This window comes from Candidatus Methylomirabilota bacterium (genome assembly GCA_035709005.1).
Lineage (GTDB): Bacteria > Methylomirabilota > Methylomirabilia > Rokubacteriales > CSP1-6 > 40CM-4-69-5.
Genome location: DASTFB010000011.1, coordinates 1 through 40,574, shown reverse-complemented (window position 1 = coordinate 40,574; position 40,574 = coordinate 1). Strand labels below are relative to the sequence as shown.

The window sequence follows — 40,574 nt, the reverse complement described above, 5'->3', positions numbered from 1 at the left end:
CGTCTTGGGATTGTCCCAGACGGTCACCAGCGGCACGCCGCCGAACGCCTCGAGAGCGGCGAGCAGGGCACGGATGAGCGTCTCCTCGCGCTCGTCGGGGACGAGCACCACGTGCACGATGCGGCTCCACTTCAGCCGGCTGGCGAAGAAGTGCACGCGTTCGAGGCGACCGTCCTGGTAGCGGACGTCGACCTGGCCGAAGTCATGCTGGCTGAACTCCCCGGGCACGCCTTCGAACCGGACCAGGGGTGCCAGCGGCCTGGGGCGGAGCCGGCGCACCAGCTCGTAGACTGCACTCTTGCCGCCCCGGTACCGATGCTCTTCCCGGAGCCGGCGCACGATCTCGATGCCGGGCACCGCGTGATCCTCCCGCAGCCAGGCCTCGACCTGGCTGGCCCACGGCGCGGCCGTCGAAGGCCGACCGATCTTCCGGGTTTCGATCAGCGCCGCGGTGTCCCCGGTCGTGACGGGCGCTTCCCGTTCGATGCGCCGGACGCTGCGGACCGAGGTCTCCGTCTTCGCCGCGACCGCTCTCTGGGCCATTCCGACTGCGCGCAAAATCTGGATCTCATGCCGAGTCATGGCGGCGATCACCCCTCCCCCTCTCCGGGCGCCGCTTCGGGCCGCGGCGCGCACGGGAAGAGCCTGAGCTCAGGGCTGGTGACCGGCCAACATTTCCGGAAAGGGAGGGGTCAGAGTTTCCGGAACCCGCAACGCCCATCGGGGCCATTGATCGCCCGGCGCCCGGCGGTAGTAGCCGACCCGCACCCAGGGCTCCGCGTGGCGATCAAACTCGATGACATCGACGACGTTCCAGTACGTTGCCAGGCCGGCCATCCCTCGGCGCGGGGGGCTGACGCGCCGACTCCGCAGACGGCCTCGCTGCATGCCCTCGGTGGGGGAGGGATACGCAAAGCTGACTGCCGGTTGAGCTCCACGACCCCGCGCGCTGGGGCTATCTGACCGGCTGGCGGGTCGGCGAGATCCGCTCGCTGCGCTGGGGGGACGTCGATGTCGAGGGCCGGGCCCTGCGGCTCTCGTGGCGCAAGTCCAAGAACAAGCAGGCGCGGACGATGGTCCTCTATGGTGATCTCGCGGCGATCATTGATCGCGCCTCCGCGGCCCGGACCAAACGGACGGTCCAGGGCCTGCCCGATCCGGGGACGGTGTTCTGCCGGGCCGACGGCCAGGCCCTGGGTCACTTCCACAAGGCGTGGACTACCGCCTGCATCGAGGCGGGCGCCTACAGCGTCGTCAGTGACGCCGAGGCGGCCGCCCATCCCCGTGGCCTCAGCGTGGTCGTTGACCCCGTCAGCGGCGCCCGGCAGAAGGTCCGGGCACGGCTCTTCCACGATCTGCGGCGGACCGCAGCGCGCAACCTCCGCCGGGCGGGCAACTCCGAGAGCGATTGCATGGCGGTCACGGGCCACAAGACCGCGGCGATCTTCCGGCGGTACTCGATCGTCGATGAGGAGGATCTGCGGGCGACCATCATCCGCACCCAGGCGTATGTCGATACCCTGCCGACGACCGCCCCGACGGCCCCCCAGGCGGAGGGCCGTTCGCGATGACGACCTCTGAGAGTTCTCTGGGTGTTTGAGGGGCCGGCCGGCCGGCCCCTCACCCTAACCTCTCGGGTTTGTTGGTTATAGGCTAGACTAGGCCATGAGGCGAAATGGTTTTGACAACGAAATCCGACGGTCCGTATAACAGATTAGCTATGCCGGTGGATGACGCGACGACCGCCAACGCCATCCGTCGGCAGGAGGAACGGCTGCAGCGGGATCCCAGCTCGCTCGCGTTCGCCCAGCTCGCCGACCTCTACCGGAAGGTCGGCCGGACGGAAGATGCCATCAGGCTGTGTCGGGAAGGACTGGAACGATATCCTCACTACACGACGGCGCGACTGATCCTCGCCAAGGCCCTGCTCGGTCAGGACGAGCTCGACGAGGCCCTCGCCGAGCTGTCGGCGATTCTCGCCGTCAGCCCGAACGACGTCCAATGTCACCGGTTAGCGGCGGAGACTCATCGGCGGCAGGGTCGACTCGACGTCGCCGTCCAGCATCTGGAGACCGCCGTGCGGCTGGACGGCGGCGATCGCGAGTCCCGGGCTCTCCTGGGTCTGTTGCGGGCAGCGCCACCGGCCGCCAACGAGGCGGCTGGCCTGGGCCGAGTGCTGGCCGACGATACGTTCGCGACGGCCTCCTTCGGCCGGGCCTGCCTGGAGCAGAACCTCGCCGACGAAGCGGCCCAGGTCTTCGGCCGCATGCTGCGTCACGAGCCGGACAATTCCGACGCGCGCCAGGGGCTGGAGCAGGCGCTCCGGATGCGCCTCCGTCGTAAAGGTTGAGCTATGCAAGTGTCGACGGCTGAGTTCAAAAAGGGGCTTCGCATCGTCTTCGATGGCGAGCCGTACGCGATCGTCGACTTCCAGCACGTCAAGCCGGGCAAGGGCGGGGCGTTCGTTCGCACCAAGCTCAAGCACATGCGACGCGGCAACGTGATCGATAACACCTTCCGTTCGGGCGAGAAGGTCGACCTGGTCGACTTCGAGGAAAAGACGATGCAGTTCCTGTACCGAGACGACCGCTATCACTTCATGGATCTCGAATCCTACGAGCAGGTGGGGCTCGGAGAGGACGAGGTGGGCGACGTCCGCGACTACCTCAAGGAGAACATGCAGGTGGAGATGCTATACATCGACGGCGCACCCGTCGCCATCGACCTGCCGAATTTTGTCGAGCTGGCCATCGTCGAGACTGAACCGGGCGTGCGGGGCGACACTGCGCAGGGTGGCTCCAAGCCCGCTCGTCTGGAGACGGGCGCCGTCATTCAGGTGCCGCTCTTTCTCAACGAGGGCGACGTCGTGAAGGTTGACACGCGGACCGGGGTGTACCTGGGTCGCGTGGCGGCGGCCGGCTGATGCCGTCCAGCGGACCAGCGCCGCGCGGGCAGGCCGACATCACCGAACTGGCTCGCCAGCTCGCGCTCCTGTTGAAGGAGCTGGACCTGACCGAGATCGAAGCCAGTATCGGCGAGCTGCGGGTCCGGCTGCAGCGCGGCCGAGCGGTGGCGCCCGTGGCCGCTCCGCCAGCCGACCCGTCCGGGACCGTGGCGCCTGCCCCCGTCGTCGACGCGGTCGCCGCGGCCAAGCTCACCACCATCGAGGCGCCGATGGTCGGCACCTTCTATCGCGCATCGTCACCGACCGCCGAACCGTACGTCCGCGAAGGCGACATCGTGAAGGAAGGGCAGATCCTCTGCATCATCGAAGCGATGAAGCTGATGAACGAGATCGAGTCGAAGGCCAGTGGCCGCATCGTCAAGATCCTGGTCGAGAACGGCCAGCCGGTCGAGTACGGCCAGCCGCTCGTCCTGATCGACCCTGCGGGCTGACGTGCCGCGGCCACAGTGGCGCAGCCTCCTGGGGAGCTGAACCAGTTGGCCTTCCGGCGCGGCACGGGCATGGCGTCGGATGTCGGGACTCTGATCGGGCGCCGTCAGTGCGGCCGGCTGACTTTCCGGCGGGGCACGGGCGTGGCGCCAGCCCGGGTGCCCGTGCCCTGTTAAGAGCCATGTTCCACAAGATTCTCATCGCGAACCGTGGGGAGATCGCCTTGAGGATCATCCGGACCTGCCGGGAGCTGGGCATCCGTACGGTGGTCGCCCACTCCACGGCCGATGCCCAGTCCCTGCCGGTGAGGCTCGCCGACGAGTCGATCTGCATCGGCCCCAACGATCCGCGCTCCAGCTACCTCAACATCCCCTCGATCATCTCGGCGGCCGCCATCACCGATAGCGAGGCCATCCATCCCGGCTACGGCTTCCTCGCCGAGAACCCCAGCTTCGCCGACATCTGCCGGACCTGCGGGATCACGTTCATCGGCCCGTCACCTGAGGCCATCCGGCTCATGGGCGACAAGGCCCAGGCGCGCCAGATCGCCAAGCAGGCAGGGGTGCCGGTCGTGCCGGGCAGCGAACAGCCCCTCCGCGACGCCGGCGAGGCTCAGGCGGTGGCCGACGACATCGGCTACCCGGTCATCTTCAAGGCGGCGGCGGGTGGGGGCGGTCGCGGCATGCGTATCGTTCGCGACCGCGAGAGCGTGGCCCAGGCGTTCGCGGCATGTCAGTCCGAAGCGGCGGCGGCCTTCGGCTCCTCCGATATCTACAGCGAGAAGTACATCGAGGAAGCCCGGCACGTGGAGGTGCAGGTGCTGGGTGACCAGCACGGCATCCGCGTCCACCTGGGGGAGCGTGACTGCACCGTGCAGCGGCGACACCAGAAACTGATCGAGGAATCGCCGGCGCCCCGACTGAGCCCCGGGACCCGGGCCGGGCTCCACCGGGCGGGATTGCTGGCCGCCTCCGCCGTGAACTACGTCAGTGCGGGGACCGTCGAGTTTCTGGTGGACCTTGAGGGGAACTTCTACTTCATCGAGATGAACACGCGGATTCAAGTCGAGCATCCGGTCACGGAGATGGTCACCGGCATCGACCTCATCCGTGAGCAGATCCGGATCGCCGCCGGTGAGGCTCTCGACTATCGTCAGGAGGACGTGAGGTTCGATGGCCACGCCATCGAGTGCCGGATCAACGCGGAGGACCCCGAGACCTTCGCCCCCAGCGCCGGGCGCGTGACGGCCTGGATCCCGCCCGGTGGCTTCGGCGTCCGCGTGGATAGTCACCTCATGGTGCCCTATGCGGTGCCGCCCTTCTACGATTCGCTCATCGCCAAGATCATCGTCCACGGTCGGGACCGGGAGGAGGCCGTCGAGCGCATGCGGCGGGCGCTGGCCGAGACGAGCGTGGAGGGTGTGAAGACGTCGATCCCCTTCCAGCTGAAGGTCCTCGCCGATCCCGCCTTCATGGAGGGCCGTTTCACCAGCGCCGATAGCCGCCGGCAGCACTCCTGAAATGGATCCGAGCCTCTACGTCATCCTCGACCGGACCGTGGCCCGCGGCCGCGATCTCGTCACCCTGCTCGAGGCGACTATCGCCGGTGGCTGCCGCATGGTGCAGCTTCGCGAGAAGCAATGGCCCTCCGGACGGCTCCTGGCGCTGGCCGGCCAGTTGCTGGCGCGCTGTCGCGAGGCCGGCGCCACCTTCATCGTGAACGACCGCGTGGACCTGGCCGTGGCGCTGGGAGCCAACGGGGTGCATGTCGGCCAGGACGACCTGCCGCCGCGCCTGGCCCGCCCGATGTTGCGGCCAGGGATGCTGCTCGGCGTGTCCACGCACAGCCTGGAGCAGGCCCGGGCGGCTCAGGCTGCGGGCGCGGACTACGTGGCAGTGGGCGCGATGTTCCCTACGGCCACCAAACCCGACTTCGAGCTCGTCGGCCCCGATCTCATCCGAAAGCTCCGAACCGAGATCCGTGCACCCCTCATCGGAATCGGCGGAATCACGCATGACAACGTGGGCGAGGTCATCCAGGCGGGCGCCGCCGGCGTCGCGGTCATCTCCGCGGTGTGCGCCGCCGACGATCCGGAGCACGCCACCCGGCGCTTCATCGAGGCGATCCGGGCCGCCCGCGCCTTGACCCCGGATGTCCGCTCGCTATAATGGCGCGCAAGTCTCGATAATGGCGCGCGAGTCCGGCCCTACCGCAGGCAGGAGGGATGTCCGATGACGCATGTGATCAGATCTGTTCTCTTGCTGTCGCTGGTGCTCGGCCTGGCGCTGGTCCCCGCGACTGGTCCCCTTCAGGCGCAAAGCAAGGGCACCATCAAGATCGCCACACAGAGTCCGCTGAGCGGCGGGCAGGCCGCCCTCGGTGAGGGGATCAAGCTCGGTGCTCAGCTCGCGGTCGAGAAGTTCAAGGCCGGCGTCGAGAAGCTGGGCTACAAGGTCGAGCTCGTGCCCTACGACGACCAGGCCAAGCCCGATGTGGGCGTGGCCAACGCCAGGAACATCATCGCCGATAAGGACATCCTCGCCGTCGTCGGACACCTGAACTCCGGCGTCGCCATTCCCTCGTCCGAGGTCTATCGGGAAGTGAACCTGGCCATGGTATCGCCGGCCAACACCAATCCGACGGTCACTGACCGGGGATATCCCAACATCTATCGGGTGTGCGGTCGCGACGACGTCCAGGGGGTGGTCGGGTCGGAGTTCGCGGCAAGCTTGAAGATCAAGTCGGTCTACATCATCCACGACAAGACCACCTATGGGCAGGGCGTCGCGGAGTATTTCCGTGACGACGCCAAGAAGAAGGGGCTCACCGTCCTCGGTTTCGAGGGGACGGAAGAAAAGTCGAACTTCGATCCCATCATCACGCCCTTGCGAGCCAAGAATCCGGACTTGATCTACTTCGGCGGCATTTACGAGCAGGCGGCGCCCTTCTTCAAGCAGGCCCGCGAGAAGGGCGTGAAAGCGAAGTTCATGGGGCCCGATGGGCTGGACTCCTCGGACCTGGCCAAGATCGGCGGGAAAGCCGTGGTGGGCATGTACTACACCTCGGTGGCCGGGCCGGTGACCAAATATCCCAAGGCCAAGGCGTTCGCCGAAGAATTCCGGAAGAAGTTCGGCAAGAATCCCGAGCCGTTCTCGGCCCAGGCCTACGATGCCGCCACCATCACCCTGAAGGCCATGGAGATGGCCGGCAAGAGCGGTAAGAAGCTCAGCCGCGAGGACGTCTCCACCGCCGTCCGCAAGGTGAAGCACTCGGGAATCACCGGCACGTGGGAGTTCGATGACAAGGGGGACCCCCGCAGCGCGCTGTACTTCGTCCTCCAGGTGGCCAGTGACGATCCCCAGAAGTGGGGCGAGAACAAGGAGGTCAAGCGGCTGACCATCGCTGCGCCGTCGCTGAAGAAGAAGTAGCGACTATCAACGAGACGACGTCAGGGTGGGCGGATCGCGCCTCTGCGACCGCGATGGCTGAAGGGATCGGGCCACCGGCCCGGGACCCCTAACCGATGGACTTCGAGCTTCTCGTCGGGATCCTGCCTCAGGTCCTGCTCGACGGCATCATCCTCGGCTTCATGTACGCCCTCATCGCGTTGGGCTACACCATGGTCTACGGGGTGCTGGAGTTCATCAATTTCGCCCACTCCGAGATCTTCATCATCGGTGCCTTCGTGGGCGTCGAGATCATGCTCGGCCTGCAGAGCGCCGGCCTGCTCGACGCGCTGCCCTGGCCGGTAGTGCTGATCCTGGTCCTGATGGCCGGCATCGCCGCCAGTGGGCTGGTGGCGGTGACCGTAGAGCGGGTGGCCTACCGGCCCCTGCGCGGCACGCCACGCTTGATCCCGCTCATCTCGGCCATCGGGATCTCGTTCTTCCTGCAGGACTTGATCCGGCTGATCGAGTCCCTCTGGCGCAATGCCTTCAACCTCGTCTACCCCACCATCGACGCCCTGAACCATCGCTTCGTCCTGACGGCGACGATCGACATCTCGGTGAAGTCCCTGGTGGTCATCGCGGCCGCCCTGGGCATCCTCTGGCTCCTCCACGCCGTGGTCAACCGCACGCGGGTGGGTACCGCCATCCGTGCGGTGGCCGAAGATCAGGCCGCGGCCAGCCTGATGGGCATCAACGTCAATCGCATCGTCTCCCTGACGTTTCTGATCGGTGGAGCCATGGGCGGGGCCGCCGGTGTGCTGTTCGGCGTGCAATACGGGCTCATCAATCCGTACACGGGGTTCATTCCCGGGCTCAAGGCTTTCACCGCCGCGGTGCTGGGCGGTATCGGCAACATCCCGGGCGCCATGCTGGGCGGGCTCGTCCTGGGCTTGCTGGAGGCTTTCGCCGCCTCCTACCTGTCGCTGCTCACCAATGGGGCCTTCGGCGCCGAGTACAAAGACATTTTCGCCTTCTCCGTCCTGATCCTCATCCTCATCTTCCGGCCCAAGGGTCTCCTCGGCGAGGTCGTGCGGGAGCGGGCGTGATCCTTCACACCGTGCTCGCCGTCGCCGCCGTCGCCGTCTCCAGCCTTGCCGTCGCGGTGTTTCCCCGCTCGGTGCTGGCCTTCCTGCTCTTCCAGGGCTCGCTGCTCTTCGTCTATCTGGCGCGCATTCCCACTTGGCTGCGCGCGGCGCTGCTGGGGAGTGCCCTACTCGTCCTGATGCCGCTCATCGGGGCCTACAACGGGTACTATCTCGAGGTCGCCACGCAGGTCGGGATCTTCGTGGCCCTGGCGCTCGGGCTGAATATCGTGGTCGGGCTCGCCGGTCTGCTCGACCTCGGATACGTGGCATTCTTCGCCGTGGGAGCCTACACGTGGGCCATCTTCGGCTCCCCCCATGCCAACCTGATCTTCGGCGGGGGATTCCCGTTGAGCCCGGGGTGGTTCTATGTCTTCCTTTTCGTGGGGCTCGTCGTGGCAGCCGGGGCTGGCATCCTGCTCGGCCTGCCGGTGCTGCGCCTGCATGGTGACTATCTGGCCATCGTGACCCTGGGCTTCGGAGAGGTCATTCGGGTCCTGGCCAACAACCTGGACAAGCCCATCAATATCACCAACGGCCCCAAGGGGATCACCCCCATCGTGCGCCCCGCGACCCTGTGGGGATTGCCCTACGGGGAGTACTTCTATTTCCTCGTCCTGTTGATCGTGGGGGCAGTCATCCTCGTCAATCGCCGGCTCGAGGACTCCCATGTCGGGCGAGCGTGGGAGGCGATCCGGGAAGACGAGCTGGCGGCCCGGGCCATGGGAGTGCCGCTGGTCCGCATGAAGCTCCTGGCGTTCGCCTGCGGCGCGTCCTTTGCCGGGATCATGGGCGTGATGTTCTCGGCCAAGCAGGTGTTCATCAATCCCGAGTCGTTCACCTTTCTCGAGTCGATCGGCGTGCTGGCCATGGTCATCCTGGGCGGCATGGGATCGATCCCGGGCGCCGTGCTGGGGGCCACGGCGGTGACGGTTCTCAATCTGCAAGTGCTCAAAGGCCTGTCGCTCTGGCTGAACGAGCTCAAGAACGCCGGGGTCACCGTGCTGGGATACAACCTGGCCGACCTGCCGACCCAGTTCGAGCCGGCCAAGTACGAGCGGATGATCTTCGGGATGATCCTGGTCCTCATGATGATCTTCCGGCCCCAGGGGATCCTGCCCGCCCGGCGACGGCAGCGCGAGCTGGCCGAGCCGGCCGCGCCGAGCACGCGCCGCGCCGAGGCGACTACGACATGAGCGCGCTGCTCGAAGCGCGCGGTGTCAGCAAACGCTTCGGTGGGCTGACCGCTGTGAACCGTGTCGACTTCGCGCTGGAGCCCGGGATCACGTCGATCATCGGCCCCAACGGCGCCGGCAAGACAACCCTGTTCAACATCTTGACCGGGCTCTACACTCCCGACGAGGGCACCATCGCATTCGGGGGCCGGCCGCTGGTCGGTCTCCGCCCCGACCAGATCACCGCGCTGGGTATCTGCCGGACGTTTCAGAACATCCGACTGTTCGCCAACATGACGGCCATCGAAAACGTGCTGGTCGGCATGCACGCCCGCGTGGACCTGCGCCTGTGGGACGTCCTGGTTCGAGGTCGCACGTTCAGACACGTGGAGACCGGCCTCTGGGAGGCGGCGGTCGCGCTCCTCGAGCGCGTCGGCCTGCGGGCCGGCGCCAACGAGATCAGCCGGAACCTGCCCTACGGCGACCAGCGCCGCCTGGAAATCGCTCGGGCCCTGGCCTCCCAACCCACCCTGCTGCTCCTCGACGAGCCTTCGGCGGGGATGACGCAGGGCGAAGCCGCCGCCCTCATGGCCCTGCTCCGACAGCTGGTCACCGAGCTCGGGCTGGCCATCCTGCTCATCGAGCACAACATGCGGATCGTCATGGAGGTCTCCGATCGTGTCACGGTGCTGGACCACGGCGAGAAGATCGCCGAGGGCCCGCCCCAGCAGGTGCAGGCCGATCCCCGGGTGATCGAGGCCTACCTGGGCCGCGGTTCCTGGGCCCGTACCCGAACGACCCGTGCTGAGCGTTGACGACCTGCACGTCTTCTACGGGGAGATCCACGCGCTCAAAGGCGTGTCGCTGGAGGTCGCCCGCGGCGAGATCGTCGCCCTGCTCGGCAACAACGGCGCGGGGAAGACCACGACCCTCAAGACCATCTCGGGGCTGCTGGCGCCCCGTCGCGGCCGCATCGCCCTCGACGACCAGTCCCTCGTCGGGATGCCCGCCCACGACGTGGTGTTGCACGGCATCGCTCATGTGCCCGAGGGCCGCCGGATCTTCAACCGGCTGACCGTCCGCGAGAACCTCATGATGGGCGCCTACCTGCGGCGCGACGGCGGTGTCCTGCACGACCTGGATCGGGTGTTCGCCCTGTTTCCGCGTCTGCACGAGCGCTTGAGCCAGGTGGCCGGCACCCTGTCGGGAGGTGAGCAGCAGATGCTGGCCATCGGCCGCGCCCTGATGGCGAACCCGCGCCTGCTGTTGCTGGACGAGCCCAGCATGGGGTTGGCCCCCGTGCTCGTCGAACAGATCTTCGCCACGATCGCCGACATCAACCGCCAAGGCATCACGATCCTGCTCGTGGAACAGAACGCGGCGATGGCGCTCGGCGTGGCCCACCGCGGCTACGTCCTCGAAACGGGGACCATCGCCCTGACCGGGACGGCGGATGCCCTGGTCGAGGACCCGGCCGTGCGCCGAGCCTATCTCGGCGACTGATCGAGAACGGGAGGCGGACCATGCTCGGACAGGGGCTGACCTGGGAACAGACCACCGTGGGGGCGGTGTATCGAACGCTGGCCCGCACCGTGTCCGAGACGGACATCGTGAACTTCGTGAACCTCTGCGGCTTCAGCGAGCCGCTCTTCATGGACATGGAGTATGTTGCCCGGGAGTCGGTATTCGGCCGCCGTGTCGCCCCGGGCGCGCTGACCTTCGCCCTGTCCGAGGGCCTCGTCATGCAAACGGGCCTCATCCATGGCACCGGCATGGCCTGGCTGGGAGGCGAGATACGGCTGGTGGCGCCCGTGCTCCAGGGCGACACCATCCACGTCGAAATCGAGGTCGTCGACAAGCGAGACACCAAGAAGCCGGATCGGGGGATCGTCACCTACCAGCACCGCGTCCTGAACCAGCGCGGCGAAGTCGTCCTGGAGAGCCGGGTCCAGCGAATGATCCGCCGCGACGCCGGCCCCGGCACGGAGGTTCATCGGTGAGCGTCAGTCGAGTCGTGCAGATCAACATTTCGGCGGGAGGAGTCCCGAAGCTGCCCACGGCGGCGGTCCGTGTCACGCGCGAAGGACTGGTCGGGGATGGCCACCGTGACGCGGAGCACCACGGCGGCCCCGAGCGGGCTGTCTGTCTCTACGCCCTGGAGGCCATCGACGCGCTTCAGCGGGAGGGCCATCCCATCCGGCCAGGGAGCCTGGGCGAGAACCTCACCGTCCAGGGTCTGGACTGGAGGGCCATCACGCCCGGCACCACCCTGAGGATCGGCCAGGAGGTGATCCTCCAGGTCACTCGCTATACCAGCCCGTGTGCCAACATCCGCCTCGCCTTCGCCGGCGGGGACTACGCGCGGGTCTCCCAGAAGCATCACCCCGGCTGGAGCCGTGTCTACGCCAGCGTCCTGCGGGAGGGAACCGTCCGTCAGGACGACGCCGTCCTGGTACTGAGCGCGGCCGAGGCGGCCGCCCTTCGCCCGGGAGGCCGGTGAGGGCGACCGCCGACGTCGTCATCGTCGGTGGCGGCGTCACCGGAGCCTCCATCGCGTTTCATCTGGCCCGGGCCGGCGTGCGCGACGTCGTCGTGCTCGAACGCCGGTTTCTGGCGTCCGGGGGGACGGGCCGGTCGGTGGGCATCATTCGCCAGCTCTACCCGACCGCCGAGATGACGCACATGGTCCTTCGGTCCCTGGACGTCTACCGCCGCTTCGACGAATTGGTCGGCGGCGAGGCGGGTTACGTCGGCTGCGGGGCGCTCATCGCCGTGGGATCCAGCATGCGCCCTCGGCTGGAACGGGTTCTCGCGCTCCAGCGACCGCTCGGGGTGCGGGCCGAGCTCCTCAGCCCCGCCGATGCCGCGCGCGTCGAGCCCCGCGTCGATCCTGCGTGCCTGACCGGCGTCGTCTACGAGCCCGATTCCGGCTACGCCGATCCCTCCGCGGTGACGCTGGCCTACGCGGCTGCGGCCCGTCGGCTGGGCGTGGCCGTGGAGCAAGGCCACGAGGTGACCAGAATACTGACGCACGCGGATCGCGTGACGGGGGTGGCGACGGCCGGAGGGGACGTCGTCACGGCTCCGGTGGTGGTGAATGCCGCGGGGTTGTGGTCGCCACGTGTGGCGGCGCTAGCCGGGATCACGTTGCCCATCGTCATCGGCCGCCATCCCGTGTTCATCGTGGAGCGCGACCCCGGGTTCGGCCCGCCCCATCGCGTCTTCCTCGACCTCGGGGGCGGCGCCTACGTCCGCCCGGAGACCGGCGCTCTCACGTTGACCGGCTCCCTCACCGACGACGAACGCCAGCACCCGGTGGATCCGGAGCTCCTGGGAAGCGAAGCGGGATTCGCCGAGGCGACGGAAGCGCTGGAGCGTAGCAGCCGCGCGATGCCACGCCTGGCCGAGGCTCGCTACCGCCGGGGGTACGTGGGGGCCTTCGACATCACGCCGGACTGGATGCCGATCCTGGACCAGTCGCCGCTGGCCGGTCTGTGGATCGCGGCCGGCCTGAGCGGCCACGGGTTCAAGCTGGCCCCGGCCATCGGCGAGATGATGGCCGCCCTCATCACCGGGGCATCGCCGCCCGTCAACGCAGTCCCGTTTCGATTCGATCGCTTCGCGGTCGTCCCATCCGGCAGCTTCGTGTCATCCTACCTGCCGTGACGGTGTAGACTGCCGTCGTGACGGCACGCCTCGGTGTGGACATCGGCGGCACGTTCACGGATCTCGTCGTCGTCGACGAGATGTCCGGAACCCTGACCGTCGGCAAGGTTCTGACCACGCCCAAAGATCCCGCCCACGGCGTGGAGGAAGGGATTCGCGGCCTGCTCCAGGAAGCCCGCCTGCACGCCGGCGATGTTCGCGACGTCATCCACGGCACCACGCTGGCGACCAACGCGCTCATCGAACGCAAGGGCGCCCGCACGGGCCTGCTGACGACGGCAGGCTTCCGGGACGTGCTGGAGATCCGGCACGAGGGGCGCTACGACATGTACGATCTCCTCATCGATCCGCCGCCCCCGCTCGTCCCTCGCCATCTCCGCCGCGAGATCCCGGAACGCCTGCTCGCCGACGGATCGGCCCAGCAGGAGCTCGACGAGTCCGTGGCCCGGCGCGTCGTCCAGGATCTGGTGAGCGGCGGCATCGAAGCCCTGGCCATCTGTCTGCTGCACTCTTACGTCAACCCTGCTCACGAGCGTCGCCTGGCGACGCTGGTCGAGCAGGTCGCTCCGGGCCTGCCAGTGGCGTGCTCGGCCGATGTGGTGCCCGAGATCCGAGAGTACGAGCGCGCCTCCACGACCACGGCCAACGTGTACGTGATGCCGCTTATGGCCCGCTACCTCGAAGACCTGGAGCGCCGGCTGGCCGAGCGCGGGATCCCCGGCCAGCTCTACATCATGCAGTCGTCGGGCGGCATCGCCCTGCCGGCCGACGCCAGGCGACTGCCCATCCGCCTCGTCGAGTCGGGCCCCGCCGCCGGCGCGCTGGCCGCAGCCCAGGCTGCGCGCGAGCGCCGCGAGCCACGCTTGCTATCGTTCGATATGGGCGGCACCACCGCCAAGGCCTGCGTCATCGATGGGGGCCTCCCGCTGGTGGCGCGGGAGTTCGAGGTGGCTCGGGCCGATCGGTTCAAAAAGGGCTCGGGCCTTCCCATCCGTGTGCCCGTCATCGAGATGATCGAGATCGGAGCCGGCGGCGGCTCGATCGCTCGGGTGGACCACATGGGTCTCCTGAAGATCGGCCCCGACAGCGCGGGAGCCGATCCGGGCCCTGCCTGCTACAACCTGGGCGGGCGCCTGCCGACAGTGACCGACGCCGATCTCCTGCTCGGCTATCTGGAGGCCGAATTCTTCCTGGGGGGCCGCATGCCGCTCTCACGCGAAGCCGCCGAGCGGGCCATCGTCGACCACATCGCCCGGCCTCTGGGGATCGATATCGTGCAGGCGGCCTGGGGTATCCACCGCGTCGTCAACGAGAACATGGCAGCGGCCGCGCGCATCCACGGCATCGAGCGTGGCAAGGACCTGCGCCAGTACCCGCTCTTCGCATTCGGGGGGGCCGGCCCCGGGCACTGCTGGCAGGTCGCCCGCATCCTGAAGCTTCCCCGGATCCTGCTGCCCTTCGGGGCGGGCGCCATGTCGGCCTATGGGCTGCTGGCCGCGCCGCTGGCCTTCGACTTCGTTCGAACCCGACGCCTGCGGCTGGATGCCGCCGACTGGTCCTTTGTCAACGCGCTCTACGCCGACATAGAAGCTCAGGGTCGGGCCCTACTGGCGCGCGCCGGCGTGGCCGCGGCCGACGTGCAGGTGACCCGGCTGGCGGAGATGCGTTACCTCGGCCAGGGTCACGAGGTCGAAGCCGCGGTGCCAGCGGGAGAATTGTCAGCAGCCAGTCTGTCCCTCATCACTGCGGCCTTCGAGGCGGCCTACCGCGCGCTCTACCATCGGCTGCCCCAAGGCGTGCCGATCGAGGTCCTCAACTGGCGCGTGACGCTCTCGGGGCCACGCCCCGCGCTGCGCCTCGGCGCGGCGGCCGGGGGGACGGCCGCCACGGTGGCCCCAGCGCTCAAGACCACCCGGTCGGCGTACTTCTCCGAGGCCCGGGGCTTCATCCCGACTCCCGTCTACGACCGCTACCGGCTGGGGCCAGGCATCTCGTTCGCTGGCCCGGCGATTCTCGAGGAGCGTGAGTCGACGGCGGTCATCGGACCGGGTGCTCGCTGTCGGGTGGATGAGGACCTGACCATCGTGGTGGAGCTGGATTGACGGTTCCGGCACGGTTCGATCCCGTCACCCTGGAGATCTGTTGGAACCGCCTCGTGGGGGTGGTGAACGAGCAAGCCACCGCGCTCCAGCGAACCTCCTTCACCTCGATCGTCCGCGAGGCCGGCGATCTTTCGGCCGGGGTCTTCGACCGCCGCGGCAACATGGTGGCCCAGGCCGTGACGGGCACGCCTGGGCACATCAACTCCATGGCCCTGGCCATGAAGCACGTCCTGGCCGCCTGCCCGCTCCCCACGCTGCGGCCCGGGGACGTGCTGATCACCAACGATCCGTGGAAGACGTCCGGTCACCTCAATGACGTTACGATCTGCACCCCAGTGTTTCGCGACACGGAGTGCGTTGGGTTCTTCGCCTCGACCTGCCACACGGCGGACATCGGCGGCCATGTCCTGTCGGCCGAGTCGCGCGAGGTCTACGAGGAAGGCCTGTTCATCCCCATCCTCAAGCTGTACGAGGCGGGCCAGCCCAACCAGACGCTGCTCGCCATGGTCCGGGCCAACGTGCGCGTGCCGGACATGGTGCTGGGAGACTTTCACGCGCAGATCGCGGGCGGCGCGGTGGGCGCCGAACGGCTGCTGGAGTTCATGGTCGAGTTCGGCCTGGATCGGCTGGAACCCCTGGCCGACGAGATCATCAGCCGCACCGAGCAGGCCATGCGCGAGGCGATCCGGCGCCTGCGGCCCGGACGCTACGAGCACGCCATCGTCTCCGATGGCTTCGACGAGCCCATCACGATCCGCGTCTGCTGCGAGGTCCGCGGTGGCGAGCTCGGAATCGACTTCGCCGGCTCGTCGCCGGCAAGCCGCCGGGGCATCAACGTCACGATGAACTACACCGAGGCCTACACCACGTACGGGGTCAAGGTCATCGTCAGCCCGGATGTCCCCAACAACGAGGGCGCCTTCCGGCCTCTTCGGATCAGCGCCCCCGTGGACTGCATCCTCAATGCCCAACCGCCGGTGGCGGTAGCGGCCCGCCACGTCATCGGCCATTTTCTGCCTCACGTCATCGCGGGGGCGCTCGGCCAGGCGGTCCCCGACCGGGTCATGGCCGAAGGGTCTGCCAACATCTGGGGTATCCAGGTCGCCGGCCGGGATCTGCAGAGCCGTCCCTTCACTCACGTGTTCTTCTGCTCGGGTGGCACCGGCGCCCGCGCGGTGAAGGATGGGCTGAACGCCACCGCCTTTCCCTCGGGGGTCCTCGGCACGCCCGTGGAAATCCTGGAATCCACGACGCCTCTGATCGTCGAGCGCAAAGAGCTGCGGGCCGGCTCCGGCGGCGCTGGTAGGTTCCGGGGGGGCCTCGGCCAGACGATCGCCTTCCGGGTCAGGAGCCGCGAGCCCTTCACGTGCTCTGTCCTCGGTGACCGCACCCGGGTCCCCGCTCGCGGCTTTCTCGGCGGGGGGCCAGGCGCCCTGGGCGAGGTGCTGATCGACGGCGCCCGTCCGGGCAACCCCAAGCAGGAGCACCTGGTCGGCCCCGGCGGACTGGTCGAGGTGAGGCTGCCAGGCGGAGGCGGCTATGGCCATCCCGCGGAGCGGGATCCCGACCTCGTCGCCCGCGACCGCCTCGAGGGCTACTGACCGCGCCGTCAGATCTTGCCGTACTCCTTGAGCCGCCGGTAGATCGTTCGGCGCGAGATCCCGAGCGCCCGGGCTGCCTCCTCCTTGTCGTTGTTGTGGACGGCCAGCGCTCGCAAGATGAGCTCCTTCTCCACCTCGGCCAGCGTGGGGACGTTCTTGGTGTCGACGGCCGGGGTCAGGGTGGAGCGAGCCGACAGGCTGGGGAGATCGGCCAGGGTGACGTGCTCGCGGGTGCCCATGGCGTACGCCCGCTCGATCAGGTTCTCGAGCTCCCTTACGTTGCCGGGGAAGTCGTAGGAGGCCAGGGCGGCCAGCGCGTCAGGCGTGATACCGCGGACGTCGCGCCGGAAGCGCTTGTTGAACCGACGGATGAAGTGGTTCACCAGAGCCGGCATGTCTTCGCGCCGGTCCCGCAACGGCGCCAGGGTGATCCGGATGACGTTCAGGCGGTAGAAGAGGTCCTGGCGAAACGCCCCGGCCTTCATGGCCTGCTCGAGGTTCCGGTTGGTCGCCGCGATCACGCGCACGTCGACCGGAAAGGCCTTGGTGGAGCCCACCGGGCGCACCTGCATCTCCTGGAGGACGCGCAGCAGCTTCACCTGGAGCTCGGGGGGCAGTTCGGCGATCTCGTCCAGGAAGATGGTGCCTTCGTTGGCGCCCCGGAAGAGTCCCAGAGCGTCGGACACCGCGCCCGAGAACGCACCCCGGACATGGCCGAAGAACTCGGACTCCAGCAGGTCGCGTGGGATGGCCGAGCAGTTCACGGGGATGAACGGCCCTTTGGCTCGGGCCGACAGACGGTGAATCGCGGCGGCCACCAGTTCCTTGCCGGTCCCGCTTTCCCCTTCCACCAGGACCGGCGAGTCGGTCACGGCAACCTTTCCGATGACGTCCTTCACCCGCTGCATGGCGGGAGAGCTGCCGATCAGCTCGCTGACGGTGAGCTCCTCGCCCAAGCGCATCCGCAGCGTCTGGACCTCACCCCGGAGGAAACGCCGCTCCATGAGCCGCTGCATCAGGTGGCGAAGCTCGTCGAGGATGAGGGGCTTGGACAGGTAGTCGTACGCGCCTTCCTTGAGCGCCTCGACGGCGGAGGCGATCGTCGGATAGCCGGTCATGATGACGACTTCCATCGACTCGTCCCGCTTCTTGAGCTCTCGGAGCAGGTCGATGCCGCTCATGTCGGGCATCCGCACGTCGGTCAGGGCGGCCTCGAAGACCTGCGTGCGGAGGGCGGCCAGAGCCTCGGCGGCGGTGCTGGCTGCGGTGACCTGGTAACCCCACTGGGAGAGTGCTTCCTCGAGGAGCATCAAGATCGATTTTTCGTCGTCAACGACAAGCACTCGCGCCGACTGACCAAGCATTTAAGCGACTGTAGCATGGACGATGTGCCAAAGTGACAGTATTCCTGAAGGGGACGCTGGCGTGCGGCCCTTGCGCCGCGGATGCCGGTATGTTAGCGTGAGCGTTGACTTTTTATTGAGGAGCCACGGATGACCGATTCTACGACCGTCCACCTCACGGAGCAGAACTTCGACGAGACCCTGGCGGCGGCGTCTGGCCTGCTCATGGTGGACTTCTGGGCGGAGTGGTGCGGCCCGTGTCGCGCGATCGCGCCCGTGCTGGAAGAGCTCGCGCGTGATTCGCGAGGGCGAATCACGCTGGCGAAGGTGAATGTCGACGAGAACCCGGGGCTCGCAGCCCGGTACGGTATTCGGTCGATCCCTACGATCCTGCTCGTCAAGGATAGCAAGGTCGTGGATCAGGTGATCGGCGCCGTGCCGAAGGCCCAGCTGCAGAAGAAGCTGGACGCGCAGGCCTGAGCCTCGAGGCACTCCAGGTATTAGTACCGGCGGCATAGTCGTCCCGTCGCTCTATCCAGCCCGTGACGAGTTCCGGGCGCTCGCGGGTCGGGGCAACCTCGTGCCCGTCTTCGCGGAGCTGCCGGCGGACCTCGACACCCCGCTGTCCGCCTACCTGAGGCTCCGGCCCGGCCCCTACTCGTTCCTGCTCGAGTCGGTAGAAGGCGGGGAGAAGTGGGCGCGCTATTCGTTTCTGGGGACGGATCCCCTCATGATCCTGACCGCCAAGAACGGGCGGATCACCCTGCGCCGGGCCGGGTCGCGAGCCGTGGAGAGGCTGCCGGACGGCAACCCCCTGGACACACTGCGCCGCCTCCTCGGAGGTTTTCAGCCGGTGACGGTGCCGGGATTGCCGCGCTTTCAGGGCGGCGCTGTCGGTTACCTGGCCTACGACATGGTCCGCCACATGGAGAGACTGCCCGCCGCCGCCCACGACGATCTCGGCCTGCCCGACACGGTCTTCATGTTCACCGACACGCTGTTGGTGTTCGACAACCTTCGCCACCGGCTGCTGGTCATCGCCAACGCCCACGTCGAGCAGCGCGACGACGCGTCGATCGATCAGGCCTACGACCGGGCCGCCGTGCGGATCGGGATGACGCTCGCGAAGCTGGGTCGGCCGGCGCGGCCGCCCGCCCCGCTCAACCTGGCGCCGGCCGGCCCCCTGGTGGCCCTGGGTGAGGAGGGCTTCACCTCCACGATGGACGAGGACGGTTTCACCGACGCCGTCCGGAAGGCCAAGGAGTACATCGCGGCCGGCGACGCGTACCAGATCGTCCTGTCGCGGCGACTGGACTGCCCGCTGCCGGCGGACCCCTTCACGATCTATCGCGCGCTGAGGACCATCAACCCGTCGCCGTATCTGTTCTATCTCCGGCTCGGCAACGCGACGGTCGTCGGATCTTCGCCCGAGGTCCTGGTGCGTCTCGAGGGCGACCGCGTCGAGGTGCGTCCGATCGCGGGCACCAGCCCCCGGGGGGCCACGGACACCCAGGATCGCTCGATCGCCGAGAGCCTGCTGGCCGACCCCAAGGAGCGCGCCGAGCACGTCATGCTCGTCGACCTGGGCCGCAATGACGTGGGGCGGGTGTCCGTGCTGGGCTCGGTGAAGGTGACGGAGTTCATGGCCATCGAGCGCTACTCCCACGTCATGCACCTGGTCAGCCACGTAGTCGGCCAGCTCCGCCCGGGCGCCGACGCGCTCGATGTCCTGCAGGCCTGCTTTCCCGCCGGCACGCTGACCGGCGCCCCCAAGATCCGGGCCATGGAGATCATCGCCGGGCTGGAGCCGGCCGGGCGTGGCCCGTACGGCGGCGCGGTGGGCTATATCTCCTATTCGGGCAACCTCGATTCCTGCATCACGATTCGGACGATCGTGTGTCACGGCAACCGCGCTTCGGTCCAGGTCGGGGCGGGCATCGTCGCCGATTCGGATCCCAAGACCGAGTGGCTGGAGACGTGCTCGAAGGCCCGGGGGCTCGTGCTCGCGCTGCGCATGGCCGCCCCTACGCGCTCATGATCCTCGTCATCGACAACTACGACTCGTTCACCTGGAATCTGGTCCAGTATCTCGGCGAGCTCGGAGCCACCCTCAAGGTCATCCGCAACGACGAGCAGGACGTCGATGCCATCGCGGCGCTGCAGCCGGACGGCATCGTGATCTCTCCGGGGCCAGGCACCCCCGACCAGGCCGGGGTGTCGATCGAGGTAGTCCGCCGACTCGGAGCCACGACGCCTGTGCTGGGCGTCTGCCTGGGACACCAGGCGATCGGCCGGGCGTTCGGGGCGACCGTCGCCCGGGCCCACCGCTTGATGCACGGCAAGACATCGGCGATCCACCATGGCGGGCAGGGCGTCTTTCAGGGGCTGCCGTCCCCCTTCGAGGCCACCCGGTACCATTCGCTCGCCATCATCAGGGACACCGTGCCGCCTGACCTGGAGATCACGGCCTGGACGGATGACGGCGAGATCATGGGAGTACGGCACCGGCACCACCCGATCGAAGGCGTCCAGTTCCATCCAGAGTCGATCCTCACGACGGAGGGCAAGCGGCTGCTTGGGAACTTTCTCGGGCAGCGATGAGGCGGCAGGCCTCCAGGTCGGGCCCCCGCCGCGCCCGAGCGGCGCCGCGGGACGGCCGTCTCACCGAGGGTGCCCTGATCCGGGCCGTGCGCCGTCTGGCCGGCCGGGGCGATGGCGTCGAGACGGGCATCGGGGACGATTGTGCAGTGCTCGTCCCGACCCCGGGCGCACGGCTCGTCGCCACCACGGACCTCTTGATCGAGGACGTCCACTTCCGGCGGCGCTACACGGAACCCGCCGATATCGGCTGGAAGTCGCTGGCGGTGAACCTCTCGGATATCGCGGCGATGGGCGCCCACTCCCGCTGGGTCCTCGTCGCGCTGGCCTGTCCTGCGCAGACGGCGATGGAGGAGGTCGAGGCCTTCTATACGGGGGCTCTGGCGCTCGGAGCGGAGCACGGGGTGGCCATCGTGGGCGGGGACACCTCGGCCTCCCCGGCGGGCTGGTTCGTCACCGTGACCGTTCTCGGTGAGGCGGCCCAGGCCCCGAGGCTCCGCGGCGGAGCCCGACCGGGCGATGTGGTGGCGGTGACCGGCCCGCTGGGGCGAGCCGCGGCCGGCCTGGCCGTGCTCGAGCGGGCCAAGGCGCCGGCTGGTGTCCCTGCCGACGTGCTGGCCCGACTGACGGCCGCGCACCTCCGACCCCGGCCTCGCGTAGGGGAAGGCCGGTGGCTGGGCAGCGCCGCCGGCGTGACGGCCATGATCGACCTCTCGGACGGCCTGGCCACGGATCTCGGCCACATCGTGGAGGAGAGCGGGGTGGGGGCCCGAGTGGAGATTGACCGCCTGCCCATCGACAGCGACACACGGACCGTGGCCAGGGCCCTCGGCGCCGACCCGGTCGCCTGGGCTACCGGCGGCGGCGAGGACTACGAGCTCCTCCTCACCTGCACGGCCGACGCGCTCCCCCGGCTGGCCGAAGGGCTGCAGGCCGCCTCGGGCACGCAATTGACCCCCATCGGAGAGATCGTGGCCGGCGAGCGGGTCGCCTTCGTCGATACCCGGGGACGCGCGCGGCCGGCCGCGGGCGGATTCGAGCACTTCGTGACGGGGCGTCGCCGTGGGTGACGGCATCGTACTCAAGCTCCTGCTCCTGGCTCTGCTGATCGCCGGCTCGGGGCTTCTCACCGGCGCCGAGGCGGCGTACTTTTCGCTCGGTCGGGCCCGGCTTCGCCGGCTGGCTGCGTCGGAGACACACGACGTCAGCCGGGCGCCCCTCATCGACCGCCCCCACGACTTGCTGGTCACCCTGCTGGTCGGGATCACCGTGATCAACATCGGGGCCGCGGCTCTCGCCGCGACGCTCGCCGAGGCCGCGTTCGGCCCGGGCTGGGGGCTCGTCGCCGAAATCCTGGCCATGGTGCTCCTCCTCACCACGTTCGGTGAGGTCCTGCCCATGACGATCGCCGTCAAGTATCCCGAGCGCTTTCTCGCCTTCGCCGGTCGGCCGGTGGCCTGGCTGGAGCGGGTCCTGATACCGGTTCGGGTGGGACTGGCCGGGTTGAGCACCCTCACCCTGCGCCTCATCGGCCGGGACCGGGAGGCCGGACCCGAGATCAACGAAGACGAGCTGCGCACGCTCGTCGACGTCGGCGCCAGCGAAGGCGTGGTCGAGCGGGGCGAGCGGGAGATGATCCACAAGGTCTTCGAGCTCGAAGACACGCTGGTGCGCTCGATCATGGTGCCCCGGACCGACATGTTCTGCCTGGACGTCGAGACACCGGTGGACGAGATCCTCCCGGCGCTGCGGGAGAATCTCCATTCTCGGGTGCCAGTATTCGAGGGCTCCATCGACGTCGTGGTGGGCATCCTCTACACGAAGGATTTGCTGCCCGACGCCGAGGGCCTTCCCGCCGACTTCGACCTTCGGGGCCACCTCCACCCTCCGTATTTCGTGCCGGAAACCAAGCGGGCCGACGCGCTGCTCCAGGAGCTGCAGGCCAAGAAGATCCACCTGGCCATCGTGGTGGACGAGTACGGGGGGACCGCCGGGCTCGTCGCGCTGGAAGATCTGCTGGAAGAGCTGGTCGGCGAGATCGCCGACGAGTTCGATGAGCCCGAGCGGCTGATCCAGCGACTGGACGCCACCACCTATCGGGTGTCCGGAAAGCTGCCGATCGAGGAGCTGAACGCCGTGACCGGGTTGGCGATCTCCAACCAGGCGTATGACACCGTCGGCGGCTGGGTGCTCGATCTGTTCGGACGGGTCCCCCGCAAGGCCGAGCGTCTGCAGACCGCCGAGCTCACCCTCACCGTCGAGAAGGTCGAGCGTACCCGGGTCGTGGAGGTGCTGCTGACGCTGGGCAGTCCGCACGAAGGCGAGGCCGCAGCATGAGCCTGCTCTGGATCCCGGTGATCTGTTTGATCGCCACCATCTTCTTCTCGGCGGCGGAGATGGCCTTCATCGCCGCCAACCGCGTGCGGCTGCGCCATCTGGCCGAGGAGGGCCACGCCGGCGCCGCCGCGTACCTGGAGGCGTTCCGGAACCCGGCCCGGACGCTGGCTACCGCCATGATGGGTGTCACCATCGCCCATGTGGTGGCGGCTTCGGCGGCGACGTTTGCGTTGTTGCCGCAGCTGGGCAGCCTGGCGCCCCTCGTCGTCACCGCGGTGCTGACGCCCATCATGCTGGTGTTCGGCGAGGTCATTCCCAAAGCCGTCGCCCGGGAATGGGCGACACCGCTGGTGCTCAAGCTGTATCGGCTTCTCAGCTGGTCCTCGGTGCTGCTCGCTCCTTTCGTGGTGTTCGCCCACACCATCGTCGGCTGGCTCCTTCGCCTCATGGGAGCCGGCCGGCCGGACACGCGACACTTCGTGTCGCGCGAGGAGCTCAAAGCGCTGCTGAGTATGGAGCCGGGCGAGGCCGACGTCACCACGCAAGAGGCCGCGATGATCGACAAGATCTTCGACCTCGGCGACACGACCGTCCGGGAGATCATGGTGCCGCTGGTCGAGGTCGTGATGCTTCCCGTCACCGCGACGCCGCGCGACGCCGTCGCGGTGATCCAGCAGCGCGGTTTTTCCCGTGTACCGGTGTACAGCCAGCGGGAGACGAACATCGTCGGGGTGGTGGCGGCCATGGACCTCTTGCGGCGGGGCGCCTCGGCCAAGACGCTGGACGAGCTGATACGCCAGCCGTACTATGTGCCGGAAACCAAGCGGATCGACGACCTGCTCCGGGAAATGCAGCGAGGCCGGGTGCACATGGCTATCGTGGTCGACGAGTACGGAGGCAGTACTGGCATCGTCACCCTCGAAGACATCCTCGAGGAGATCGTCGGCGAGATCCAGGACGAGCACGACCGCCCGGCGGCGCCCATCGAGCGGCTCCCCGACGGCAGCTACTGGGTGGCGGCCCGGATCAACATCGACGAGTTGAACGAAGCGCTGGACTGGGAAGTCCCGAAAAAGGACTGCGAGACCGTGGCCGGACTGGTCCTGGCCACCCTGGGCCGAATCCCCCGGCGGGGCGAGCAGATCCAGGTTGCCGGTTACGCCATCACCATCCTCGAGGCGGACACGCGCCGGGTCACCGCGGTCAAGATCGCCTTCACGGGCCCACCGCCGACCGCACCCGGCTAGACGGGCGTCCGTCCCAACGTCAAGGAGGCGAGTTCATGGCTGGCAAGATGGTGGAGTTTCCGTCGAACGGCACCATGACGTCTGGGTATCTGGCCACCCCCGCGGCCGGTAAAGGTCCGGGCGTTCTCGTCCTGCAGGAATGGTGGGGGCTGGTCGGCCACATCAAGAGCGTGTGCGACCGGTTCGCCGGCGAGGGTTTCACCGCCCTGGCGCCCGACCTCTACCACGGCAAGACGGCGTCCGAGCCCGACGAGGCCGGCAAGCTGTTCATGGCGCTCAACATCGGGCAGGCCGAGAAGGATCTGCGCGCTGCCACCACGACCCTGCTCCAGCATTCGTCGACCAGGACCGTCGGGGTCGTGGGCTTCTGCATGGGCGGGCAGCTCGCCCTGTTCGCGGCCACCCTGAACCCGGCCGTCGGGGCCTGCGTCGATTTCTACGGCATCCATCCCAATGTCAAGCCGGATTACTCGAAGCTGTCCGGACCGGTGCTCGGCCTGTTCGCCGAGACCGATCAGTTCGTGACGCCGCAGGCGGCCAGAGACGTCGACGCGGCGATCAAGAAGGCCGGCAAGCAATCGGAAATCCACATCTATCCGAACGTAGGCCACGCATTCTTCAACGACGAGCGACCCGATGCCTACAACAAGGCGGCGGCGGAGGACGCCTGGCGACGCACGCTGGCGTTCTTTCGCCGGCACGTGAAGTGAGCTAGGACGAGGCGGCGGCCTTTTCCTTCTTCTTCCCTCGACGGCCCGCCTGGGCCCGCCCCCGGGCGGGTTTCGCTTTCCGGTCAGCCTTGTCCTTGTCTTTGTCGGCGCCGGTGTCCGCCCGATCGACCAGCTCCAGGAATACCAGCGGCGCCGCGTCACCCCGACGGACGCCGTTCTTGATGATTCGCGTGTAGCCGCCGTGACGGTCGGAGAAGCGAGCGGCGATCGTATCGAAGAGCCGGGCGACCACCTGGGCGTCGGGAACCATGGCCAGCGCCTGGCGTCGGGCGTGCAGGCTCTCCTGCTTGGCCAGGGTGACGATGCGGTCGGCCAGAGGCCGGACCGCCTTGGCTTTGGTTTCGGTCGTGGTGATCCGTTCGTGACGGAACAAGGCGACCAGGAGGTTGCGCACCATAGCCAAGCGGTGCGCCGACTCCCGGCCGAGCCGGTATCGGTGGGCGCGATGTCTCATCGAACCAGGCCTCCCCGCCCCAGCGCGCCCAGGATCCCCGGATCGATGCGCATCCCCAGCGACAACCCCAGCCCGGCCAGTGCGCTCTTGATCTCGTCGATCGATTTCTCTCCGAGGTTCTTGACCTGCTCGAGGTCGGTCTCGGTCTTCTGGGCGAGGTCGGCCACCAGGTGGATCTCCGCGTTCTTCAGCGCGTTCACCGCCCGCGCCGGGAGCGGGAGCTCCTCGAGGGTCTTGGACAACGCCTCCCGCAGATACTCCTCGCCGGAGCCGCCCTCCGCTTCCGTTTCCTCTTCACCGGTACGGACGGTCAAGGGGCTGAAGTGGCCACGGAGGAAGCTCGCCGCCCGCTCCAGCGCATCGTCCGGACTGACCGCACCATTCGTCCAGATCTCCAGCGCGAGTTTCTCGTAGTCGGTGATCTTTCCCAACCGGGACATCTCGACGCTGTAGGAGACCCGGGTGATGGGCGAGTAGGCCGCGTCCAGGATCAAAGCTCCGGGCGGCGGCGGCGACGTCTTCCGATCGGCCGCCTCGTAACCGCGGCCCACGCCGATGCCGATCTCCAGGCTCAGCCGGGCTCCGCCCTCCAGCGTGAACAGATGGACCTCGGGATTCACGACTTCGAGGTCGGTTTCCGGAACGTCGGCGCCGGTGACGGTCTTGGGGCCGGTGAACTCCAGGCTGAGCACCTGCGGCTCGCCGGCGGGAACCTGGATCGCCAGCTTCTTGAAGTTCATGAGCACATCGGCGGTGCCTTCCACGACTCCGGGAATCTTGGCCTCGGGGCCCTTCACTCCCTCGATCTTGATCCAGGTGACGGCCGCCCCGGGGACGATGGCGAGTAGCGTCCGGCGCAGCGCGTTGCCCACCGTGAGGGCATACCCCTTCTCGAAGGGCTCGGACACCAGCCGGCCGTACCGCTCGCTCAAGATCTCCCAGTCGACCTTTCGCGGCTTCTGAAACGGAATGCGTGGCATGACGGCTCCTGCTACTTGCTGTAGAGCTCGACGATGAGCTGTTCGGACACGGGAATCTGGACATCCTCGCGCAGGGGCAGGCTGCGGACGACCCCGCGCCGCGCCTCGGGCTGGAGCTCCAGCCACTGGGGAACCTGGCCGCGCCCCGCGTTGACGTTGTCGTCGACACGGGGAGCGTGCTTGGAGCTCGGTCGCAGCTGGACGGTGTCCCCGACCTTGGTCAGATACGAAGGGATCGACACCTTGCGTCCGTTCACCTGGAAATGCCCGTGGGCCACCATCTGGCGGGACTCCCGGCGGGACGCCGCGAAGCCCAGGCGGTAGACGACATTGTCCAGCCGCAGCTCCAGCAGCTTGAGGAGATTCTCGCCGGTGGCGCCCTTCTGACGCTCGGCCGACTCGAAGTAGCGCCGGAACTGCTGCTCCAGCACCCCGTAGATCCGCTTGGCCTTCTGCTTCTCCCGGAGCTGGACCCCGAACGCAGTGAGCTTGCCGCGGTTCAGTCCGTGCTGGCCCGGGGGATAATTGCGGCGCTCGATGGCGCACTTATCGGTGAAGCAACGGGCGCCCTTGAGGAAGAGCTTGATCCCCTCCCGCCGGCACAGACGACACTTGGCATCGCGATAGCGGGCCATCGTTTACACTCGCCGCCGCTTCGGCGGCCGGCAGCCGTCGTGCGGGATCGGGGTCACGTCACGGATCGAGCTGATCTCCAGGCCGACCGCCTGCAGCGATCGGATGGCGGCCTCCCGTCCGGCGCCCGGGCCCTTCACGCAGACCTCGACCTGTTTCAGCCCGTACTCCATGGCCTTGCGGGCCGCCTGCTCGGCTGCCGTCTGGGCCGCGAAGGGCGTGGACTTCCGGGAACCCTTGAACCCGGCGCTGCCCGCGCTCGACCAGGCAACCACGTTGCCGGCCTTGTCGGTCAAGGTCACGATCGTGTTGTTGAAGGTCGCCTGGATGTGCGCCACGCCCGTGCGCACTTCCCGCCGCTCGCGCCGCTTGCCGCCCTTTTTCCGTGGCGCCGGTTTCGCCTGCTGGTCGGCCATCGGTTACGCTCCCGCCTTTCGGGCTGCCGACGGAGCCGGGGCGGCCGCCGTCGGCTTCTTCTTCACCATGACGCCCTTGCGCGGACCCTTCCGGGTGCGCGCATTGGTGTGGGTCCGCTGGCCCCGCACGGGCAAGCCCCGGCGGTGACGGATACCGCGGTAGCAGCCGATATCCATCAGCCGCTTGACGTTCATGGCGATCTCGCGTCGGAGGTCACCCTCCACCTTCAGCTCTTGCTCGATGATCTCGCGGACGCGGGCGGTCTCTTCCTCGGTCCACGCCTTCACCCGCTTGTCGGGATCGACCCGCGCTTGCCGCAGCACCTTGAGCGACGTCGGGCGCCCCATGCCGTACAGGTACGTGAGGGCGATCTCCCCCCGCTTCTCCCGCGGCAGATCCACTCCCGCTACTCTGGCCATCTCTTCGTCTCCCTTTCGAGCGCCGGTTCCGCCGGCGCGCTCTCTTCCTGGGGGAGGCCTCGGAGGGGGCCGTCGCGCCCCACGGGCGCGCCCGTATGTCGCCCCCTCCGAATGATCTATCCCTGCCGCTGTTTGTGTCGGGGGTTCTTGCAAATGATGCGCGTGACCCCCTTCCGCCGGACGATCTTACAGTGCTCACAGCGCGTCTTCACCGAAGGCCTCACCTTCATCTCGCCTCTCTTGCTCGCCTACTTGAACCGATACGTGATGCGGCCGCGGGTGAGGTCGTAGGGCGACAACTCGACCTTCACCCGGTCACCCGGCAGGATGCGGATGAAGTTCATCCGCATCTTGCCGCTGACGTGGGCCAAGACCCGGTGACCGTTGTCCAGCTCCACCCGAAACATCGCGTTCGGCAGCGGCTCCACCACGGTGCCTTCCACCTCGATGGCGTCTTCTTTGGCCATCTCAACCCTGCCCGTTGGCGGCGCGCCTGGTCAGCACCGAGGGCCCCTCGTCGGTGATGGCCACGGTGTGCTCGAAATGCGCGGCCAGGCTGCCGTCCGTGGTGACGGCGGTCCAGCCGTCGTCGAGGATCCTGACGTCCCCACCGCCCATCGTGACCATCGGCTCGATGGCCAGCACCATGCCCGGCTTGAGCTGCGGCCCCCGGCCGGGCTCGCCGAAGTTCGGAACCTGCGGTTCCTCGTGCAAGGCCCGCCCGATCCCATGACCGACGAACGCGCGCACGACAGCGAAGCCGTGCGCCTCGACGTGCTGCTGCACGGCGTGCGAGACGTCGGACAGCCGGCGGCCGGGACGGCATTGCTCGACGGCCAGGTCGAGACTCCGCCGGGTCACCTCGAGCAGCCGCTCCACCGCTAAAGGAATCTCGCCGATGGCCATGGTGAAGGCGCAGTCGGCGTAGTACCCGTCGACGATGCAGCCCAGATCCAGGCCGACGATGTCCCCCTCCTTCAGGTGGCGATGGGCCGAGGGGATGCCGTGAACGACCTCCTCGTTGATCGAAACGCAGACCGAAGCGGGAAACCCGCGATAGCCCTTGAAGGCCGTCCGGGCGCTCCGGCGCGTGATGAATGCCTCGACGTGCTCGTCGATCTCCAACGTCGACATTCCGGCCTTGACCGTGCTCCGCAGGTGCTCCATCAGGTCGGCCAGGATGTGGCCTCCCTGACGCATGATCTCGATCTCCCGCGCCGACTTGAGCACGATCACGGCCGACCCGTCTCCGCCGCCCGGCGCGCCCTGTCGCGAATCGCCTCGATGGGGCCCTCGCCGGCCACCCGGACGAGCAGTCCGCGAGCCTGATAGTAGTCCAGCAGCGGCGCCGTCTGCTCGGCGTAGACCTGGAGGCGGGTCCGAACGGTCGCCTCCCGGTCGTCCTCCCGCTGCGTCAGTGCGCTTCCGCACCGGTCGCACACACCCTCACGGCGGGCTGGTGCGGCCACGACGTGATAGGTGGCCTGGCAGGTTGGACAGGAGCGCCGCCCGGTGAGTCGGCGCAGCAACTCCGCCTCCGACACCTCGAAGAAGACGACCCGCTCGAGCTTCTGCCCCAACTCCTCCAGGAGCCGGTCCAGGGCTTCGGCCTGGGGAATGGTCCTGGGGAAACCGTCGAGGACGAAGCCGCGCTCGGCGTCCGGGCGGGCCAGCCGGTCGGCGATGAGGCCGATGATGACGTCGTCGGGCACCAGAGCCCCGCGATCCATGTAGCCGCGAGCCTGACGACCCAGGGGCGTCCCGGCCGTCACCGCGTCGCGGAGCATATCCCCCGTGGCGATCTGCGGCACCCCCCAGGCGCGCGCCAGCTCCCGCGCCTGTGTCCCTTTGCCGGCGCCCGGCGGACCGAGGAAGACCACGCGCACCTAGGTTCTCCCGAACACGCCCGAGCGCGAGCGAGAGCGCTTGAGGAAGCCCTCGTAGTTACGCATCAGCAGGTGGGATTCCATCTGGCGCACGGTGTCCAGGGCCACGCCGACGACGATGAGCAGGCTGGTCCCTCCGAAGTAGAAGGGGACGTTGAACCAGCGGATCATGAAGTCGGGCAGCACCGAGATGATGGCCAGGAACAAAGCCCCGGGCAGGGTGATGCGGGTCAGCACGTGGTCGATGTACTCGGCCGTCTTCTTGCCCGGCCGCACTCCGGGAATGAACCCGCCGTACTTCTTCATGTTGTCGGCGAGATCCACGGGGTTGAAGACGATGGCCGTGTAGAAGTAGGCGAAGAAGACGATGAGCGCCATGTATAGCACGGTGTAGGTGAAGCGCCCCGGGCTCATGGCGTCCGCGATCACCTGCATCCAGGGGTGTGGCATGAAATTCGTGATCGTGGCCGGAAACAGGATCAGGGACGAGGCAAAGATGACCGGGATCACCCCGGCCGTGTTGATCCGCAGCGGAATGTGCGTGGACTGCCCCCCGTACACCCGGCGGCCGACGACCCGACGGGCATACTGCACCGGGATCTTGCGTTGGCCCTCCTGCATCAGCACCACCGCGGCCGTCACCGCCAGCATGAGGGCGCAGAGGCCGAGGAAGACGAACAGCTTCATCTCCCCGGTGGTGATCAGGGAGTAGGAGGCGACGATGGCCGACGGCAGCCTCACCACGATGCCGGCGAAAATGATGAGGGAGATGCCGTTGCCGATCCCCTTCTCGGAGATCTGTTCGCCGATCCACATGATCAGGGCCGTGCCGGCGGTGAGGGTGAGGGCGGTCAGCAGGCGGAAGCCCCAGCCGGGATACGGCACGATCGGCGCGCCGGTCGGCGTGGGCATCCGTTCCAGGCCATAGGCGATGCCGAAGGCCTGGACCGCGCTGAGCACGATGGTGCCGTAGCGGGTGTACTGGGTGATCTTCTTGCGGCCGGCTTCCCCCTCCTTGGCCAACCGTTCCAGGGCGGGGATGACCACGGTCAGGAGCTGCAGGATGATCGAGGCCGAGATGTAGGGCATGATCCCGAGCGCGAAGATCGATAGCCGGCGCAGGTTACCGCCGGAGAAGAGATCGACCATGCCCAGCAGGCCTTGCTGCATCTGGTCGAAGAACTGGGCCAGCACATGGCCGTCGACACCCGGGGTCGGCACGTGGGCGCCCAGCCGGTAGGCGATGAGCAAGCCGGCCGTGATCAGGAGCCGACGCTTGAGCTCGGGGATCTTGAAGACGTTCTGAAAGCTCTGCAGGCCTTCGATCACGGAGTCCGCGCTCCCGGTGTGATGAGCTCCACCCGTCCCCCCTGTGCCTCGATCTTCGAACGCGCCGACGCGCTGACCGCGTGCACCCTGAGCGTCAGAGCGTGTGGCACGTCGCCCGAGCCCAGGACCTTGACGCGACTGCGGCGGCCCGCCTTGACGAGGCCGGCCTGGACCAGCCCGTCCGGATCGACGACGGCGCCGGCCGTGAATCCGCCGAGGGCCGTCAAGTTGACGACGGCGTACGTCTGCTTGCCGCCATAGGGAAGAAACCCACGCTTGGGCAGCCGCCGGTACAGCGGCATCTGCCCGCCCTCGAACCCGCCGGCCTTGCCACCCCCCGAACGCGCCTTCTGGCCCTTGTGCCCGCTGGTCGAAGTCTTGCCGTGGCCGGAGCCCGGGCCGCGCCCCACCCGCTTCGCCGGCCTCTTGGCGCCCGGGGCCGGACGAAGCTCGTCAAGCCTCATCGGTCACCTGCAGCACATGCGGCACTTTCGCGATCATACCCCGGATGTCGGGAGTATCCGGCTGGACCACCAGCTGGTTGATCCGGCGCAGGCCCAGCGCCCGGACCGTCGCCTCCTGCTTGGGCGACAGCCCGATGATGCTCCCGGTGAGCTTGATCCTAAGCTTCTTTTCCGCCACTTCCGGCCTCCTCCGCGGCGCCGGCGCCGTCGCCCCGTTTGCGAACGGCGTGCAGGTCCTGGATGCGCCTGAGCTGCCGCAGCGCGTCCATCGTCGCCTTGAGCACGTTGTGGGGGTTATTGGAGCCCAGGGTCTTCGTGAGAATGTCCTGCACCCCCACGGCTTCGAGGATCGGTCGCACCGCACCACCGGCGATGACGCCGGTTCCGGGCACGGCTGGCTTCAGGAAGACACGGCCGGCTCCGAAGTGGCCCGTGATCTCACACGGAATGGTCGCCTCCCGGAGGGGGACGAAGATGAGATCCTTCTTGGCGTGCTCCACCGCCTTGCGGATCGCTTCCGGCACCTCGTGGGCCTTGCCCAGGCCGACGCCCACGTGGCCCCGGCCATCGCCGACCACGACGAGCGCCGTGAAGGAGAACCGGCGGCCACCCTTGACGACCTTGGCCACCCGGTTGATGGACACCACCCGGTCCGCCAGCTCCAGCACACTCGCATCTATCCGCGGTTCCGCCACCAGATTCTCCTCGAAGCCCTCTCCGACTAGAAGACCAGCCCGCTGGCGCGGGCCGCCTCGGCCAGCGCCTTCACCCGTCCGTGGTACCGAGCGCCGCCCCGATCGAACACCACCCGCCCGATCCCCTGGGCCCGAGCCCGTTCGGCCAGCGCCTGGCCCACGGCCTTGGCGGCGGCCACATTGCCGCCGCTGGGATGCTGGGTCCGGAAGGTCTTGCTCCGGCTGTCCGCGGCCACCAGGGTACGGCCGGAGGCGTCGTCGATCAGCTGCGCGTAGATGTGGTTCAAGCTCCGGAACACCGCCAGGCGCGGCCGCACGGCGGTGCCGATGACCCGGCGGCGAAGCCGCGCATGCCGGAGATCGCGGGCGGCGCGACGATCCTTCGTGATCACTTCGCCCCCGCCTTCTTGCCGACCTTGCGCCGCACAACCTCACCGGCGTACCTGATCCCTTTACCCTTGTAGGGGTCCGGTTGACGAAGAGCGCGAAGCTTGGCGGCCGTCTGTCCTACCAGGGCCTTGTCAGGACCCCGTACCGTGATGAGCGTCTGCTTGTCGATCTCCGCGGTGATCGTCTCGGGGAGGGGAAAGACCACCGGGTGCGAGTACCCGAGGGCCAGCTGGATATTCCGGCCCTGGATTTGCGCCCGGTAGCCGATCCCGACGATCTCGAGCTTTTTCTCGAACCCCTGCTGAACGCCGGTCACCATGTTGGCCATGAGAGCCCGGGTGAGCCCGTGGAGCGCACGCGCCCGTCGGTCGTCGCCCTGACGAGTGATCACCATCCGACCATCGTCGATCGCCGCACGAAGCCCCGCGGGTACCGTCTGGGTGAGCTTGCCCCTGGGGCCCTCGGCGCGAACGACCTCGCCCTCGATCTGGACCTTCACGTCCTTGGGAATGGGAATCGGCTGCTTACCGATGCGTGACATAGCCAGCTCTCTACCACACGTAGGCAAGCACTTCGCCGCCCACCTTGTGAGTCCGCGCATCCCGGTCGGTCATGACGCCGCGCGACGTCGAGACGATGGTGACGCCCATGCCGGCCAGGATGGTCGGGATCCGATCGTGGCTGACGTACACCCGGCGTCCCGGGCTCGACACCCGGACCAGGCCCGAGATCATCTGCTCGTTGGCCGGCCCGTACTTGAGATAGACGCGCAACGTACCATGCTTGGTGTCGTCGAGCACCCGGTAGTTCTTGATGAACCCCTCCGTCTTGAGGAGCTCAGCGATCTTGACCTTCAATCGGGACGCGGGGATGTCGACCTTTTCGTGCTCGGCGCGGCTGGCGTTGCGGATCCGGGTGAGCAGGTCGGCGATGGGATCGCTCTTCATCGGCGCCTCACCAGCTGGCCTTGATCACACCCGGAATCTCGCCCTTCAGGGCCAGCTCCCGGAAACACAGACGGCACATCTGGAACTTTCGCAGATACCCGCGGGGGCGCCCGCACAGCCGGCACCGGCGGTAGGCGCGGGTTTGAAAACGCGGCGGCTGCTGGGCCTTCATGATGAGCGCGGTCTTGGCCATACTGCCCCTAGTCCCTGAACGGCATCCCGAGCTGGCCCAGGAGCGCCCGGGCCTCCTCGTCGGTTCGCGCCGTCGTCACGATGTTGATATCCATACCGCGGACCTTGTCGACCTTGTCGTAGACGATCTCCGGAAAAATGACCTGCTCGCGGAGCCCCAGGGCGTAGTTGCCCCGACCGTCGAACCCCTTGGGGGGGACGCCCTTGAAGTCGCGTACGCGCGGCAGCGCCACGTTGACGAGCCGGTCGAGGAACTCGTACATGCGGGCCCCCCGAAGCGTGACTTTGGCTCCGATCGGCACGCCGGCCCGCAGCTTGAAGTTGGCGATGGATTTCTTGGCCCGTGTCACCACCGGCTTCTGTCCGGTGATGGCCAGCAGATCCGTCGTGGCGAAATCCAGAGCCTTGGCGTTGTCCCGACCCTCGCCCACGCCCATGTTGATCACGATCTTCTCGAGCCGAGGCACCTCGAAGGGATTGGCGTAGCCGCGATCCTTCATCAGGGCGGGCACGACCGCCGTTCGAAACCGGTCGCGGAGCCGGGGCGGGACCTGCCCCGTGCCCCGGGGCCGGGTCTTGGCCACCGGCGCGGTCTCGCCCTTCTTGGGCTGCTGCGGCCGGGCCGGCCGGGCCGAGGCCTTCGGAGCGGGAGTCTTTTGGGCCGGAGCCTTCTCAGCCATCGCTACCCCTTGTCCATGGGCTCGCCGCATCGCTTGCAGACGCGCAGGCGTCGGCCGTCGGCGAGAACGGTGATACCCGACCGGGCTGGCTTGTCGCAACGGCTGCATACCGGCTGGACGTTCGAGAGCGCCAGCGGCCCCTCTCGCTCGATGATGCCCCCCTGGCGGAGCTTCTGGGTGGGCCGCTGGTGGCGCTTGATCATGTTCACCTTCTCCACCACCACCCGGCCCTTGTCACGCAGCACCCGCAGGACCTTGCCACGCTTGCCCCGCTCCTTACCTGCGATGACGGCGACCACGTCGCCCCGCCGCACGTGCACGCCCGGCATCAGATGACCTCCGGCGCCAGCGAGATGATCTTGGTGAACTGACGTTCCCGCAGCTCGCGGGCCACGGGCCCGAAGATGCGGGTGCCGACCGGGTTCTCATCGGGCTTGATGAGAACCACGGCGTTGCGGTCGAACCGGATGTAGGAACCGTCCTTGCGGCGCACCTCTTTCACCGTCCGTACCACCACCGCCCGGGCCACCTCCCCTTTTTTGACCGTGCCGTCGGGGGCCGCCTCCTTGACCGCGACGATAACGGTGTCGCCGATGGAGGCGTAGCGCTTATTGGCCCCACCCATCACCCGGATGCACTGCACCTTCTTGGCTCCGGAGTTGTCGGCGACCTCGAGCATCGAGCGCGGCTGGATCATTTATCGGAGCGCTTGCCCGGCTCGAGCCGCAGGTGGGCTGTTCGAGGTGCGCGCGGCTGGGTCCGCCACCTTCACGATCTGGCGGATGCGCCAGCGCTTCTCCTTGGACAAAGGCCGGGTTTCCTCGATCAGCACGCGGTCGCCCACCCGACTTTCGTTGCCCTCGTCGTGGACCTTGAGCCGCTTGGCCGTCCGCACGACCCGCTCGTAGCGAGGGTGACGGTGGACGCGCTCGATCCGCACGACGCGGGTCTTCTGCATCTTGTCGCTGATGACCAGGGCTTCCCGGGTCTTCCGCTCGCTCACGCCTTACCCTTTCTTGGCCGGCCGGCGTCGCCGGGCCGGCGTGGTGCCGTCGCGCGAGCGCCCGCGCTTGGCCGGCCTCGGGGCTGCCTGGGCACGGGCCGGCGCGAGCGCCGGCACCACCGCACCCGCCACGCCGCGCTCGTGGAGAATCGTCTGCGCCCGGGCCAGGTCCCGGCGCGCCTGCCCGACCCGGGCCGGGTTCTTGGCCATCCCCATGGACAGCTGAAAGCGCAGGTTGAAGACCTCCTCGCTGAGCTCCCGCGCACGCTGCCGGATCTCGTCGTCGCTCAGATCACGCCACTTGGCCGCTTTCATCGGTGCCTCAGAGAGCCCGGGTCCGCGTGACGAACTTCGTCGCGATACCCATCTTTTGGCCGGCCGTCCGGAACGCCTCGCGGGCGGCGTCCAGGCTGACGCCCTCCATCTCGTAGAGGATCCGCCCGGGTTTCACGACGGCCACCCAGTCCTCGGGATTGCCCTTGCCTTTGCCCATCCGGGTCTCGGCCGGTTTCTTGGTCACCGGCTTGTCCGGGAAGATCCGGATCCAGATCTTGCCGCCGCGCTTGAGGCTGCGGGTGAGGGCCACCCGGGCCGCCTCGATCTGCCGGTTGGTGATCCAACCCGGCTCGAGCGCCTTGAGCCCGTATTCGCCGAAGGCCAGGCTGGCGCCGCGCTGGGCCTTGCCCCTCATGCGGCCCCGTTGAGCCTTGCGGTACTTCACGCGCTTGGGCATCAGCATGGTCGCGGCCTCAGGCCTCGGTCGGCGGGGCCTTGGCGAGCACTTCGCCCTTGAAAACCCAGACCTTCACGCCGATGGTGCCGTACGTCGTATGGGCGGTGGCCAGGCCGTAGTCGATGTCGGCGCGGATGGTGTGCAAGGGCACCCGACCGTCCCGGTACCACTCTCGCCGGGCGATCTCGCTGCCCCCCAGCCGTCCCGCGCAGGCGATCCGGATGCCGTCGGCGCCCAGGCGCAGGGCCGAAGTGACCGCCTTCTTCATGGCCCGGCGGAAGGCCACCCGCTTCTGCAGCTGCAGGGCGACGTTCTCGGAAACGAGCTGGGCGTCCAGCTCGGGATGGATGACTTCCTCGATGTTGAGGTAGATCTCCTTGCCCGTCCGGGCCTGGAGCTCGTTCTTCAGCCGTTCCACCTCGGCGCCCTTGCGGCCGATGATGATGCCCGGCCGCGCGGTGGCGACCGTGATCCGAGCCCGGTTCCCCGAGCGCTCGATGTCGATCCGCGAAATACCGGCGTGATACAGCTGATCCTTGATGTGGCGCCGGATCTTCACGTCCTCGTGCAGGAGCTTGGCGTAGTCCTTGGTGGCGAACCACCGCGACGACCACGTGCGCGTCGAGCCTAGACGGAAGCCGACCGGGTGCGTCTTCTGACCCATCGTCCCTAGTCCTTCCCTTTCCCGGCGCGTCTGGCCGCCGGCCGGCGCTTGCCCGGTTGCGCCGCGCGCCGCGCCCTGGCCGCCGGCCGTCGGGCCCGGGGCTCCGCCGGCGCGGCTGCCGGGGGCGTCCCCGCGCCGGCCCCCGACGTGCGCGGGCGTTCCGGGCGCGCCGCGGGCGTGCTCACGCCGTCGGTGTCGTCGCTCACGCCGATCGTGAGATGGCTCGTCCGGTGCTTGATGTAGAAGGCCCGCCCCATCGCCCGCGGCTGCACGCGCTTCATCGAGGGCCCCTCGTCGGCGACGGCCGGGTGCACCCGCAGGGCGTCCAGGTTGCGGATCTGATGGTTGTGCTCGGCATTGGCCACGGCCGAGCGCAGCACCTTCTCGATCAGGCGGGCGGCCGCCCGCGGCGTGAACTGCAGCGTGGCCAGAGCCTCGCTCACCGGCCGATGGCGGATCTCGTCGAGGACCTGGCGCGCCTTCCGCGCGGAAACACGGACGAAGCGGGCCCGGGCGACGGTGATCACCCTAGGCCTTCCCCGTGGGCGTCGCCGCCGCCTTCTCGGCGGTGCCGTGGGCCTTGAACGTCCGCGTCAACGCGAACTCGCCCAGCCGGTGTCCAACCATGTTCTCGGTGACGTACACCGGAATGAACTTCTTGCCGTTGTGCACGGCCAGCGTGTGGCCGAGGAACTCCGGGGCGATCGTCGACCGGCGCGACCACGTCTTGAGGACCTTCTTCTGGCGGTTGCGGTTCAGCTCCTCGATGCGGCGCAGCAGCTTCTCGTCGATGTACGGACCCTTCTTCAGCGAGCGTCCCATGCCGGCTCCCTACCTCTTCCGCCGCGTCAGGATGTCGCGGTCCGAGGCTCTGGCCCCACGCCGGGTCTTGTAGCCCTTGGTCGGCTTGCCCCACGGCGTCATCGGATGATTCCCCTTGCCGCGGCCCTCGCCTCCACCCATCGGGTGATCGACCGGGTTCATGACGGTGCCGCGAACGGTCGGTCGGAAGCCGCGCCAGCGGGTGCGTCCGGCCTTGCCGACCGAGATGTTCTCGTGATCGAGGTTGCCTACCTGCCCTACGGTGGCCATGCAGTCGACGGCGACCATGCGCACTTCGCCCGACGGCATCTTGAGGGTCGCCCGGCCGGCCTCCTTGGCCAGCAACTGGGCCTGGGCGCCCGCGCTCCGGCAGAGCTGGCCCCCGCGCCCGGGCTGCAGCTCGACGTTGTGAACGAGCGTGCCGACGGGGATGTTCCGAAGCGGCAGCGCGTTGCCGGGCAGGATGTCAGCCTGCGGCCCGGACATCACCGTGTCGCCGACCTTCAGGCCCACCGCGGCCACGATGTAGCGCTTCTCGCCGTCGCGGTAGTGCAGCAACGCCAGCCGCGCCGACCGGTTCGGATCGTATTCGATGGCGGCGACCCGGGCCGGGATGCCGAGCTTCTCACGCCGGAAATCGACTTGGCGGAGCATGCGTTTGTGGCCTTGGCCGCGGTGACGCACGGTGATACGCCCGTAACTGTTCCGGCCGCTGGTCCGCCGCTTGGGCAGCAGCAGACCCTTCTCCGGCTCCTGCTTGGTGATCTCCTCGCGAGTCACGTAGGTGAGGTAGCGCCGGGCCGGCGAGGTCGGTTTCAGGGTGCGGATGCCCATGCCTCAGGCTCCCTCGACCAGGTCGATCTTGTGCCCGGGCGCCAGTTGCACCACGGCCTTCTTCCAGTCGGGGCGGTGGCCCTGGTGGCGCCCCATGCGCTTGAGCTTGCCCTCGTAGGAGGAGGTGCGGACGTCGGTTACCTTGACGTTGAAGATCGCCTCCACCGCGGTGCGGATCTCCACCTTGTTGGCGTCCGGACGCACCCGGAACGTCACCACGTTGTGCGCCTCTTTCTGCTGCATGCTCTTCTCGGTCATGATCGGACGCAGGATGATCTGGCGGGCATTCCGGCTCATGATTGCCTCGCCCCCGCGTGCTCCACCGCCGGCGCGCCGCCGCCCGCCCCCGACTCCGACTCCGACGAGAGCGCCCTCTCCAGGCTCAACAGCGCCGCCCGCTCGAACACCGCCCGCCGCGCCCGCAGGAGCTGGTAGACGGACACCTGCGCCGGCGTCTCGACCGTCAACCACGGAACATTGCGGGCCGCACGCGTCAGCGCCTCGCTGAGCGACTCCACGACCAGCAGGGTGGGCACGGCCGTCACCCCGACCTCGGCCAGCCGGCTCACCAACGCCTTGGTCTTGCCCCCGGTGACGTTCAGCGCGTCCACCACGCTCAACTCCCCGGCGGCGATCTTGGCGGCCACGGCGGCGCGCAGCGCCTGCCGTCGCATGGTGCGCGGCATCTGCTGCTCGTAGGTGCGTGGCGTGGGGCCGAAGGGCTTGCCGCCACCCTTCCACTGCGTCGCCCGGATGGAGCCCTGCCGGGCGCGACCAGTGCCCTTCTGCCGCCACGGCTTGCGGCCGCCGCCCGAGACCTCGCTCCGTCCCTTGGTGTCGTGGGTTCCGACACGACGGTCGTTGAGCTCGCGCGTCACCGCCTGGTGAAGCAGCGGCACCCGGATCTCGGCCCCGAAGACATCGGCCTTGAGCTCCAGTCGACCCACCACCTGCCCCTTGGCTCCCAGGACCTCCACGCTCGGCATCATCGACGCTCCGCCGCAGCGCGCTGCTGGGCCCGGGTCGTCTTGACGCTCTTGCGGATGAGCACCAGTCCGCCGTTGGCGCCGGGCACGGCCCCCTCAACCAGGACGAGCCCGTGATCGGCCATCACGCGGACCACCTTGATGTTCATCACCGTCCGGCGCTCGCCGCCCATGCGTCCCGGCAGCCGGTGGCCCGGCCACACCCGGGAAGGATCGGAGGAGGCCCCGATCGAGCCGGGAGCCCGATGGAACATCGAGCCGTGCGTGGCGTCGCCTCCGTACCAGCCGTGACGCTTCACGCCGCCCTGGAACCCCTTACCTTTGCTGACCCCGACCACGTCCACCAGCTCTCCGGGCTTGAACAGCTCGGCGGTGACCGTCTGGCCCACCTGGTAGCCCTGGAGCATCTCGCTCTTCTCGAGCCGGATCTCCCGGATCACCCGCATGGGCTCCACGCCGACCTTCTTGAACTGTCCGGCCACCGGCTTGGCCACCTTCTTCTTCGGCTCGAAGCCGAGCTGGATGGCGTCGTAGCCGTGGGTCTCCCGGGTCCGGATGCCGAGTACGGTGCACGGCCCAGCCTGGATGACCGTCACCGGCAGATGATTCCCGTCCTCCCCGAAGACCTGGGTCATCCCCACCTTTCGCCCGATCAAGCCTTCCTTCCTGGCCATCTCAGTGATCTCGCTCGCCTGAGCCGATCAAAAATGCCCAGATGCTAGGCGCCGACGAGCGTCGATCAAACCGGTCCAGATCCGAGGCGGCGAGGAGCGACGACTGAGGCGTACGCGCTGGTACGCCGCAGGGAGGAGCGACGAGCCAACGAAGGAGATGGGCCGGTTTCATCGCCGTCATTAGAGTTTGATCTCGACGTCGACGCCGGCGGGGAGATCGAGCTTCATGAGGGAGTCCACCGTCTGCGGCGTGGGGTCCACGATGTCGATCAACCGCTTGTGGGTGCGCATCTCGAACTGCTCGCGAGACGTCTTGTCGACGTGCGGCGAGCGCAGCACCGTCCAGCGGTTGATGATCGTGGGGAGCAGCACCGGCCCCGAGATGCGGGCCCCGGTCCGGCGGACGGTGTCCACGATCTCCTTCACCGAGCGATCCAGCAAGTGATGATCGTAGGCCTTCAGCCGGATGCGGATCTTCTGGTCAGCGGACAGCGTGGCCATGATGTTACTCGAGGACCTCGGTCACCACGCCGGCGCCCACCGTGCGGCCCCCCTCCCGGATCGCGAACCGCAACTCCTTCTCCATCGCCACCGGCGTGATCAGCTCGATCGACGTCGTGATGTTGTCCCCCGGCATCACCATCTCC

General features: G+C 68.1%; 56 protein-coding genes and 1 pseudogene. 23 read left to right on the top strand and 34 right to left on the bottom strand.

Annotation, left to right across the window (positions count from 1 at the left end; translation table 11 throughout):
* Positions 1-543: IS21 family transposase (locus VFR64_02210; protein HET9488559.1), on the bottom strand; the 543-nt coding region annotated here is incomplete at its 3' end.
* 377 nt (positions 544-920) lie between these two features.
* Between VFR64_02210 and VFR64_02205 the strand changes: the two genes are divergently transcribed.
* The 16 genes from VFR64_02205 (at position 921) to VFR64_02130 (ending at position 16,469) form a co-directional block, all read left to right on the top strand.
* A complete protein-coding gene (locus tag VFR64_02205; GenBank protein HET9488558.1) occupies positions 921-1,571 on the top strand; it encodes a tyrosine-type recombinase/integrase in 651 nt (216 codons plus the stop codon).
* Positions 1,572-1,726: 155 nt separating this feature from the next.
* Positions 1,727-2,350, top strand: coding sequence for a tetratricopeptide repeat protein (locus tag VFR64_02200; protein ID HET9488557.1), 624 nt, complete (start codon positions 1,727-1,729; stop codon positions 2,348-2,350).
* Positions 2,351-2,353: 3 nt separating this feature from the next.
* Positions 2,354-2,923, top strand: a complete 570-nt coding sequence (gene efp / locus VFR64_02195; GenBank protein HET9488556.1) for an elongation factor P — start codon at positions 2,354-2,356, stop codon at positions 2,921-2,923.
* Positions 2,923-3,396, top strand: a complete 474-nt coding sequence (gene accB, locus VFR64_02190) for an acetyl-CoA carboxylase biotin carboxyl carrier protein (protein HET9488555.1) — start codon at positions 2,923-2,925, stop codon at positions 3,394-3,396. Before efp ends, accB begins: the two co-directional genes overlap by 1 nt.
* 179 nt (positions 3,397-3,575) lie before the next feature.
* On the top strand, positions 3,576-4,913 hold the full coding sequence (gene accC / locus VFR64_02185) for an acetyl-CoA carboxylase biotin carboxylase subunit (GenBank protein HET9488554.1): 1,338 nt from the start codon (positions 3,576-3,578) through the stop codon (positions 4,911-4,913).
* Position 4,914: 1 nt separating this feature from the next.
* Positions 4,915-5,562 carry a thiamine phosphate synthase gene (thiE, locus tag VFR64_02180; protein ID HET9488553.1) on the top strand — a complete coding sequence of 216 codons (648 nt, stop codon included), beginning with the start codon at positions 4,915-4,917 and terminating at the stop codon, positions 5,560-5,562.
* Between the two features lie 63 nt (positions 5,563-5,625).
* Positions 5,626-6,822 (top strand): branched-chain amino acid ABC transporter substrate-binding protein, encoded by a 1,197-nt coding sequence (locus VFR64_02175; GenBank protein ID HET9488552.1) that lies wholly within the window; start codon positions 5,626-5,628, stop codon positions 6,820-6,822.
* 95 nt (positions 6,823-6,917) lie between these two features.
* On the top strand, positions 6,918-7,889 hold the full coding sequence (locus tag VFR64_02170; GenBank protein HET9488551.1) for a branched-chain amino acid ABC transporter permease: 972 nt from the start codon (positions 6,918-6,920) through the stop codon (positions 7,887-7,889).
* Positions 7,886-9,121 (top strand): branched-chain amino acid ABC transporter permease, encoded by a 1,236-nt coding sequence (locus VFR64_02165; GenBank protein ID HET9488550.1) that lies wholly within the window; start codon positions 7,886-7,888, stop codon positions 9,119-9,121. The genes VFR64_02170 and VFR64_02165 overlap by 4 nt, the downstream gene beginning before the upstream one ends.
* A complete protein-coding gene (locus VFR64_02160; protein HET9488549.1) occupies positions 9,118-9,915 on the top strand; it encodes an ABC transporter ATP-binding protein in 798 nt (265 codons plus the stop codon). Before VFR64_02165 ends, VFR64_02160 begins: the two co-directional genes overlap by 4 nt.
* The gene (locus VFR64_02155) at positions 9,902-10,603 is read left to right on the top strand and encodes an ABC transporter ATP-binding protein (protein HET9488548.1); all 702 of its coding nucleotides are present in this window, start codon (positions 9,902-9,904) and stop codon (positions 10,601-10,603) included. Before VFR64_02160 ends, VFR64_02155 begins: the two co-directional genes overlap by 14 nt.
* 20 nt (positions 10,604-10,623) lie before the next feature.
* Complete coding sequence (locus VFR64_02150) at positions 10,624-11,100, top strand: MaoC/PaaZ C-terminal domain-containing protein (GenBank protein HET9488547.1); 477 nt, start codon at positions 10,624-10,626, stop codon at positions 11,098-11,100.
* Complete coding sequence (locus VFR64_02145; protein HET9488546.1) at positions 11,097-11,600, top strand: MOSC domain-containing protein; 504 nt, start codon at positions 11,097-11,099, stop codon at positions 11,598-11,600. Before VFR64_02150 ends, VFR64_02145 begins: the two co-directional genes overlap by 4 nt.
* The gene (locus VFR64_02140) at positions 11,597-12,766 is read left to right on the top strand and encodes an FAD-binding oxidoreductase (protein HET9488545.1); all 1,170 of its coding nucleotides are present in this window, start codon (positions 11,597-11,599) and stop codon (positions 12,764-12,766) included. Before VFR64_02145 ends, VFR64_02140 begins: the two co-directional genes overlap by 4 nt.
* 17 nt (positions 12,767-12,783) lie before the next feature.
* Positions 12,784-14,868 carry a hydantoinase/oxoprolinase family protein gene (locus VFR64_02135; GenBank protein HET9488544.1) on the top strand — a complete coding sequence of 695 codons (2,085 nt, stop codon included), beginning with the start codon at positions 12,784-12,786 and terminating at the stop codon, positions 14,866-14,868.
* Positions 14,865-16,469: a hydantoinase B/oxoprolinase family protein gene (locus VFR64_02130; protein ID HET9488543.1), complete on the top strand. Its 1,605-nt coding sequence runs from the start codon at positions 14,865-14,867 to the stop codon at positions 16,467-16,469. The genes VFR64_02135 and VFR64_02130 overlap by 4 nt, the downstream gene beginning before the upstream one ends.
* Before the next feature lie 8 nt (positions 16,470-16,477).
* Here VFR64_02130 and VFR64_02125 read toward each other — a convergent pair whose 3' ends face one another.
* A complete protein-coding gene (locus VFR64_02125) occupies positions 16,478-17,812 on the bottom strand; it encodes a sigma-54 dependent transcriptional regulator (GenBank protein HET9488542.1) in 1,335 nt (444 codons plus the stop codon).
* A 150-nt stretch (positions 17,813-17,962) separates the two neighbouring features.
* Here VFR64_02125 and trxA point away from each other — a divergent pair, with 150 nt between their 5' ends.
* The 7 genes from trxA to VFR64_02090 all read left to right on the top strand — a co-directional run bounded on the left by trxA (position 17,963) and on the right by VFR64_02090 (position 24,704).
* Positions 17,963-18,292, top strand: coding sequence for a thioredoxin (trxA, locus tag VFR64_02120; protein HET9488541.1), 330 nt, complete (start codon positions 17,963-17,965; stop codon positions 18,290-18,292).
* A gap of 100 nt (positions 18,293-18,392) precedes the next feature.
* Positions 18,393-19,850: an anthranilate synthase component I gene (trpE, locus tag VFR64_02115; GenBank protein ID HET9488540.1), complete on the top strand. Its 1,458-nt coding sequence runs from the start codon at positions 18,393-18,395 to the stop codon at positions 19,848-19,850.
* Positions 19,847-20,413 carry an aminodeoxychorismate/anthranilate synthase component II gene (locus tag VFR64_02110; protein ID HET9488539.1) on the top strand — a complete coding sequence of 189 codons (567 nt, stop codon included), beginning with the start codon at positions 19,847-19,849 and terminating at the stop codon, positions 20,411-20,413. Before trpE ends, VFR64_02110 begins: the two co-directional genes overlap by 4 nt.
* Positions 20,410-21,480, top strand: coding sequence for a thiamine-phosphate kinase (thiL, locus tag VFR64_02105; protein ID HET9488538.1), 1,071 nt, complete (start codon positions 20,410-20,412; stop codon positions 21,478-21,480). Before VFR64_02110 ends, thiL begins: the two co-directional genes overlap by 4 nt.
* Complete coding sequence (locus VFR64_02100) at positions 21,473-22,747, top strand: hemolysin family protein (GenBank protein ID HET9488537.1); 1,275 nt, start codon at positions 21,473-21,475, stop codon at positions 22,745-22,747. The genes thiL and VFR64_02100 overlap by 8 nt, the downstream gene beginning before the upstream one ends.
* A complete protein-coding gene (locus tag VFR64_02095; protein HET9488536.1) occupies positions 22,744-23,994 on the top strand; it encodes a hemolysin family protein in 1,251 nt (416 codons plus the stop codon). Before VFR64_02100 ends, VFR64_02095 begins: the two co-directional genes overlap by 4 nt.
* Positions 23,995-24,029: 35 nt before the next feature.
* Positions 24,030-24,704 (top strand): dienelactone hydrolase family protein, encoded by a 675-nt coding sequence (locus tag VFR64_02090; protein ID HET9488535.1) that lies wholly within the window; start codon positions 24,030-24,032, stop codon positions 24,702-24,704.
* 1 nt (position 24,705) lies between these two features.
* Here the strand turns inward: VFR64_02090 and rplQ are convergent, their stop codons facing one another.
* The 32 genes and pseudogenes from rplQ to VFR64_01930 all read right to left on the bottom strand — a co-directional run.
* A complete protein-coding gene (rplQ, locus tag VFR64_02085) occupies positions 24,706-25,179 on the bottom strand; it encodes a 50S ribosomal protein L17 (GenBank protein ID HET9488534.1) in 474 nt (157 codons plus the stop codon).
* Positions 25,176-26,159, bottom strand: coding sequence for a DNA-directed RNA polymerase subunit alpha (locus VFR64_02080; protein ID HET9488533.1), 984 nt, complete (start codon positions 26,157-26,159; stop codon positions 25,176-25,178). Before VFR64_02080 ends, rplQ begins: the two co-directional genes overlap by 4 nt.
* Positions 26,160-26,170: 11 nt before the next feature.
* The gene (gene rpsD / locus VFR64_02075) at positions 26,171-26,794 is read right to left on the bottom strand and encodes a 30S ribosomal protein S4 (GenBank protein HET9488532.1); all 624 of its coding nucleotides are present in this window, start codon (positions 26,792-26,794) and stop codon (positions 26,171-26,173) included.
* A 3-nt stretch (positions 26,795-26,797) separates the two neighbouring features.
* Complete coding sequence (rpsK, locus tag VFR64_02070) at positions 26,798-27,208, bottom strand: 30S ribosomal protein S11 (GenBank protein HET9488531.1); 411 nt, start codon at positions 27,206-27,208, stop codon at positions 26,798-26,800.
* A gap of 3 nt (positions 27,209-27,211) precedes the next feature.
* Positions 27,212-27,628, bottom strand: coding sequence for a 30S ribosomal protein S13 (rpsM, locus tag VFR64_02065; protein ID HET9488530.1), 417 nt, complete (start codon positions 27,626-27,628; stop codon positions 27,212-27,214).
* 116 nt (positions 27,629-27,744) lie between these two features.
* Entirely contained in the window at positions 27,745-27,858 is a 114-nt protein-coding gene (gene rpmJ / locus VFR64_02060; protein HET9488529.1) for a 50S ribosomal protein L36, read from the bottom strand.
* Positions 27,859-27,876: 18 nt separating this feature from the next.
* The gene (infA, locus tag VFR64_02055; GenBank protein HET9488528.1) at positions 27,877-28,095 is read right to left on the bottom strand and encodes a translation initiation factor IF-1; all 219 of its coding nucleotides are present in this window, start codon (positions 28,093-28,095) and stop codon (positions 27,877-27,879) included.
* Position 28,096: 1 nt separating this feature from the next.
* Positions 28,097-28,864: a type I methionyl aminopeptidase gene (map, locus tag VFR64_02050; protein ID HET9488527.1), complete on the bottom strand. Its 768-nt coding sequence runs from the start codon at positions 28,862-28,864 to the stop codon at positions 28,097-28,099.
* A complete protein-coding gene (locus VFR64_02045; GenBank protein ID HET9488526.1) occupies positions 28,861-29,514 on the bottom strand; it encodes an adenylate kinase in 654 nt (217 codons plus the stop codon). The genes map and VFR64_02045 overlap by 4 nt, the downstream gene beginning before the upstream one ends.
* Entirely contained in the window at positions 29,515-30,840 is a 1,326-nt protein-coding gene (gene secY, locus VFR64_02040) for a preprotein translocase subunit SecY (protein ID HET9488525.1), read from the bottom strand. It abuts the gene before it with no gap.
* The gene (rplO, locus tag VFR64_02035) at positions 30,840-31,307 is read right to left on the bottom strand and encodes a 50S ribosomal protein L15 (GenBank protein ID HET9488524.1); all 468 of its coding nucleotides are present in this window, start codon (positions 31,305-31,307) and stop codon (positions 30,840-30,842) included. The genes secY and rplO overlap by 1 nt, the downstream gene beginning before the upstream one ends.
* The gene (gene rpmD / locus VFR64_02030) at positions 31,297-31,485 is read right to left on the bottom strand and encodes a 50S ribosomal protein L30 (GenBank protein ID HET9488523.1); all 189 of its coding nucleotides are present in this window, start codon (positions 31,483-31,485) and stop codon (positions 31,297-31,299) included. Before rpmD ends, rplO begins: the two co-directional genes overlap by 11 nt.
* A complete protein-coding gene (rpsE, locus tag VFR64_02025; GenBank protein HET9488522.1) occupies positions 31,466-32,002 on the bottom strand; it encodes a 30S ribosomal protein S5 in 537 nt (178 codons plus the stop codon). The genes rpmD and rpsE overlap by 20 nt, the downstream gene beginning before the upstream one ends.
* Before the next feature lie 26 nt (positions 32,003-32,028).
* Positions 32,029-32,391 carry a 50S ribosomal protein L18 gene (gene rplR, locus VFR64_02020; GenBank protein ID HET9488521.1) on the bottom strand — a complete coding sequence of 121 codons (363 nt, stop codon included), beginning with the start codon at positions 32,389-32,391 and terminating at the stop codon, positions 32,029-32,031.
* Positions 32,391-32,933, bottom strand: a complete 543-nt coding sequence (rplF, locus tag VFR64_02015; GenBank protein ID HET9488520.1) for a 50S ribosomal protein L6 — start codon at positions 32,931-32,933, stop codon at positions 32,391-32,393. The genes rplR and rplF overlap by 1 nt, the downstream gene beginning before the upstream one ends.
* 10 nt (positions 32,934-32,943) lie before the next feature.
* The gene (gene rpsH / locus VFR64_02010; protein HET9488519.1) at positions 32,944-33,339 is read right to left on the bottom strand and encodes a 30S ribosomal protein S8; all 396 of its coding nucleotides are present in this window, start codon (positions 33,337-33,339) and stop codon (positions 32,944-32,946) included.
* Between the two features lie 7 nt (positions 33,340-33,346).
* Positions 33,347-33,532, bottom strand: coding sequence for a type Z 30S ribosomal protein S14 (locus tag VFR64_02005; GenBank protein HET9488518.1), 186 nt, complete (start codon positions 33,530-33,532; stop codon positions 33,347-33,349).
* Positions 33,533-33,539: 7 nt separating this feature from the next.
* Complete coding sequence (gene rplE, locus VFR64_02000) at positions 33,540-34,211, bottom strand: 50S ribosomal protein L5 (GenBank protein HET9488517.1); 672 nt, start codon at positions 34,209-34,211, stop codon at positions 33,540-33,542.
* A gap of 2 nt (positions 34,212-34,213) precedes the next feature.
* A complete protein-coding gene (rplX, locus tag VFR64_01995) occupies positions 34,214-34,540 on the bottom strand; it encodes a 50S ribosomal protein L24 (GenBank protein ID HET9488516.1) in 327 nt (108 codons plus the stop codon).
* A complete protein-coding gene (gene rplN / locus VFR64_01990) occupies positions 34,540-34,908 on the bottom strand; it encodes a 50S ribosomal protein L14 (protein ID HET9488515.1) in 369 nt (122 codons plus the stop codon). The genes rplX and rplN overlap by 1 nt, the downstream gene beginning before the upstream one ends.
* Complete coding sequence (gene rpsQ, locus VFR64_01985; GenBank protein ID HET9488514.1) at positions 34,909-35,214, bottom strand: 30S ribosomal protein S17; 306 nt, start codon at positions 35,212-35,214, stop codon at positions 34,909-34,911.
* Between the two features lie 126 nt (positions 35,215-35,340).
* Positions 35,341-35,529: pseudogene (gene rpmC, locus VFR64_01980) on the bottom strand (50S ribosomal protein L29).
* A 7-nt stretch (positions 35,530-35,536) separates the two neighbouring features.
* On the bottom strand, positions 35,537-35,953 hold the full coding sequence (gene rplP / locus VFR64_01975; GenBank protein HET9488513.1) for a 50S ribosomal protein L16: 417 nt from the start codon (positions 35,951-35,953) through the stop codon (positions 35,537-35,539).
* Between the two features lie 10 nt (positions 35,954-35,963).
* Positions 35,964-36,611: a 30S ribosomal protein S3 gene (gene rpsC / locus VFR64_01970; GenBank protein ID HET9488512.1), complete on the bottom strand. Its 648-nt coding sequence runs from the start codon at positions 36,609-36,611 to the stop codon at positions 35,964-35,966.
* 5 nt (positions 36,612-36,616) lie between these two features.
* Positions 36,617-37,138, bottom strand: a complete 522-nt coding sequence (gene rplV, locus VFR64_01965; GenBank protein HET9488511.1) for a 50S ribosomal protein L22 — start codon at positions 37,136-37,138, stop codon at positions 36,617-36,619.
* Position 37,139: 1 nt separating this feature from the next.
* Complete coding sequence (gene rpsS / locus VFR64_01960) at positions 37,140-37,433, bottom strand: 30S ribosomal protein S19 (protein HET9488510.1); 294 nt, start codon at positions 37,431-37,433, stop codon at positions 37,140-37,142.
* Between the two features lie 9 nt (positions 37,434-37,442).
* The gene (rplB, locus tag VFR64_01955) at positions 37,443-38,267 is read right to left on the bottom strand and encodes a 50S ribosomal protein L2 (protein HET9488509.1); all 825 of its coding nucleotides are present in this window, start codon (positions 38,265-38,267) and stop codon (positions 37,443-37,445) included.
* 3 nt (positions 38,268-38,270) lie between these two features.
* Entirely contained in the window at positions 38,271-38,564 is a 294-nt protein-coding gene (gene rplW / locus VFR64_01950) for a 50S ribosomal protein L23 (protein ID HET9488508.1), read from the bottom strand.
* Positions 38,561-39,253: a 50S ribosomal protein L4 gene (gene rplD, locus VFR64_01945; GenBank protein HET9488507.1), complete on the bottom strand. Its 693-nt coding sequence runs from the start codon at positions 39,251-39,253 to the stop codon at positions 38,561-38,563. The genes rplW and rplD overlap by 4 nt, the downstream gene beginning before the upstream one ends.
* Positions 39,253-39,927, bottom strand: coding sequence for a 50S ribosomal protein L3 (gene rplC, locus VFR64_01940; GenBank protein ID HET9488506.1), 675 nt, complete (start codon positions 39,925-39,927; stop codon positions 39,253-39,255). Before rplC ends, rplD begins: the two co-directional genes overlap by 1 nt.
* Before the next feature lie 180 nt (positions 39,928-40,107).
* Positions 40,108-40,428 (bottom strand): 30S ribosomal protein S10, encoded by a 321-nt coding sequence (rpsJ, locus tag VFR64_01935; GenBank protein HET9488505.1) that lies wholly within the window; start codon positions 40,426-40,428, stop codon positions 40,108-40,110.
* Between the two features lie 4 nt (positions 40,429-40,432).
* Positions 40,433-40,574, bottom strand: a 142-nt coding sequence (locus VFR64_01930; GenBank protein HET9488504.1) for an elongation factor Tu, incomplete at its 5' end; no start/stop codon positions are given.

Coding starts and splice junctions, on each gene's coding strand:
- VFR64_02080 (HET9488533.1), bottom strand. CDS start 26,159: ATGCCACGCATTCCGTTTCAGAAGCCGCGAAAGGTCGACTGGGAGATC.
- rpsS (HET9488510.1), bottom strand. CDS start 37,433: ATGGGACGCTCGCTGAAGAAGGGTCCGTACATCGACGAGAAGCTGCTG.
- rplD (HET9488507.1), bottom strand. CDS start 39,253: ATGCCGAGCGTGGAGGTCCTGGGAGCCAAGGGGCAGGTGGTGGGTCGA.
- rplF (HET9488520.1), bottom strand. CDS start 32,933: ATGTCACGCATCGGTAAGCAGCCGATTCCCATTCCCAAGGACGTGAAG.
- trxA (HET9488541.1), top strand. CDS start 17,963: ATGACCGATTCTACGACCGTCCACCTCACGGAGCAGAACTTCGACGAG.
- thiE (HET9488553.1), top strand. CDS start 4,915: ATGGATCCGAGCCTCTACGTCATCCTCGACCGGACCGTGGCCCGCGGC.
- rpsK (HET9488531.1), bottom strand. CDS start 27,208: ATGGCCGACCAGCAGGCGAAACCGGCGCCACGGAAAAAGGGCGGCAAG.
- VFR64_02110 (HET9488539.1), top strand. CDS start 19,847: ATGATCCTCGTCATCGACAACTACGACTCGTTCACCTGGAATCTGGTC.
- rplW (HET9488508.1), bottom strand. CDS start 38,564: ATGAGCCGGAATGCCCGCCAGATCATCCTGCGTCCGATCATGACCGAG.
- VFR64_02150 (HET9488547.1), top strand. CDS start 10,624: ATGCTCGGACAGGGGCTGACCTGGGAACAGACCACCGTGGGGGCGGTG.
- VFR64_02160 (HET9488549.1), top strand. CDS start 9,118: ATGAGCGCGCTGCTCGAAGCGCGCGGTGTCAGCAAACGCTTCGGTGGG.
- accC (HET9488554.1), top strand. CDS start 3,576: ATGTTCCACAAGATTCTCATCGCGAACCGTGGGGAGATCGCCTTGAGG.
- VFR64_02090 (HET9488535.1), top strand. CDS start 24,030: ATGGCTGGCAAGATGGTGGAGTTTCCGTCGAACGGCACCATGACGTCT.
- VFR64_02095 (HET9488536.1), top strand. CDS start 22,744: ATGAGCCTGCTCTGGATCCCGGTGATCTGTTTGATCGCCACCATCTTC.
- rpmJ (HET9488529.1), bottom strand. CDS start 27,858: ATGAAGGTGAGGCCTTCGGTGAAGACGCGCTGTGAGCACTGTAAGATC.
- accB (HET9488555.1), top strand. CDS start 2,923: ATGCCGTCCAGCGGACCAGCGCCGCGCGGGCAGGCCGACATCACCGAA.
- VFR64_02175 (HET9488552.1), top strand. CDS start 5,626: ATGACGCATGTGATCAGATCTGTTCTCTTGCTGTCGCTGGTGCTCGGC.
- rpsH (HET9488519.1), bottom strand. CDS start 33,339: ATGAAGAGCGATCCCATCGCCGACCTGCTCACCCGGATCCGCAACGCC.
- rpsJ (HET9488505.1), bottom strand. CDS start 40,428: ATGGCCACGCTGTCCGCTGACCAGAAGATCCGCATCCGGCTGAAGGCC.
- efp (HET9488556.1), top strand. CDS start 2,354: ATGCAAGTGTCGACGGCTGAGTTCAAAAAGGGGCTTCGCATCGTCTTC.
- rplB (HET9488509.1), bottom strand. CDS start 38,267: ATGGGCATCCGCACCCTGAAACCGACCTCGCCGGCCCGGCGCTACCTC.
- rpsD (HET9488532.1), bottom strand. CDS start 26,794: ATGGCCCGCTATCGCGATGCCAAGTGTCGTCTGTGCCGGCGGGAGGGG.
- rplO (HET9488524.1), bottom strand. CDS start 31,307: ATGAGGCTTGACGAGCTTCGTCCGGCCCCGGGCGCCAAGAGGCCGGCG.
- VFR64_02170 (HET9488551.1), top strand. CDS start 6,918: ATGGACTTCGAGCTTCTCGTCGGGATCCTGCCTCAGGTCCTGCTCGAC.
- infA (HET9488528.1), bottom strand. CDS start 28,095: ATGGCCAAAGAAGACGCCATCGAGGTGGAAGGCACCGTGGTGGAGCCG.
- rplX (HET9488516.1), bottom strand. CDS start 34,540: ATGCCGGGCGTGCACGTGCGGCGGGGCGACGTGGTCGCCGTCATCGCA.
- rpsC (HET9488512.1), bottom strand. CDS start 36,611: ATGGGTCAGAAGACGCACCCGGTCGGCTTCCGTCTAGGCTCGACGCGC.
- rplN (HET9488515.1), bottom strand. CDS start 34,908: ATGATCCAGCCGCGCTCGATGCTCGAGGTCGCCGACAACTCCGGAGCC.
- VFR64_02005 (HET9488518.1), bottom strand. CDS start 33,532: ATGGCCAAGACCGCGCTCATCATGAAGGCCCAGCAGCCGCCGCGTTTT.
- rplQ (HET9488534.1), bottom strand. CDS start 25,179: ATGAGACATCGCGCCCACCGATACCGGCTCGGCCGGGAGTCGGCGCAC.
- rplE (HET9488517.1), bottom strand. CDS start 34,211: ATGGCTGAGAAGGCTCCGGCCCAAAAGACTCCCGCTCCGAAGGCCTCG.
- rplC (HET9488506.1), bottom strand. CDS start 39,927: ATGGCCAGGAAGGAAGGCTTGATCGGGCGAAAGGTGGGGATGACCCAG.
- thiL (HET9488538.1), top strand. CDS start 20,410: ATGAGGCGGCAGGCCTCCAGGTCGGGCCCCCGCCGCGCCCGAGCGGCG.
- rplP (HET9488513.1), bottom strand. CDS start 35,953: ATGCTGATGCCCAAGCGCGTGAAGTACCGCAAGGCTCAACGGGGCCGC.
- rpsM (HET9488530.1), bottom strand. CDS start 27,628: ATGGCCAGAGTAGCGGGAGTGGATCTGCCGCGGGAGAAGCGGGGGGAG.